Genomic DNA, 56464 nt, shown 5'->3' on the forward strand with positions numbered 1-56464 from the left:
GCCAAAGCGACAAGATCATCGAAGCGGTCGGCGAAGGCCACGACGTGGTTCGCACCACTGTCAGCTACACCCTGTCGGCCAACGTCGAGGACGGCATCCTGCTGGGCACCGCCAACCTCAACTTCGCCGGCAACGCCAGCGACAACGTGCTGACCGGTAACGCCGGCAACAACATTCTGGCAGGCTACGCTGGCAACGATATTCTCGACGGCGGCGCCGGCAACGACACACTGATCGGCGGCACTGGCGATGATACCTACTACGTCGACAGCCAAAGCGACACCGTGACCGAGCTGGCCGGTGAAGGCCACGACGTGGTTCGCACCACTGTCAGCTACACCCTGTCAGCCAACGTCGAGGACGGCATCCTGCTGGGCACTGCCAACCTCAACTTCGCCGGTAACGCCAGCGACAACGTACTGACCGGTAACGCCGGCAATAACATCCTCGCAGGCTACGCTGGCAACGACATTCTCGATGGCGGCGCCGGCAACGACACCCTGATCGGCGGTACTGGTGATGACATTTACTACGTCGACAGCCGAAGCGACACCGTGACCGAGTTGGCCGGTGAAGGTCACGACGTAATCCGTACCTCCGTCAGTTACACCCTGTCGGCCAACGTCGAAGACGGCGTACTGCTGGGTACTGCCAACCTCAATTTCGCCGGCAATGCCCTCGACAACGTGCTGACCGGCAACGCGGGCAACAACATTCTCGACGGCTATGGTGGAACCGATACCCTCATAGGTGGCGCAGGTGCGGATACCTTCAGATTCAGCGCTGTAGGCGATATCGGCCTGGGCACCAACCGGGATGTAATCAATGACTTCAGCAGCCTGGAAGGCGACAAGATCGACTTGAAGTCGTTCGATGCCAACCTGACAGCAGACGGTCTCAACAGCTTCACCTTTATCGGTGCAGCCGACTTCACCGGCGCAGGCCAACTGCGCTTCGTCGACCACGTGCTCTCGGGTAACGTCAGCGGCAACGCCGGTGCGGACTTCGAGATCCAGTTGGTGGGTGTGAACAGCTTCAGCGCCAACGATCTGGTGGCCTGATACAACTGCTACCCGACCTGCTCGCAGGTCGGGACACTCACAAAAACGCCCCGATTATTCGGGGCGTTTTTGTTGGCATCATCCAAGCCAGAGGGCTAGGTCAAAACACCCAATTCCTTGGCCCGCGCCACCGCCTGCGTGCGCCGCTCGACCCCCAACTTGCTGTTGATATGGCTGGCATGGGTTTTCACCGTGTGCAGCGAGATGAACAATTGCTCGCTGATTTCCTGATTCGAACAGCCTTGGGCAATCAAACGCAGCACCGCCAGCTCGCGACTGCTGAGTTGTTCGGCAGCCGCGGACTCAATGACCGGCCGTGCCGCCACCTGCGGAAAATGCGCCAGCAACTGCTGTCCCGCCAGCGCCGATGAGTTGTGCAATTGGCTGCGCAACCAATCCGAATGCTCTCTGACCAGGGCCTCAAATGGCTGTATCACGCCGCCAGCCGCAGCTTCCAGCGCCTGATTCAACGCCTTGCGAGCCTCGGGTTCGCGACCACTGCCCAGCAGCAACATCACCTTCTGCGCCAGCGCCATCACACACAGCAGCTGTCGTCCGGTCTGCTGACCGTTTTCCAGCAACACATTCAACCGCCCTTCAGCGAGCATCGGCTGCCCCTGAATCACATCCAGCAACGCTTGCTGCAGCTCGACGTGCAATGGCAACTGAGGATGAAATTCCGGTGGCGCCGCTGCACGTTCGCCAGTGTAGGTCTGGCCCAGTCGCGCCAGCCAGGCTTCAGCCAGATCGGTACGCCCCTGCGCCAGCCACAGTTCGCATTTGACCAGGGTGATCATCGCCAGGTAGTAGATCGGCGGCACGTCCCAGATGTGCATCAGGCGCTCGGCTTCGGCGAGTTCGGCGAAGGCCTTGGCAAATTCGCCAGCGCTGCCGTCCAGACGGGCGATCACGCAGTGGCCGATCAACACGCTGATATCGCGACAGGCCCGCGCTTCGGCCAGACCGGTCAGCAATCGCGCCCGGGCCTGCTGCGGCTGCAAGCGCATCGACAGCAGAAAACCTTCATACAGGACCAGTCGCGCACGCACCGCGTACAGACGTTGCGCCGACAGCCCGCGCAGACGATCGAGGCCCTGATGCACCTCATCCAGTGCGCGCAGAATTTCTCCACGCGCTTGCAGTACCCGAGCCCGGTCGTAATGCGCCAGCGCCTCGAACAACGGGTTGCCGACCCGCTGCGCCAGCTCGAGGGACTCGCGATTCAAGCCCCGGGCCCGCCACAGGTCGCCATCGGCAATCGCCAGATTGGACAAGGTCGACAGGCACATCAGGCGTTGCCCGTAACGCTTGACCGGCAGGCTTTCCAGCGCCTCGCTGCAATAGCGCTGAGTCAGCTCACGATGCCCGCGGCCCCGGGCGATGATCCCGCTGAGCGCCAGCCACTGTGCGAGCATCGACTTCTGCGCAGAGGCCGAAGGCGCCGGCAGAAAGCGGCTCAGATGACTGGACAACTCTTCGGCGGCATCGAGCTGACAGGCCAGCCCCAGCGCCCAGCTGTACAGCACGATCAAGCGTGGCGTGCTGATCAGCAGACTGTCGGGCAAGTCCATTTTCCAGCGCAGCAGCATGCCGACATTCTGCTCGGCGAGCAGTTGTTCCTCGGACAGGTTCTGCACCAAATTGGCCGCCACATCCAGATGCCCGGCGCGCAAGGCCTGCTCCACCGCTTCGTCCAGCAAGCCTTGGGCATTGAACCAGCGGCAGGCGCGCAGGTGTAAGGTGGCCGCCGGCACCAGCGTCTGAGTCACGGGTCGGCTGCGCAGCAAATCGGAAAACAGATGGTGGTAGCGATACCAGTGACCGTGTTCGTCCAACGGCACCAGAAACACTTGATGAGCCAACAGAAACCGCAGGATTTCGCCGCTGTCGTGGGCTTCGCGCACCGCGTCGCACAGCTCGCTGCAAAAACGCTCTTGAGGGGCGGTGTCGTAGAGAAACGCCTGCACCTCGGCCGGCAGGCAATCGATGACTTCTTCCAGCAGGTAATCGCGAATCAGCCCTTCCCCGCCGTTCAGCGCGGGAGGCAACGCCGCCTCACTGCCGGCCTCGGAGACCGCGAGCAACCAGAAACGCAGCCCGGCGACCCAGCCCTCACTGCGCTGGATCAGGTTTTCCAGGGCCTCGCCGCGCAATGAACTGCTGTGTCGATCAAGCAGCGTCAAGGCTTCATCGTGGGTCAGGCGCAGATCCTGTTCATGCAGTTCGAGCAACTGCCGCGACAGGCGCAGGCGCGCCAGGTGCCAGTCCGGGCGCTGACGACTGGTGACCATGACCAGCAAGCCATCGGGCAAATGATTGAGAAAAAACTGCAGGCAGCGGTCAAGCACCGGGCCTTGAGCGAGATGGTAATCATCAAGCACCAGCAACAGTGGCGCTGTGGGTTGCAGTTGCAGGGCCAGCTCATCGAGCAAGCCGTCGAGCCATTCTTCGAACGCAAACGGCTGATGGCGCTGGCGCATCTTCAACAGGCCGAGCGCGCGGCTGCCCAGATCCGGAAAGTAATCCTGCAAGCCTTCCAGCAACCGCTCGAGAAACCGCCCCGGATCGTTATCCCGCGGGCTCAGGCCCAGCCACAGACTTTGCCAGTGTGCCGGCAGGCTCTGGCAGAACTCCACCGCCAGCGAACTCTTGCCGAAACCTGCCGGGGCACAGACCAGCAACAGGCGTCCACCGAGCCCGGCGCTCAGGCGTTCACACAGGCGCGGTCGCAATACGTAACCCTCGGGCAACGGCGGGCGAAAAAAACGCCCGTCCAGTGTCGCGACAGCAACGCTTGCAGGACCCGGAAGCGGGGACAGATCAGTCATGGCCGGCTCTTGTTTGTAGGGCTATTGGCGGCGTAGCAGATGTCCGCAGACTAGCGGTAAACGTAGAGGGTTTGAAGGTTATTGCTACAAATGACTACAAAAAGACTACAACCAAAGGTGTCAGGCGCCGTGATCGAGCCAGCACAGGCGCACGTCCTCCTTCGGCAGCGCCCACAAAATCAAAGCAAAAAAAACGCCCCGAACCAGTCGGGGCGTTTTTTCGAGGATGCGGCCTCGGGTCAAAGCTTAGCGGATACCGTCCTGGCCCAGGTTGCCTGGCTGGAATTCGCTCTTGGTAGCAGAGAAGCCGAAGTCATACGCCTGCTTCTCTTCGTTCTTCATGCCCAGTGCCAGGTAGCGACCCGATTGCAGGTCATACAGGGTTTCCAGCGCATACCATGGCACTTGCTTGTCGTAGTAGTCCTCGGCATGCGCCTCGGCCACACGCCACAGCTGACCGCGACCGTCGTAATGGTCGATGACCGCTGCCTGCCAGGTGTCTTCGTCGATGTAGAAGTCACGTTTGGCATAGATATGGCGCTGACCCGGTTTCAGGGTGGCGACCACGTGCCAGACACGACGCAGCTCGTAACGGGTCAGGTCCTGGTTGATATGACCGGCCTTGATGATGTCGGCGTACTTCAGAGTCGGCGAATCGATCTTGTAGCTGTTGTTGGCAATGTACATCTCTTTCTTGCCTTCAAGCTTCCAGTCGTAACGATCCGGTGCACCGTTGTACATGTCCAGGTTGTCGGAGGTCCGCAGACCGTCCGCCGCAGTGCCCGGACCGTCATAGGACACTTGCGGTGCCTGACGCACACGGCGCTGGCCGGTGGCGTAAACCCACGCCTTGCGCGGTTCTTTCACCTGGTCGAGGGTTTCGTGCACCAGCAGCACCGTACCGGCCAGACGTGCCGGCGCGGTCACTTTCTGCTTGAAGTAGAACAGGATGTTGCCCGGGTTCGCCGGATCGTAGTCCTTCATCTTGTCGCGGAACACGAACTGGTCCTGGAAATATACCAGGCTGAACGAGCCGTTGGTCTGCGGCGTCGCCTGGGTCACCAGACGGGTCACGCTGCCACCGCGATAGCGCGTGATGTGGTTCCAGATGACTTCCAGACCGTCTTTCGGGATCGGGAACGGGATGGCGGTCTGGAAGTTTTCCAGGCCGTTGCCACCGGCCACCAGTGTGGTGGTCGTTGCGTTTTTCTTGATGGCGGCGAACACGTCATCCGGCACGGTGGCACCGCGATGGGACGGATAGACCGGCATCTTGAAGGTATCCGGGTAACGCTTGAACATCGCGTATTGGCCCGGCGCAAGCTTGTCCTTGTACTGGTCGACGTTCTGCGCGGTGATGGTGAACAGCGGTTTCTCACTGCCGTACGGATCGGACAGGAAGCCTTTGCTGTCGACGGTGCCGGCATTTTTCGCCAGCGGTTTCCAGGCCGGGATCGAACCGTCGGCATTACCCGCCATCTCGGCGCCCATCGGGGTCAGGCTCTTGCCCAGCTTGTCGGCTTCGGCGGCGGGAACGGCCGCCATCACGCTGGTCGCCAGCAGCGACAATCCCAGAACACCGGCGTGGAACAGACTCTTTGTTATTTTCATATGTATGTTCGTCCTGAAAAAAACTGTGCTTAGAAGTTCACGCCGACGCTGAGGGCCACGAAATCGCGGTCATCCACCGTGCTGAAGTCGCCACCGAAGAAGTTGGTGTAGTTCAGACTCGCTGTGTAGGTGTTCTGGTATTCGGCATCGACCCCGAGGCTGACAGCCTTGCGACCTTCTTCGAAGTTGCCGCCAGGACCTGGCGAGTAACCTTTCACGTCATGCGACCAGGCCACGTTCGGCTTGAGGTTCACACCGGCGAACACGTCGCTGTAATCCCAGATCGCACGAGCGCGATAGCCCCACGAGGTGGCGGTGGTGAAACCGTCGTTGTTGCAGTTGCTGGAAACGTTATCCCGCGAAGCCCCGGCTCCGGCACCGTTGATAGTGGAGGTGTTGAGGATCTGCGAGCAGGTGTTGAGGCCACCGGTCGACGGCAACTCACCCGGGCCGAACACTGGATCGCGGCCGTAGCGAGCTTCGGATTTGCTTTCCAGACCACCGACGTGGGTCACACCGACTTCACCCACCAGGGTCAGACGGTTGGCGCCCATCACCTGATCGAAGAAGTGCGTCAGGGTGGTTTGCAGTTGGGTGATCTCTTTACGGTTGTAACCGTGCAGGTCCTGGCCCGGCACGCCGTTGAGGATCGACGCATTGGTCAACGCGCCACCCAGCGGACGCACGCCGGCGAACAGGATGTCGGTGGAGTTCAACTGCACCGGCGCGTTCGGCCGGTAGCTGACCTCACCGCTCCACGCCGTACCGGTAGGCAGGGTGGTGGAGAAGCTCAAGCCGTACAGGCGAATGTCTTCAGGGTATTCGATGAAGTAGTTCGAGTTACCCGCCACCAACAATGGCCCCAGTGCCTGGAACGGACCAGGCAATGCCGCCACGCCGTTATAGATCCGCTGTGGCGCACCGGTCGCGCTGAAGATCGGCGCACGGCTGTGGTAGTTCATGAAGTAGGCACCGAACTCGGTGGCCAGCGGGTCGAACATGTACTTGGCGGAAACGCCCCACTGCCCGCTGTCACGCGCGTTGCGGTTAGGCGAACGGCGCACCAGCACACCTTCCTCGTTGACGTCGACGCCAGCGCCGGCCAACGGGCCGAGTGCGATGGCCGGAATGGTCGAACGCTTGTTCAGCACCCGCAGGTTGTCGTCGCAACCGGTGGTGACGATGTCCGGCTGCGAGAAGAACGTGCCGCAGTTGTCGGTCACAGTCTTCTGCCAGTCGATCTGATAGAACGCTTCGGCCGAGAGGTTTTCGGTGAGGCTCTGGGACACGTAGAACATGTTGACCGGGATCAGGCCTTCCTTGATCTCGGCACCCGGACGGCGGAACGCGGACACGTCGATCGGGTTGATCGAGTTGATGCCGCCGCCGATGAAGGTGCTTTCACCCCAGTTCACCACCTGCTTGCCCAGACGCACCGAACCTGGCTCATCGGCAATCGAGTAGTTGTGGTAAACGAAGGCGTCGAGGATCTGCCCGCCGGAAGAACGCGCCGCGACATCGCGGTTGTGGTTGCTGACGTCCTTGTATTCCAAGTCCTGGTTCTGCAGTGCGAAGTCGTACCAGTATTTGCCCCGGACGAAGACCCCGGTGTCGCCGTATTTCAGTTCGAGATCATGGATGCCCTTGAAGATCTTCGAGAAGGCTTGCCCGCTCTTGAAGTTCAGGTGGCCGTTGTCGGAGGTCTGGGACAGGCCCTTGCCGCCGTTGTTGACACCAATAAGGTCCTTGTTCGGCTGCTGGGTCGAAATACTCATGCCCAGGGAGAGCGAGGAGTCGAACTGACCTTCGATTTCACCGACGTTGAAACTGACGCCGAATGCGGGCCCGGCGAGCGTAGAGGCAAGACTGACGGCCAGAGGCAGTTTAGCCCGGCGCCAGAACTGGTTTACTGATGTCATCGACGCTACTCCATGTGCATTATTGTTATGGCAGTGAGTACTTTTAAAAACGCCTGGAAGACCGGGAGCCAGTAGCCGCCCGACGTCACTCCAAAATTGCATCGCCCCGTTTGTGCGTGTGCCCCGTTCTTAAAAATCCTTGAGCGGACTATAGCCAGCAGGTGCTACTGCTTGATCCCTCTAAAGTGTGATTTGCAGCTGCCGGCCACTCTGGAACAGTCCTTTCGCCAGTCCGACACATGTCGGCACGGCAAGGATGGCTGAAAATTCGGATTTAACAAGCCAAGCGCTTGCTTGGTGGGTCTGGCGCGCCATTTTCGGCGCGCCAGCAGACGCTCAGAGCGTCGAGAGGAAGGTGCTGTTGTTGGCCTGCCATTCGGTGATGTCGAGGCGGATGCGCTTCTTGTCGAGCTTGCCGACACTGGTCTTGGGAATTTCCGTAACAAGGGCGATCTGGCTCGGAATCGCCCACTTGCTCAGGTGCCCCAATTCCACGAACGGCTTGAGGTGTTCCTTGAGCTCGCGGGCACCGATCTCGTGCCCTTCGCGGATCACCAGCAGCGCAAATGGCCGCTCGCCCCACTGCGGATCGGCAATCCCCACCACTGCTACTTCACGTACCGCGACGTGACGGCTGATCAGGTCTTCGAGGTCCAGCGAAGAGATCCATTCGCCGCCGGTCTTGATCACGTCCTTGATCCGGTCGCGGATATCGATCACGCCCATGCTGTCGAGGGTGGCCACATCGCCGGTGTGCAGCCAGCCGCCGGCCCACAACTCGGCGCCCTTCTGCGGTTCGTTGAAATAACCTTCGGTGAGCCACGGCGCGCGCAGCACCAGTTCGCCCTGGGTTTCGCCGTCGGCGGGCAGGAAGTTGCCTTCGCTGTCGACGATCGCCGCTTCCACCAGCGGCCCCGGCACACCGGCCTTGATCCGGTAAGTGGTGCGCTCGTCTTCGGTGCCGGCCATCAGTTCGTCGTTCAAATGCGCGCACGAGACCAGTGGCCCGGTCTCCGACATGCCGTACGCCGCCGTCAGCTGAATGCCCCGGGCCTTGGCGGTTTCATACAGTGTGCGGTTGAGCGCGCTGCCGCCGATGACGATTTTCCAGCCGCCGAAATCGGTGCCTTGCGCGCCCTTGGCGTTGAGCAGCATTTGCAGGATGGTCGGCACGCAATGAGAGAACGTGACCTTTTCCTTGCGCCACAGCTCGACCAGCAATTCCGGATCGTAACGCCCCGGATAAACCTGCTTGAGACCGAGCATGGTCGCCACGTACGGCAGCCCCCAGGCATGCACATGGAACATCGGGGTGATCGGCATGTACACATCGTTGGTGCCGAGCAGGCGCACGCTGTCGATCGCGCCCATGATGGTCGACACACCCATGGTGTGCAGCACCAGTTGCCGATGGGTGAAGTACACACCTTTCGGGTTGCCGGTCGTGCCGGTGGTGTAGAACGTGGTGGCGACCGAGTTTTCGTCGAAATCCTGGAAGTCATACTGCGGACTCGCGGCGGCCAGCAGTTGCTCGTACTCGCCGACCAGGTTCGGCAGGTCGGCGGTCTTCTCTGGCAGATCGGTCAGCAGCAGGGTTTTCTCCACCGTGGTCAGGTGCGGCGCGATGGCCTGGTACAGCCCGACGAACTCACTGTTGACCAGCACAAAGCGGTCCTCGGCGTGGTTCATGGTGTAGAGGATCTGCTCCGGCGACAGGCGCACGTTGATGGTGTGAATCACCGCGCCGATCATCGGAATGGCGAACATGCATTCCAGGTAGCGATGGCTGTCCCAGTCCATCACCGCCACAGTGTCACCCGCCTTCACCCCGGCCGCCGTCAACACGTTGGCCAGCCGCGCCACGCGCTCGATCAGGGTCGGATAGCTGTAGCGCAACTGGTCTCGGTAGATGATCTCGCGGGTTTTCTCGTAACGGGCGCCGGACATCAGCAGCCGTTTGATCAGCAATGGATACTGGTAGGCCCCATCGGCCGGGGGAATGACGCGAGTCTGCAACATATGAATCCCTTTTCTGGCTGCACGGTGTTGGCGTAGAGAGCGTAACTCTAGAGCCGTTATACCCCAGCCAAATCAGCCAAAGGAATGATTTGCACAGCCGTACAAATGCTAGCTTTGCGCCAGCATTTGTCGCTATTCAGCTCCACTCAGGCGGCTTGTCCTACAGCTGCTTCGGAGGGTGTACGTGGGAAACCTACGGCAGCGAGGAACGTCAACGCACCAAAACCCGCCAGAATCAGGTAAAGCCCGACGAAACCATAGCGCGGCTCGACGTAGGCAATCAGCGGAATCGCCGTTGCACTGGCACCGAACGACAGGCAGTAACGCAGGGCGAACACCCGGGATTGCCACTGCGGTGCAACGAAATTGGCGACCATCGAGTCGTTCACCGTGACCTGGCCGAACACCACGAACATGAACGCCGCCCCGAGCACGATCACTGCCCAGCCATCGACATAGGCCATGCCGTATAACAGCGGTGCCTGAAACAGCGTGAGCACCAGAAACGGCCATTTCAGACTGACCCGGTGCAGCACCTGCCCGATGCTCAACTGCGCCACCGCGCCGAAGGCATACGCCAGGCTGACCACCACGCCAAGGGTTTGCGGCGAGGCGAACAGGTCATGCAAACGCTCCTGAAACAGCTTCGGATAGGTCATGGTGGTGGCGTTGAACACCACACCACCGGTGGCAGTCGCCAGCGCCAGCACAGCGAACACGATGATCATCGAAATCCGCTGACCGGCAGCACCTTTGAGGGCGGTGTGCGGACGCTGCGGGATCGGCTCTTCACGCACCTGCAAGGCAAAACAGAACCCCAGCACGATCGCCACCCCGCCCGGTAACACAAAGGCCGAGCGCCAGCCGAATTGCGCCACCAGCAACCCGGTGAGCAGTGCCGAAAACGCCACGCCGAGATTGCCCCACATGCCGTTGATGCCGATTTCCCGGCCACGGTTCTGCGCGTAGGCCACCAGCATCGCGGTCCCCACCGGGTGGTAGATCGCCGCGAAAATGCCGATCAGGGTCAGCCCGATTACCAGCATCGTCGGGCTGCTGCTCAACCCGGTGAAGATCGCCGAGGCGCCGATGCCAAAGAAAAACACCAGCATCATCTGCCGCCGGCTCCAGTGATCACCCAGCCAGCCGGCCGGTAGCGAACAGGCACCGAAGGCAATGAAGCCGCCCAGTGACAGACCGATCAGCGCGGCGTAATCGAGGCCAAAGGCCTGGGTCATGCCGAGCACGGCGGCGGGAAAAATCAGCATGAACATGTGATCGATCACATGGGCAGCGTTGACGTAGCGTATGACGTTTCGGGATTGATTCATGGCAGCACGCTTGGGTGTGTTGTGGGCGGATTGTGATGAGCGGCCTATGCTAAATTGGCGAAAAAGCGCATATCTGCCATTCAGGTCATCAAACCCGACATGTTGATCAGTCATTTCGAACACGGCCCCGTGAGCGCCTATCCCCGGGATTATCTGGACGGTGCCCACCAACCACTGCACCTGCACCGCGAAGCGCAGTTGCTGTATGCCGTCAGAGGGATCATGCGCGTGGTCACCGATCTCGGTGCCTGGGTGATTCCGCCGAGCCGCGCGGTATGGATTCCGCCGCAGGTCGCGCACGAGATTTTCATGTCCGGCGATGTGCAGATGCGCTCGCTGTTCATCGCCCCCGAACTGTCACCGGCCAGCCTGCAACAGTGCTGCGTGCTGGCAGTGACGCCGCTGTTGCGCGAGTTGATCCTGCGCGCCGTGCAGGGTCCACCGCATGCGGACAATCCGTTGATCCAGCAATTGATGCTGGAAGAACTGGCCGGGCTGGAAAACCTGCCGCTGCACATTCCGATGCCCACTGACCGGCGCCTGCAAAACATCTGCCTGGCCTTGCTGCACACCCCCGATCACCCCAACACCCTAGAAGACTGGGCGCAGCAGGTCGGCGCCAGCTCGCGCACTCTGGCGCGGCTGTTCCAGCGACAACTGAAGATGAGTTTCAACGCCTGGCGCCAGCAACTGCGCCTGATGGAAGCCCTGCCGCGCCTGCTCGCCGGGGACAGCGTGCAAAGCGTGGCACAGGATTTGGGTTACGGCAGCGCGCGGGCGTTCAGCGCGATGTTTCGCCGTTTGCTCGGGGACAATCCTCGGGAATATCTGCATACCCTGAGCAAGCTGAGCGAACTCGTGTAGGAGCTGTCGAGTGAAACGAGGCTGCGATCTTTTAATCCTCAAAGACAAGATCAAAAGATCGCAGCCTGCGGCATCTCCTACAAGTGAGTGTTGGTCAATGCATCTCGGTGAACGCGAGTTTCACGCCGATGGCGATCAGCACCGCGCCCATGGTGCGGTCGAACCAGTGCCCCATGCGGGCGAAGCCGGCGCGCACGCGTTGCTGGCTGAACAGCATCGCCACCAGGCAAAACCAGATCGCAGTCGCAACGGCGAGGTAAACCCCGTACCCGGCCTGCACCGCCAGCGGGGTGTGCGGGTTGATCACCACGGTGAACAACGACAGGAAGAACAGCGTGGCTTTCGGGTTCAGGCCGTTGGTGACGAAACCCGAAGTGAAAGCGCCGCGCGCAGTACGCACACCGGCTTCCTTGTGCAGGTCATCGGTAACGGTTGGCGCCGGTTGCGCGCGCAAGGCCTTGAAGCCGATGTACAGCAGGTAAGCGGCGGCGGCCCATTTCAAGGCGTTGAACAGCACGATCGATTGCGACACGATCAGGCCAATGCCCAGCAGCGAATAACCCACGTGCAGGAAAATCGCCGAGCCCACGCCCAGCGCGGTCCAGGTGCCGGCGCGTCGACCATGGGTCACGCTCTCGCGCACCACCACGGCAAAGTCAGGGCCGGGGCTGGCCACGGCCAACAGATGGATCAGTGCAACGGTCAAGAACTCGGTCCAGTACATGGGGGCTCCACTTTAATGAGTAAAAACAATTCATCAACTGGCTCAAACCCTGTGGCGAGGGAGCTTGCTCCCGCTCGGCTGCGCAGCAGTCGTAAAACCTGAAACACCGGTGTGCCTGACACAGTACGGTGAATGGGTTTGGGTCTGCTTCGCAGCCCAGCGGGAGCAAGCTCCCTCGCCACAGGGTATTGCGGGCGCTGTGCGTAACCAATTGCTTCATCTGGTAGGCTCGGCAGATTACGCCTTCCGTTCACCGCACAAAAGGTACAGTTGATGAGCAATCCGCACCGCGCCGTATTCCTCGATCACCCGTCTCTGGATCTCGGCGACCTCGACCTCAGCCCGTTGCGCGCCTGCTTCAGCGATCTGCAACTGTTCGCCCAGACCTTGCCCGAACAGGTCAGCGAGCGCTTGCAGGGTGCCAGCGTGGCGATCACCAACAAGATCCGCATCGACGCCGCCGCGATGGCCGCCAACCCGGACCTGAAGCTGATCCTGATCACCGCCACCGGCACCAACAACGTCGATCTGGAAGCGGCCCGCGCCCACGGCATCACCGTGTGCAACTGTCAGGGTTACGGCACGCCGTCGGTGGCGCAACACACGATCATGTTGCTGCTCAACCTTGCCACGCGCCTGGCCGACTACCAGAAAGCCGTCGGCGAAGGTCGCTGGCAGCAAGCCAAACAGTTCTGCCTGCTGGACTACCCGATCGTCGAACTGGAAGGCAAAACCCTTGGCCTGCTCGGTCACGGCGAGCTCGGCGGCGCGGTCGCGCGACTGGCCGAAGCGTTTGGCATGCGCGTACTGCTCGGGCAGATTCCCGGCCGCCCTGCCCGCCCGGACCGTCTGCCGCTGAACGAATTGCTGCCGCAGATCGACGCCCTGACCCTGCACTGCCCACTCAATGAACACACCCGCCACTTCATCGGTGCCCGCGAACTGGCGTCGATGAAGCCCGGCGCGTTTGTGGTCAACACCGCCCGGGGTGGCTTGATCGATGAACAGGCCTTGGCCGATGCGTTGCGCAACGGTCACCTCGGCGGCGCGGCCACCGATGTGCTCAGTGTCGAGCCGCCGGTCAACGGCAATCCATTGCTGGCCGCCGACCTTCCACGGCTGATCGTCACCCCGCACAACGCCTGGGGCAGTCGCGAGGCGCGGCAACGCATCGTCGGCCAATTGACCGAAAACGCCCAAGCGTTCTTCAGCGGTACAGCGCTGCGGGTCGTCAGTTGATAAACTGCGGCACTTTTTTTTCAAGGAGCAGTTATGGATCCGCGCAGTGAAGTACTGCTTCGTCAGGCCGAGTTATTCCAGGGTTCGCTGTTGTTGGCCGGTTTGCCTGCCGATGATCTGCTCGGGCGCCTGCCCAATGCGTTCGGCTGGTGCTGGCACGCCGGCGATCAGGCCGCACTCGATGCACGCTTCGAGGGTCGCAGCCATTTTGGCGTGAACGTGCCGGAGCGCGAGTTCGACAGCGCCGTGGTGTTCTTGCCCAAGTCCAAGGATCTGACCGATTACATCCTCAACGCCGTGGCTGCGCGTCTGGCCGGGCGTGAGGTGTTTCTGGTCGGCGAAAAACGCAGCGGCATCGAGGGCGCATCGAAACAGCTCAACCCGTTCGGCAAGCCGCGCAAGCTCGACAGCGCGCGCCACTGCCAACTGTGGCAGGTCACCGTGGCCAACGCGCCGCAAGCCAAATCCCTGGAAAGCCTGGCGCAGACCTATGAGCTGCCACTGGCCGAAGGCCCGTTGAAAGTCATCAGCCTGCCGGGTGTGTTCAGCCATGGTCGCCTGGATCGCGGCAGCGCCCTGCTGCTGGAGCATCTGGACAAACTGCCGAGCGGCCATCTGCTCGATTTCGGCTGTGGCGCGGGCGTGCTGGGGGCGGCGGTCAAACGGCGTTATCCGCACAATCAAGTGACCTTGCTCGACGTCGATGCCTTTGCTGCCGCCAGCAGTCGCCTGACGTTGGCGGCCAACGGACTGGAAGCCGAAGTGATCACCGGTGACGGTATCGACGCCGCGCCGATGGGTTTGAACGCGATTCTGAGCAACCCGCCGTTCCATGTCGGGGTGCACACCGATTATTTCGCCACCGAGAACTTGCTGCGAAAAGCAGCCAAACATCTGAAAAACGGCGGCGAACTGCGGCTGGTGGCGAACAGCTTCCTGAAGTATCAACCGCTGATCGAAGAGCACTTGGGCGTGTGTGCGATCAAGGCCGAAGGCAATGGTTTCCGGATTTACCGGGCCAAGCGCGGCTGAAAATTAGCACTTGCCGAATGGATTCTGCCTAGGCAGAATCCGCTCCGTCCTAGGGGAGTAGTCTCCCACGAGCGCCAAGCTCGTCCGGCATACGTCAACATACTTGATCCTCAGATCATGGCGTATGCGACCCAAGCGTCCGCACCAGACGGATCGCAGGGTTTGACAAGACCTATGACACGCACACCTTACCCGGGGCGGGAAGGCTGTACGTGTCATAGCCGTGTCGACCCGCCCCTTAGGAAAATCCTGATGCTGGACTCGTTACTCGTTCCCACCGCAATCGTTGCCTTGGCCGAAATCGGCGACAAGACGCAACTGCTCGCGCTGATTCTCGCCGCTCGCTTTCGCAAACCCTGGCCGATCATTGCCGGTATCGTCGCCGCGACCCTGGCCAACCACGCGGCAGCCGGTGCGGTCGGCGCCTGGTTCGGCAGCTTCTTCTCCGATTCGGTGCTGCACTGGATTCTTGCCGCAAGCTTCACCGCCACTGCGCTGTGGACGTTGGTCCCGGACAAGATGGACGACGATGAAGCCAGCACCGCACGCAAGTTCGGCCCGTTCCTGACCACGCTGATTGCGTTCTTCCTCGCGGAAATCGGTGACAAGACCCAGATCGCCACCGTGATGCTGGCGGCGCAATACCCTGAGTTGTGGCTGGTGATCATTGGCACCACGGCGGGCATGTTGATTGCCAACGTGCCGGTGGTCCTGGCGGGTAACTTTGCCGCGGAGAAACTGCCGCTGACGCTGATCCGTCGCCTGGCGGCTTCGGCATTCCTGATTCTGGCGATCGTTGCGGTGTACAAGGCGATGCAGAGCAGTGGCTGGGTTTAACCCCTGCGCCTGAGCCTTGCACATCATTGTGGCGAGGGAGCTTGCTCCCTCGCCACAAAAACAAGGCCCCTTTTGCCCCGACTATCTATCAGGACTTCGGGGCTTTTTCGTAAAGCGGCATCACTTTCGGAATCGCTGCCTGCAACGAGGCGATCCGGCTGGACGACGCCGGGTGAGTGCTCATGAATTCCGGCGGTGCGCCTTCCGAGGCCTTGCTCATCTTGTTCCACAAGGTGATCGCCGCATTCGGGTTGTACCCGGCGCGGGCGGCCAGTTCGAGGCCGATCAAGTCGGCTTCGTTTTCGTTGGCACGGCTGTTGGGCAAGGTCATGCCGTAGTTGGCCACGGTGTCGGCCAGCGCCAGGCTGTCCTGACCCAGACCGAGCAACGCACCGGCACCCTGCTTGGCCATTTCAATCCCGTAGGCTTTGGACATCGCTTCACGACCGTGCTCGCGCAGGGCATGGGCGATTTCATGGCCCATCACCGCGGCGATCTCATCGTCGGTCAGCTTCAGGCTGTCGATCAGCCCGGTGTAGAAAATGATCTTGCCGCCAGGGCCGCAGTTGGCGTTTAGCTCATCGCTCTTGATCAGGTTGACCTCCCACTGCCATTGGGCGGCATCGGGGCGGAAATTCGGCGCCTGGGCGATCAGGCGGTTGGCAATGGCCTGAACCCGCTTGGCCTCCGGGCTGGTCTTGTCCAGTACGCCTTTGCTCGACGCCTCGCCAACGGTCTTCTGATAGGACTGGGCATACATCTGGTCGACCTCTTGCGAGGACAGCATGCTGAACATGTACTGCTTGCGCTCCACCCCTACGGCTCCGCCGCTGGTGGTGTTGACCGACTGACAACCGGCCAGCAACAGCGCTGCGCTCAGTGCACTTACAACCAATGTCTTGTTCATTCAAAAGCTCCCTGAAAACATGCCGCGTATCCTAGGCGGGTAATTGTATCGGCGCCAGATACAACAGACGTGTTGCAGTGTCTTTCGGATGTTTCCCACTTCTGCTGTCGTAAAAAATTCACAGCGCCCGGCAGACCCGCCACCACTGCGTCGCGCACCGATCCATTTGCGACATGCCCCGCTCTTTGTTCCGCTCGGCACTCATGGCGCAATGCCCGCTGCCGATACAACAGCGCAGACGTCCTCTTGCGTGCGGAGCTCCCATGAAGTTCAAGTCGATCCAGTTTTCCGTCGCCGCCCTGGCCGGCGCCATCGTCCTCAGCGTGGTCGCCGCGCTGGTGCTGTACGCGCTGTTTTCCGGCGCCCGCACCCAAGAGATGGTGCAACAGCGCACTCAGGCGCAGTTCGAGCAAGTCATCGAACAACGCCTGACCTCCTTGGCGCAGACTCAGGTCAGCCAGATCCAGCGCGAACTCGAAGCGCCGCTGCTGATTGCCGGCGGCCTGGTGCGGGTCAACGCCCTGCTCGGCACGCCGGGCACCGATGGCCAGCCGCGCCTGACCGTCAGCCGCGAACAACTGATCAGCCTGATCAAAGAGAACGTCGAAAAGAACCCGAAGATTCTCGGCACTTACATCGGCTGGGAAAAAAACGCCCTTGATCACAACGACGCCGCCTACGTCGGCACCAGCGTGGTCGGCATCGACTCGGCCAACGGGCGCTTCCTGCCGTGGTGGTTCCGCAATGACGACGGCACCCTCGGCCTGGATAAACTGGTGGACGTCGACGACCAGAAAGTCCTGTCCACCGGCGTGCGCGCCAGCGAGTACTACCTGTGCTCGAAAGAGAGCAAGAAATCCTGCGTGATCGACCCGGCGCCCTACAAGGTCGGCGACAAGGTCGTCATGCTCGCTTCATTCATTGAGCCGATCATGCTCAATGGCACCTTCCAAGGCATCGTCGGCGCCGACCTGTCGGTGAACTTCATCCAGGAAATGCTCCTGGGCGCCAACCAGAAACTCTACAGCGGCGCCGGGCAAATGGCCCTGATCGGCGGCAATGGCCGGATCGTTGCCTACACCAAGGACCCAAGCAAATTCGGTGAGAAGGTCAGCGACATTCTCGACGCCGAGCAAATCGCCAACCTGGCCAACCTCAAGCGCGGCGAAGTCACTTATTCCGTCAACAAGGACAAGGGCCGCATCGAACTGTACCTGCCGTTCGGCATCGGCCAGACCGACGCGCGCTGGACGCTGATGCTGCAACTGCCGCTCAACGCGGTGATGGCCGATCTGCAGAAACTCCAGGGCGACCTCGACGCCCAGCGCAAATCCGACACCTTCGGCATGGCCATGGTCGGTCTGATCATCGCCGCCATCGGTCTGCTGGTGATCTGGCTGGTGGGTCACGGTATCGCCCGACCGCTCAAACAAATGGTCGCCATGCTTGATGACATCGCCAAAGGTGAAGGCGATCTGACCCGTCGTCTGAGCAGTGATCGCAGTGATGAACTGGGTTCGATTGCCAAGGGCTTCAACACCTTCCTCGCCAAGTTGCAGGCGATGATCACGCAGGTGGTGACGTCAGTGCAGAGTGTCAGCGACTCCTCCGAACACACCGCCGACATCGCCATTCGCACCAACATCGGCATTCAGAAACAGATGGCCGAGATCGATCAGGTCGCCACCGCGGTGCAGGAGATGACCGCGACCGCGCAAGACGTGGCGCGCAACGCCACCCAGGCGGCGCAAGCCGCCAGTCACGCGGATCAGGCCGCCGGCCAGGGCATGCAGATTGTGCGGGACACGTCGAATTCGATCGGCGTGCTGGCGGTGGAAATCGGCAAGGCCGTGGAAGTGGTACAGACCTTGGCCAAGGACAGCGAAAACATCAACGCGATCCTCACCGCGATTCGCGGGATCGCCGAGCAGACCAACCTGTTGGCACTGAACGCGGCGATCGAAGCGGCGCGGGCCGGCGAACAGGGTCGCGGCTTTGCTGTGGTAGCGGACGAGGTGCGCAATCTGGCGCAGAAAACCCAAAAGGCCACCGAAGAAATCCAAAGCATGATCCAGCAATTGCAACAGGGCACCCGCGATGTGGTGCGGGTCATGGAAGACAGCCAGAACCGCACCGACGAAAGCGTGCTGCACGCCGCGAAAGCCGCTGAAGCGCTGGAGACGATTACCCAGGCGGTGTCGGTGATCAACGACATGAACACGCAGATCGCCAGTGCGGCGGAAGAGCAGAGCGCGGTGGCTGACGATATCAACCGCAACGTGATCAATATCGGTCAGGTGGCCAATGAAGTGGCAGGCGGCGCGGATGAGTCGAGTTCGGCGAGTGCCGGCCTGACCAAACTGGCGGAGCAGCAGCGGCGGTTGATCAATCAGTTCAAGGTTTGACGTCGAAGGCTAAAAGTCAAAAGCTCCCCCTCACCCTAGCCCTCTCCCAAAGGGAGAGGGGACTGATTGGGGGATATTTCAGAATTACACCGACCTTAGAGATATACGCTGAATCCCTAATCAACTCGGTGCATCACGTCGGTGGATCGCTCAAGACACCTCGGTCAGTCCCCTCTCCCTCCGGGAGAGGGCTAGGGTGAGGGGCTTTTGATCTGCTGCTAGGCTGGGGTCAGGCACTCCGGCCCATTGAGCTTCGGATCATTGATCAGATTCGCCAACACCCGCTCGCGCAACGCCGCCGGCTCACTGGCGAGCAAGCCCTGCAGCACATGCAGCGGCGTCTCGGGATCGAGCCAGGCGGCCTGCCCCGCTTCATCGAGAATCAGCGGCCGGCGCTGACTGGCCGCCGGCTGAGTGATGACGGCGGTACTCAGCCACACCTGCTCCTGCACCGGATACGCTTCCCAGATCGCCGCGAAAAACAGCGAAGAGCCCTCCCCCGGCGTCAGCCAGTACGGGCGTTTGCGCACGCTGCCACGCCATTCGTAGAAACCGTTGGCCGGCAACAGGCAGCGACGCAGGCGCAGCGCCTCGCGGAACATCGGTTGCTCGGCCACGGTTTCGGCCCGAGCATGCGCCGGTGTTTTCGACAGATCGGTCAGCCACGGCGGCGTCAGCCCCCAACGGGCGCGGGCCAGCGAGCGCTGGCCGTCGGCCTCGGCGCGCAGCATCAACACCGAATCATTGGGGGAAATGTTCCACTGCGCCTGTTGATCGGCGGGAAAACCAGGCAGGGCCGCGAAGTCGCGGTTCCAGCGAAACAGGGCATAACGTCCACACATGGGGCAACACGACTCAGAAGTAAAACGAACGTCAGCCTAACAGACCAGCGTCCCGGGGAAGCTCTCCGGTTCATCGCCGGGCAGCGGCAGCGCGGCATTGTACGCGGTGATCAGTTCGCGGGCGTACTCGGCCTGATCGTTATCGACCGACAGGCCGAGCAGCCCAAAAATCGGCAACTCCCCCGTGCCGCCGAGCAGATCCCGGCCCACCAGATGGGCCTCGATGCCTTCGCTGGCGAGCATGCCCTTGAGCATCTCGCCTTCCATCAGGTTTTCCGGCTCGTAGATTCGCTGCATGGGCGCCCCCTCACTCGTTTTCGCTGCGGACTTCGAGCAACCATTCATGACCATCGGTTTGCAACACGAAAGTGATCGGGCGGCAACACACATGGCAATCTTCGATATAAGTCTGATCCCCTGCCGACAAATCCAAAAATGCGTCGTTTGGTTCCCCACAATAAGGACATTCGTAGCGCTCGGTTTCCAGCATCGCGGTCTCCCAGGTGACTTGTGCGTATAATCGCCGGTCTATTTGCAGGGCTATTTTTGTCTGGCTACTTTTTCAGACCGTGCCCCGTTGGTTTTCGATCAAAACCTTTACTTACCCTAGCCGTTTCCAACAAGAGAGCATGATGGGCGAATTCGATGCCATCCGACCTTACGACGACAGCGAAGTACCTGCGGTACTGGCAAGACTGCTCGGCGACAAGGCGTTTCTAGATATCCTCACCCACTTCCGCTTCCCGCGTTTTGCCGGTGCCTTCGGCTGGATGCTCAAACCACTTATAGCCCATCGGCTGCGTCGTGAGTTTGCCGACGTCAATTCGGTGGCAACGTTGCAGGACAAAGTCGAGTTCTACGTCGACCACACCATCGAGCGCGCCACTGATGGCGTGACCTACACCGGTGTCGAGCAATTCAAGTCCGGCAGCGCCTATCTGTTCATCGCCAACCACCGCGACATCGTGATGGACCCGGCCTTCGTCAACTACGCGGTGTACCACGCCGGCCTGCCGACCCCGCGCATCGCGATCGGCGATAACCTGCTGCAGAAGCCTTTTGTCAGCGACCTGATGCGTCTGAACAAGAGCTTTATCGTGCACCGCTCGATCACCGGCCGCCGCGAGAAAATGGCCGCGTATCAACTGCTGTCGGCGTACATCAACCACTCGATCCGCAATGACTGCGCTTCGATCTGGATCGCCCAAGCCGAGGGCCGGGCCAAGGACGGCGACGACCGTACCGAGTCGGCGATCCTCAAGATGTTCCACATGAGCCGCAAGGACGAGCCGTTCGGCGAGGTCATCCAGTCGCTGAACCTGACCCCAGTGTCGATCAGCTACGAATACGACCCGTGCGACCAGGCCAAGGCCCGCGAGCTGTACATCCGCGCCACCACCGGCACTTACGCCAAGGCGCCGGGTGAGGATGACGTGAGCATTGCCAAGGGCATCACCGGCTACAAGGGCCGGGTGCACGTGAACTTCGCCGCGCCGATCACTGAATTGTTCGAAGACACCAAGCAGTTGGCGATCGAAATGGACAAGCAGATTCTCGGCGGATATCGCTTGTTCCCGGTGCATTACCTGGCGTACGCGCAGTGGGCGGAGGCTGATCCGCAACTGAATGTGCCGAAAGCCGCCGAGGTGTTCCCGGCCGAGGAACTGGCCAAGGCGCAGGAAGAATGGCAGAGCCGCCTGGATGCCTGCCCTGAAGAACACCGTCCGTACCTGGTGCTGCAATATGCGACGCCGGTGCGCAATCAGTACCGGGTCAAGGCTGGGTTGCCGTTGTAAGCACTTTCCACTCGACGCAAAAACGGCGCCCTCGGGGCGCCGTTTTTTATCTGATTCAATCAAACCTTGTGGCGAGGGAGCTTGCTCCCGCTCGGCTGCGCAGCAGTCGCAAAACCACATCACGCGGAATACCTGAAAAACCGCGTTTACCTGAATCGGGGCCGCTGTGCAGCCCAGCGGGAGCAAGCTCCCTCGCCACAAGGGGTTGTGCTGCCCTTAGAAGCGGGTGCTGATCCAGGAGACGATCAGTGCCAGACCCAGGCAGGCAAACCCGAAACGATAGAAAAACCGGTTCATGCGCAGCGTCGCCCAATCGAGGATTGGCTCGGCGTTAGGTTGCGCCTGACGCTGAGCAGCAATGCTGGCCATCGCGCGCTGTTCACGACGGCGGGTCGCGTGCAGCAGCCAACTGCCCGGGAAGGCCAACGCCAGTGCCAGCAGGTTGATCAATTTGGCGGGATGGGCGGTAAACAGCGTCATCAAGTGCAGCGACATCACAGACCTCGGAACTGAATCGGTGTGGCAGACGCCCGATCGACGACTGCGGCGCGGATTCTACCGAAACCCTCCGCCACCACCCTACCCTTTACGACAAATAACCTGACAATCGACCGATGGCTGCCCTGTGTCACGGCATCGTCATTTACATCGGCCACCATGCGCGCCTCGAAACACACATGGAACGCGACATGCTCCACGCTGAAAACCAGGATCGCCTGTACCTCATCACCCCGACCGACGAACAACAAAGCCTCGTCGGCAGCCTCGCCTTCAATGTCCAGGATCGCCACTGGCTGGTGTATTGCGCGCTTGGCGGGCATCAGCATGCGGATTTGCCCGAGACCGACCTGCTGACCGGCGTGAGTGTCCTCGACTTCTACTCCCAGGCCGCTTGAGCAACACCGCCCCCCCGTAGGAGCTGCCGCAGGCTGCGATCTTTTGACTTTGATTTTCAAAAACAGGATCAAAGGATCGCAGCCTGCGGCAGCTCCTACAGAGGATTAGCGGGAAATCAGTGGACATGAAAAAGCCCGGGGCCATCACTGGCACCGGGCTTTTTTCACATCAGCCGCACAGCTTACTCGGCGAGGATCTGACCCACGGTCGGGTCCTTGAACAGACGGGTCAAGGCATCGCTCAACACGTCGCTGACCAGCTTGGTATTGGTTTCCTGGTTCGGCGCCATGCCGAAACGCTGGTCCAGCGAAGCGCCGTAGCGACCGCTGTAGCGACGGTTGCCGCTCTGCACGTCGGAACGGAAGGTCGCGCCGATGGTGGCCTCGGTCACGTACATGCCTTCTTTCGGCGACTGATATTTGAGCTCGGTCAGGGTCACGGTCAGTTGCGGCGCGTTCATCGCGTTGCTGGTCGGGGTGAAGCCGAGCAGACGCACGGCGGCTTCAGCCTGCGCCTGCAGCTTTGGCAGGATCTGCTCGCGCTGCACGGTGATAGCGCTGGTTTCCGGGTACAGGCCGCCACGGGTGCCGAGGGTTGGCGACGGACGACCGTCGACCACGCGCACCACCACTTGCTGGCCATGGCCGACCGGCGCCAGCTGCGTGGTCAGCTTCGGTTCCGGGCTCAGTTGTTGCGGGCTGTGGGCGCAGCCAACCAGGGTCAAACTGGTCACAGTGATCAAACCGAACAACAGGCGTTGCAACATGCTCTTTTCTCCAGAATCAGGCACAAACAGGCCGGCAGTATAGCGGTGGGCCACTGCGGGTAACCAGCACCCGACAGTGAATACTGAAATGTCTGACAAACCCTGGGGAATGCGGTTCCTGTCACACATTATTCACCCGGCATACACGCTCATGTCACGGCGCGTTGGCAACCTTGCAATCAGTCCCCCACAAGGTACTCAATCATGCGCTATCTGATCTCGTTGTTCGCCCCACGCCCATTGCACCGCTGCTTCGCCCTGCTCGACCGCAACGGTCATTGCCAGGCGTTCAAGCAGTGCAGCCTGCAACCGATGGGCGATGGCTGGGTGGAAATCGAAGAAATCCGTCTTAACTGGTTGCACCAGCCACTGCCTGCCAGTGCCCGCGTCATAGCGTCGCAGCCTCGCGCACGGGTGCAAGCGATGTTGAGCATCTGACCGGATGCCTAATAAAAGTCATTAAACTCGACCAACTGCCCGCATTTCTTCGATACAATCTCCCCCCGATTATAAGGACGTCTCCTGATCGGGCCTCGCAACACCGTCAATGCCCAGGCATTGGCACTCAAAATCGCCCACAGAGAGCCGCCCACACAGATCGAGTGAAGTTGGCGCGCTTGCCTGTTCTTCCGGCAAAACCCCGCTTTTCGCGAATCTGCAGAGCTGTCATACGCTCGGCCACCGCGTTGTTTTGCCCTTGCGGGCACGGTGCCAGGCTGGGACAGCCCTTTTTTGAGGTTCACGTCTTCAAAAGAGCGTGAAAAAAACGGGTTTTCACAACTTCACAAGAGTGTGGCGAGCAAATGAATAGTTTTGCGTCTGAACATGCACCATTAGCGTCTGAAACAGCCCAACGACACAGGACCGGGGATACCTCGAACATCGGAGCCTGAAGCCTGTCCGCTACGGATTTGGTTGCACAAAACGGATGTCTCGACCATAAGTCGAATTGCCAGCCGCGTGCTGAAATGAGTTCATTGAGCTCTTGAAGCCAGGCCGCATGCATCCGTCGAAGTTGCGAAAAATTGCGAAGATTCGGACATGGCGAACCTGACCACCGTTACCTGGGGCATCACTGACCTGTCCCGGAACGCCTGGCAGCCATGCCGACAATTTGGTGCTGCAGATTTTGGAGACGCGTTAAATGGCGCATAACGAAGCAGTCGACGTAGTTCTGGTTGGGGCAGGCATCATGAGTGCCACCCTGGCAGTACTGCTCAAAGAGCTCGACCCGGCGATCAAGCTGGAAGTCGTCGAGTTGATGGATTCCGGGGCGGCGGAGAGTTCCAACCCGTGGAACAATGCCGGTACCGGCCACGCCGGCCTGTGCGAGCTGAACTACACCCCGCAGGCGGCCGACGGCAGCGTCGACATCAAGAAAGCCGTGCACATCAACACCCAGTTCGAAGTGTCCAAGCAGTTCTGGTCGTACCTGACCAAGAAAGGCACCTTCGGCTCGTGCAAATCCTTCATCAGCCCGGTGCCGCACCTGAGCTTCGTCCAGGGTGACAAAGGCGTGTCGTTCCTCAAGGAACGCTTCAACGTGCTGCACAAGCACCACGCCTTCGCCGACATGGAATACACCGAAGACAAGGCCAAGATGGCCGAGTGGATGCCACTGATGATGCCGGGCCGTTCGCCGGACGAAGTGCTGGCCGCCACCCGCGTGATGAACGGCACCGACGTCAACTTCGGCGCCCTGACCAATCAGTTGCTCAAGCACCTGACCAGCGCTCCCGACACCCAGGTCAAATACTGCAAGCGTGTGACCGGCCTGAAGCGTAACGGCAGCGGCTGGACCGTCAGCATCAAGGACGTCAACAGCGGCAGCAGCCGTGAAGTCGACGCCAAATTCGTCTTCCTTGGCGCGGGCGGCGCGGCGTTGCCGCTGCTGCAAGCTTCGGGTATCGAAGAAAGCAAAGGCTTCGGCGGCTTCCCGATCAGTGGCCAGTGGCTGCGTTGCGACAACCCGGAAGTGGTCAAGCACCACCAGGCCAAGGTCTACAGCCAGGCAGCGGTGGGTTCGCCACCGATGTCCGTGCCGCACCTGGACACTCGTGTAGTCGACGGCAAGAAATCCCTGCTGTTCGGGCCATACGCCGGTTTCACCACCAAGTTCCTCAAGCACGGCTCCTTCATGGACCTGCCGCTGTCGGTGCGCGCAGGCAACATCGGGCCGATGCTGGCGGTGGCGAAAAACAACATGGACCTGACCAAGTATCTGGTCAGCGAAGTGATGCAGTCGATGGAGCAGCGCCTGGATTCCCTGCGCCGTTTCTACCCGGAGGCGAAAGCCGAAGACTGGCGTCTGGAAGTGGCCGGTCAGCGGGTACAGATCATCAAGAAAGACCCGAAAAAAGGCGGCATCCTGCAGTTCGGTACCGAACTGGTCGCGGCGAAAGACGGCTCCCTCGCCGCCCTGCTCGGCGCTTCCCCTGGTGCGTCGGTGACCGTTTCGATCATGCTGGAACTGATCGAGAAATGCTTCCCGGCCAAGGCCAAGGGTGAATGGGCTGCCAAACTGGCAGAAATCTTCCCGGCCCGCGAAAAAGTCCTGGAAACCGATGCTGCGCTGTATCGCAAGATCAACACGCAGAACAACATCGCGCTGGAACTGGTTGAAGAAAGCAGCGAGACCCCAAGCTTCGCTTGATCTCGCGGCGTAAAAAACGCCCCGTACTCAGTGAGTGCGGGGCGTTTTTTTTATGGCCAACATTTAAAACATCGACCCTTGTGGCGAGGGAGCTTGCTCCCGCTGGGCTGCGCAGCGGCCCCAAAACCTTATGAGCGCTGCGCACTCAAGCGGGAGCAAGCTCCCTCGCCACAGAAATTGATGTTAGCGAACAATCAGCTGCGAGCTTTTGCAATCAGCTCGATGTATTCCGGGGCATTTCGCTGATCCTTGATCAGGTCAACAAACGTCTGGCCCTGCTCATCCTTGCCATCCACGTCGTAACCGGCAGCCAAGAAGAACGTCAGGAAGCGCTCGAAATCGTCGATGCGCAGGCCACGGTAGGCCTTGACCAGTTTGTGCAGCGACGGCGAAGTGGCGTCGACCGGCTCAAAATCGAGGAACAGCTTGATCTGCTCATCGCCGATCTCGTCACCAATCACCTGTTTCTTATCTTTACGCATTGCCGACTCCAGCTCGCAGACATTACACGGGGCGGGCAGTTTACCCCTGCCCGGGCGCCAGGCTCAACGCGATCGAACGGCCCCGGTGTGCAAATCGGCCCAGATATGGCCGTTGGCGTAACTGAGGAACTGCACATACACGGTGTCATTGCGCAGCAGGTCGATCACCACCCGGTATTGCGCCAGCGGGTAATACAGCGTCAGGGTTTTGCTTTTATCGTCATAAACCGGTTTTTTCAGGCTTTTGCTTTCGCCATCGAAGTTGACCAAAACCTGGGTGATGGACGCGCCCTTGTTCAGGGATTTGCCCTTGAGGCGGATCATCAGCGAAGAGGTCACCGGAATCGGCTGTTGATTGGACTGGCGTTGCGCGCCGACCACCACCGAATAGTCGGTGACCTGCAGCAGCTGTTGCTGCTCGGGTTCGGCATCGCGCAGGGTCAGGTCGTCCGGCGGCAGAAATTGACTGTGCATCGGCGCGGCGGACAGCGGCAGGCTGAGGGCCAACAACAGGGCGGCAAGGCTGCGGATCAAGAGGCGCATGACAGGCTCCAGAGGCGGGGTCGAGCACTCTAGCATGGGCAATCCCCACGTCCAGACACCGCACGAACCTTGTGGCGAGGGAGCTTGCTCCCGCTGGGCGGCGAAGCGGCCCCAAACTCTGCAATCGCGGTTCATCAGGTAAACCACGTTGGCTGGATTTACGACTGCTGCGCAGCCGAGCGGGAGCAAGCTCCCTCGCCACAAGTGTGATTTGGATCGCGGGATTACATGCCTTTAACGGCAAAAATCCCGTTGGCGTTGCGCCAGTAGCCTTTGTAGTCCATGCCGTAACCGAAGATGTAGCGGTCAACGCATGGCAAGCCCACGAAGTCTGCTTTTAGGTCTGGACGTGCCTTGCGGTCGTGGTCCTTGTCGATCAGCACGGCAGTGTGCACTTTGCGCGCGCCGGCGTGTTTGCAGAAATCGATGATCGCGCCCAGGGTGTGACCTTCGTCGAGGATGTCGTCGATGATCAGCACGTCGCGGTCGATGAACGAAACTTCCGGCTTGGCTTTCCAGAACAGGTCGCCGCCGCTGGTTTCGTTGCGATAACGGGTGGCGTGCAGGTAGGACGCTTCCAGCGGGAACTGCAGGTGAGTCAGCAGTTTGCCGGAGAAGATCAGACCGCCGTTCATCACGCAGAACACCACCGGGTTGCTGTCGGCCAGTTGTTCGTTGATTTGTGCACCGACGCGGGCGATGGCGGCCTCGACTTCAGATTCGGTGTACAGGCAGTCAGCCTCTCGCATGATTTGACGGATATGCTCGAGATCAGCGGACATTGGCGCTCTCCAAGGGGTGGCGGAATTCGGAAAAGCGGCCAAAGGTACGCATCCAGCACGGCCGAATCAAGCATTTGTGGACTAACGTACTGTATGTCCTATAGGACATCACCCTCGGATAGATTAATCTAGGCCGGTTTTTTTGCCCGCCGCCGGAGTTTTTCCATGCCCATCCTCGAGATCCGCCATCCGCTGATCCGCCATAAACTCGGCCTGATGCGCCGCGCTGACATCAGCACCAAGAATTTCCGTGAGCTTGCTCAGGAAGTCGGCGCCCTGTTGACCTATGAAGCTACAAAAGACCTGCCCCTGGAAACCTACGATATTCCAGGTTGGTGCGGCACTGTGTCGGTCGAGAAAATCGCCGGCAAGAAGATCACCGTCGTGCCAATCCTGCGCGCCGGTATCGGCATGCTGGAAGGCGTGCTGAGCCTGATCCCGGGTGCCAAGGTTTCCGCTGTGGGCGTTGCCCGCAACGAAGAAACCCTGCAAGCGCACACCTACCTGGAAAAACTGGTTCCGGAAATCAATGAACGCCTGGCGATGATCATCGACCCGATGCTCGCCACCGGCAGCTCTATGGTTGCGACCATCGACCTGCTGAAAAAGGCCGGCTGCAAGGACATCCGCGCGATGGTGCTGGTTGCCGCGCCGGAAGGCATTGCTGCCGTAGAAAAGGCTCACCCGGACGTGACCATCTATACCGCCTCTATCGATGAACGTCTGAACGAACACGGTTACATCATCCCAGGGCTTGGCGATGCCGGTGACAAGATCTTCGGCACCAAGCAGAAGGACGCGTGAGCATGCAGCAAGAGTTCAACGATCCGCTCTGGCGCACGGTGCTGTCCGGCGCCCAGATGCTGTTCGTGGCTTTCGGCGCCCTGGTGCTGATGCCGCTGATCACCGGCCTTGACCCGAACGTGGCACTGTTTACCGCAGGTCTGGGGACGATCCTGTTCCAGATCGTCACCGGGCGTCAGGTGCCGGTGTTTCTCGCGTCGAGCTTCGCTTTCATCACCCCGATCATTCTCGCCAAGGGCCAGTTCGGCCTCGCCGCGACCATGGGCGGCGTGATGGCGGCCGGTTTCGTCTACACCTTCCTTGGCCTGGCCGTGAAGATCAAAGGCACCGGTTTCATTGACAGTCTGTTGCCGCCAGTGGTGATTGGTCCGGTGATTATCTCCATCGGCCTCGCCATGGCACCGATTGCCGCAAACATGGCGATGGGCAAGGCTGGCGATGGTGCAGAACTGATCCATTACCAGACCGCGATGATGATCTCGATGCCGGCGCTGCTGACCACGTTGATCGTGGCGGTGTTCGGCAAAGGCATCTTCCGCCTGGTGCCGATCATTTCCGGTGTGCTGGTCGGTTTTGCCATGTCGTTCTATTTCGGCGTGGTCGATACCGCGAAGATCGCTGCCGCGCCATGGTTCGCCCTGCCGCACTTCACCGCACCGGAGTTCAACTGGCAGGCGATCCTGTTCATCGTTCCAGTGGCCCTGGCGCCAGCGATCGAGCACATCGGCGGCGTGATTGCCGTCGGCAGCGTGACCGGCCGTGACTATCTGAAAAAGCCCGGCTTGCATCGCACCCTGCTCGGTGACGGTATCGCTACCACCGCCGCCGGCCTGTTTGGCGGCCCGCCGAACACCACCTACGCCGAAGTCACTGGCGCGGTGATGCTGACCAAGAACTACAACCCGAAAATCATGACCTGGGCGGCGATCTTCGCCATCACCCTGGCGTTCATCGGCAAGTTCGGCGCGCTGCTGCAAAGCATTCCGGTGCCGGTGATGGGCGGGATTCTGTGCCTGTTGTTCGGCTCGATCGCGGCGGTGGGCATGAACACCCTGATCCGTCACAAGATCGATCTGGGCGAAGCGCGCAATCTGGTGATCGTTTCGGTGACCCTGGTATTCGGTATCGGCGGTGTGCTGGTCGGCACCGGCACCGGTCCGGACGATTTCGGCCTCAAAGGCATCGCGCTGTGCGCGGTGGTGGCGATTGCGCTGAACCTGATTCTGCCGGGCAATGACAGCTGGAAGCACAAGAAGGCGGATGAGCCGCTGATCTAAAATCTGGCTCATTACCTGTGGCGAGGGAGCTTGCTCCCGCTTGACTGCAAAGCAGTCATAAACTCGGCAGATGCGGTATTGGTTTGAACCGCGTCCGCAGGGTTTGGGGCTGCTACGCAGCCCAGCGGGAGCAAGCTCCCTCGCCACAACAGCTACAGGGCCAGCGGCGCTCGTTCGCAGAGGGTTGCCAACGCCTTCGCCCATTGCGGGTCGTCATTCAGGCACGGCACCAGCACCAACTCCTCGCCCCCCGCTTCGCGGAATTGCTCCTTGCCGCGGTCGCCAATCTCTTCCAGTGTCTCGATGCAGTCGGCGACAAACGCCGGGCACATCACCAGAATCTTCTTCACGCCGCTTTTCGCCAGCTCATCGAGCCGCGCTTCGGTGTAGGGTTCGATCCACTTGGCCCGCCCCAGACGCGACTGAAACGACACCGACCATTTGCCCTCCGGCAAGCCCATGCGTTCGGCGAACAAGGCCGCCGTGCGCAGGCACTGAGCGCGGTAACAGGTCGCCAGCACGGCCGGCGAAGCGTTCTTGCAGCAGTCTTGATTCTTCAAGCAGTGATTGCCGGTCGGGTCGAGCTTGGTCAGGTGCCGCTCGGGCAAGCCGTGGAAGCTCAGCAGCAAGTGGTCGTAATCCTGCTGCAAATGCGGCTTGGCGCTTTGGACCAGAGCCTCTATGTATTCCGGCTGATCGTAGAACGGCTGCAACACCGAGAGCTGAACATCGAGCTTCTTCGCCTGGATCACGCGCTTCGCCTCTTCGATCACCGTAGTGGTCGTGCTGTCGGCGAACTGTGGATAAAGCGGCGCCAGCGTAATGCGTCTGTGCCCGGCCGCTACCAGCCTTGTCAGGCACGTTTCAATTGAAGGCTCGCCGTAACGCATTGCCAGGTCGACCGGGCCTTGCTTCCACTGCGCTTTCATCTGCTCTTGCAGACGACGGCTGAGCACCACCAGCGGCGAGCCCTCCTCCCACCAGATCGAGGCGTAGGCATGGGCCGATTGTTCGGGCCGCTTGATCAGAATCAGCGACACCAACAGACGCCGCACCGGCCATGGCAGGTCAATCACGTACGGGTCCATCAGAAATTGATTGAGGTAGCGGCGTACGTCGGCCACCGAGGTGGAGGCCGGCGAACCCAGGTTGACCAGAAGCAAGGCGTGATCGGTCATGCATCGTCCTATTTCAAAGGCGGCCGGAGAGATCATCCAGGGCCGCGCGCAAATCCGTGAACTGGAAAGTGAAACCCGCTTCCAGCAAGCGTGCCGGCATGGCCCGTTGGCCGCCCAGCAACAACAATGACATTTCGCCAAGCCCGACTTTCAGCGCCAGAGCCGGCATTGGCATGAACGCCGGACGGTGCAGCACGCTGCCCAGCGTCTTGGCAAACTCGCGATTGCGCACCGGGTTGGGTGCGCAGGCATTATAAGGACCGCTCGCCTGATTGCGGTGCAGAAGAAAATCAATCAGGGCGATTTGGTCCTCGATATGAATCCACGGCATCCACTGCCGACCATTGCCCAGAGGCCCGCCCAGCCCGAGTTTGAACGGCAGCAACAGCCGCGACAAAAAGCCCCCCTCCGCCGACAGCACCAGCCCGGTGCGCACCAGCACCACGCGGACGCCCTGGGCTTCGGCTCGCTGAGCCGTTTCTTCCCAGGCAATGCACAACTGGCTGGCGAAATCGTCGATCACCGGCGGCGAATCTTCGGTCAACTCGCGCTCACCGCCATCGCCATACCAGCCGATGGCCGAGCCGGAAATCAGCAACGCCGGTTTCTGCTCACGCGTTTCCAGCCAGGCCAGCAGGGTTTCGGTCAGGGTGATGCGGCTGCTCCACAACAGCGCCTTGCGCCGATGGGTCCATGGCCGATCGGCAATCGGCGCACCGGCCAGATTGATAATCGCGTCCAGCGGCTCGTCACCGAGGTCCTCCAGACGCGCGATGCCACGCACCTGTGCACCACAGATTTGCGCGACTTTTTCCGGACGCCGACTCCACACTGTCAGTTCATGCCCCTGCCCTGACCAGTGTCGGCAGAGCTGACGTCCTATCAAACCAGTACCGCCGGTCAGCAATATGCGCATGACATCTTCCTCGCGTGGCGTTTTACCCGGATCACTAGTCTATTTTTATAAGCAGGGATCTTTTCTATCGGGCAGGCTCTATTGTTTAACCATAGGCCAAGCTGTCAGATCGAGAACGCTAGAAGTTATACCAAAAAACAAAATTGTACAGGTTTCATTCACGGCGTAGTCTGTACAGAAAGGTAAACGAGGCCCCTATGACTGTACCTATCGCAATCATCGGCACCGGCATCGCCGGACTCTCCGCCGCCCAGGCGCTGACAGAGACCGGACATACCGTCCAACTCTTCGACAAAAGCCGAGGCAGTGGCGGGCGCATGTCGAGCAAACGCAGCGACGCCGGTTCACTGGACATGGGCGCGCAATATTTCACAGCCCGCGATCGGCGCTTCGTCACCGAGGTGCAACGCTGGCAAAGCTTGGGCTGGGTCGCCGAATGGCAACCGCAGCTCTACACCTATCAGGGCGGCCAGTTGAATCTGTCGCCGGACGAGCAGACCCGCTGGGTCGGCACGCCACGCATGAGCGCGATTACCCGCGGGTTGCTCGATGGTCTGGAAGTGCACTTCGCCTGCCGCATCACCGAAGTCTTTCGCGGCGAAGAACACTGGCACCTGCAGGACGCCGAAGGCTTCACCCATGGCCCCTTCAGCCATGTCGTGATCGCCACCCCGGCGCCACAAGCCACCGCGTTGCTGGCTGCCGCACCGAAGCTCGCCGGCGCCGCCGCCGGAGTGAAAATGGACCCGACCTGGGCCGTCGCCCTCGCCTTCGACACGCCACTGGATACGCCGATCGAAGGTTGCTTCGTGCAGGACAGCCCGCTCGACTGGCTGGCGCGCAACCGCAGCAAACCGGGGCGCGACACGACGTGCGACACATGGGTGCTGCACGCCAGCAGTGCCTGGAGCCGGCAACACATCGACCTGTCCAAGGAAGCGGTGATCGAGCATCTGCACGGTGCGTTCGCCGAACTGCTGCACAGCGCCATGCCCGCGCCGACCTTCAGCCTCGCCCATCGCTGGCTCTACGCACGCCCGGCGAGCGGCCACGAATGGGGCACGCTGGCCGATGCTGATCTGGGCCTGTACGCCTGCGGCGACTGGTGCCTGTCCGGACGCGTCGAAGGTGCCTGGCTCAGTGGTCAGGAAGCCGCGCGGCGCTTGCACGAGCATCTGCAGTGAACCGTATCAATCCGCGTAAATTGCTGCTGTCGAAGTGGACAGCAGCCCGCCCGCAAAACCGCGAAAAACATTTTCTGGTGACCGAGTTGTTCTGCGACGAGGAAGGCACGGTACTGGAGATCGAATTGCAGGCAGTGATGACCAAGCGCGCCGAACGCCTCGATTGGCAGACTCTGAAGAACAACGATCACTGGCTATTGGGCTGGAAATAGACATCCTGCAGGAGTGAGCCTGCTCGCGAGGGCGTCGTGTCAGTCAACACCAATGTTGGCTCACTCCTGCAGCGGATTGGGGAGTTCGCAAAAACTTATACAAACCATTTGACTTGTACACGCATGAATCTATGCTGTTAAAAGTTGTACAGGAATAACATCCTGTACAGGAATAGATTCGAGGTGTGCATGTCCGACCTTTCTGCTATCCGGCCCAAAATCGCCATCAGCGCCTGCCTGATGGGCGCCGAAGTGCGCTACAACGGCGGGCACAAGGAATCGCGGCTGTGCAGCCGCACCCTGGCCGAGCATTTCGAATTCGTCCCGGTATGTCCTGAAGTCGCGATCGGCCTGGGGATTCCTCGTGAGCCGATCCGCCTCGTGGGCAACCCGGACAATCCTGAGGCAGTCGGCACCGTCAACCCGGCGATCAACGTCACCCGGCCCTTGGCGGCCTACGGCGAGAAAATGGCTGCAGAGCTCACGGACATCTGCGGCTACATCTTCATGCAGCAATCGCCGTCCTGCGGTCTGGAACGGGTCAAGGTCTATCACGCCAACGGCGCACCGGTGAACGGCGGCGGACGTGGCATCTACGCTCAGGCGTTCTGTGCGCAACACCCGGATTTGCCCGTGGAAGAAGCCGGGCGCCTGAACGATCCGGTGCTGCGGGAAAACTTCATCACCCGCGTGCTCGCCTACAGCGAATGGCAACACGTGCTGAAACAAGGCCTGAGCCGTCGCGCACTCACCGAATTCCACTCGCGCTACAAATACCTGCTGATGGCCCACAACCCGGTGCAATACAAAGCGCTGGGCAATCTGCTGGGCAACATGGGCAAGACCCATCCGGTCGAGCTGGGCCCGCGCTACTTCAGTGAGCTGATGGCAGCCCTGAAAAAATGCGCCACCCGCCGCACCCACAGCAATGTCCTGCAGCACATCAGCGGCTACCTGAAGCAAGCCCTCAGTGCCGAAGACAAACAGGAAGTGCAGCACATCATCGGCCAGTACCGTCACGGCATCGTACCGTTGGTGGTGCCGCTGACGCTGCTCAAGCATCACTTTCGCCAACACCCGGATCCTTACATTGCGCAGCAGGTTTACCTGCAGCCGCATCCGGAAAACCTCAGCCTGCGAAACGCCATTTAATGAACGACACACTCGACAGCAGCGCCCGGGAAGACCTGGGTGCAGACTTCAAGAAGGCCCTCGACGAGGGCTGGCTGCCCATCCGCGAAGTCGCGCGCCAGACCGGCGTCAACGCCATCACCCTGCGCGCCTGGGAGCGTCGTTACGGCTTGATCGTGCCGCAGCGAACGCCCAAGGGCCATCGCCTGTACTCCAGCGAACACGTGCAGCGAATCCTGACCATCCTCACCTGGCTTAACCGCGGCGTGGCAGTGAGTCAGGTCAAGCCCCTGCTCGACACTCCGCAAGCCTTCACCGAATCGGTGGAAAGTGACTGGCAACGCCTGCGTCAGGCCTTGCTCAGCGCCGTCACCCAGCTCGATGAACGCGATCTCGACGACAACATCAACCAGGCCATGGCCCTGTATCCGCCACGCACGCTGTGCGAGCAATTGCTGCTGCCGCTGCTGACAGAACTGGAGCAGCGCTGGCAGGGCCAGTTCGGTGCGCAGATGGAACGGGTGTTCTTTTATTCGTGGTTGCGCAGCAAATTCGGTGCGCGCATCTACCATAACAACCGACAGCTGCACACCGCGCCGCTATTGTTGATCAATCACTCCGACCTGCCACTGGAACCGCACCTGTGGCTGTGCGCGTGGCTGATCAGCAGTGCCGATTGCCCGGTGCAAGTATTCGACTGGCCGCTACCGGCCGGAGAACTGGCACTGGCGGTCGAGCACCTACAGGCACGTTGCGTACTGCTGTATTCCAGTAAAGCCATGAACCTGGCGCAGTTGCCAAAACTGCTGAATGGCGTCAGTGCTCCTAAAATGCTGGTCGGACCAACGGTATGCATCCACCAGACCGAGTTGTCCGTAAAAACAACTGAAATCGCTGATTTGTTCCTGGCCGAAGATTCGCTCTCGGCACACCAGGCACTCGTTCAGCGCGGGCTGATTTAATGGACACCGCCATGCAATTGATCTGGCTGCGCAGCGACTTGCGCCAACATGACAACACTGCCCTCGCGGCTGCCGCAGCACGCGGCCCGACGGTGGCCGTGTATCTGTTGAGTCCGCAGCAATGGCTGGAGCATGACGATGCCGCGTGCAAGGTCGATTTCTGGCTGCGCAATCTGCGTGAGCTGAGCGCCGCCCTCGGCGAGCTGAACATCCCGTTGCTGATCCGCACGGCGGCCCATTGGGATCAGGCCCCGGCGGTGCTGCTCGACCTGTGTGTGCGTTTGAATATCCAGGCGGTGCACGTCAACGAAGAGTACGGCATTCACGAAAGCCGTCGCGACGCAGCGGTGGCCGTGAGCCTGAAGACCAAAGGCATCGCCTTTCACAGTTACCTTGATCAACTGCTGTTCAAACCCGGTACGGTCCTGACCAAAACCGAGACTTATTTCCAGGTGTTCAGCCAGTTTCGCAAGGTCTGTTACGAACGCCTGCACCGCTCGATACCGGCGTTGGTCAAGACGCCGGGCAAACAGGCGAAGCTGAAGATCGACAGCGATCCGGTACCGGCATCCGTCGAGGGTTTTGCAACGCCTGGCGAGTCCTTGCGTGCGCTGTGGCCGGCCGGCGAACAGGAAGCCCGGCGTCGCCTCGATACCTTTGCCGATGCGCAGATCGACTACTACCAGAGCGAGCGCGACTTTCCGGCCAAGCCCGGCACCAGCCAACTCTCGGCCTATCTGGCCGCCGGTGTGATCTCGCCGCGTCAGTGCCTGCACGCCGCGCTGCAAAGCAATCAGGGCGAGTTCGACAGCGGCAAGGTCGGCGCCGTGACCTGGATCAACGAGCTGCTGTGGCGCGAGTTCTACAAGCACATTCTGGTCGGTTATCCACGGGTCTCGCGTCATCGCGCCTTTCGCCCGGAAACCGAAGCCCTGGCCTGGCGTAACGCGCCCGAGGATCTGGCCGCGTGGCAAGAGGCGCGCACCGGTTTGCCGATCATCGACGCGGCCATGCGCCAACTGCTGGAAACCGGCTGGATGCACAACCGCCTGCGCATGGTGGTGGCGATGTTCCTGACGAAAAACCTGCTGATCGACTGGCGTGAAGGCGAACGTTTTTTCATGCGCCATTTGATCGACGGCGATCTGGCGGCGAACAACGGCGGCTGGCAGTGGAGCTCTTCGACCGGTACCGATTCAGCACCGTATTTCCGCATCTTCAACCCGCTGAGCCAATCGGAAAAATTCGACAGCGAAGGGCTGTTCATCAAGCACTGGCTGCCGGAGCTGGCCGGGCTGAACAAGAAAGAAGTGCACAACCCGGCCAGTGCCGGCGGGCTGTTCGGCATCGCAGACTATCCGTCGCCGATCGTCAATCTCGGGGCTTCACGGGAACGGGCGCTGGCCGCCTTCAAGAACCTGCCCGCGCGTGCGTCCACGGGAGAGTTCCATGAGTGAATTCCTGCGCCGCTTCGCCCGCCAGTTTGCCGAGTTGGACAAGGACAACCTGCAACGCCTGGGCGAGCTGTACAGCGATGACATTCATTTCACCGACCCGCTGCATGAAGTCCAGGGCCTGACGCAACTGCGGCATTACTTCAGCGAGCTGTACGCCAACGTCAGCGAACTGCGCTTCGACTTCCACGGATTCGACCAGACCGGCGACGGTGAAGGTTACTTGCGCTGGGTCATGAGTTACCGCCACCCGCGGCTGGCGGGTGGCCAAATGATTCGCGTGGCCGGGTGCTCGCACCTGTTGTGGCGCGACAAGGTTTATCGCCACCGGGATTACTTCGATGCCGGGGCACTGCTTTATGAACATTTACCCGTATTGGGCCGGGTGATCGCTTGGCTGAAAAGGAGAATGGGATGAGTCGTACAGCTCCACGGCGGTATTGGCTGACCGGTGCCAGCAGTGGCATCGGTGCAGCGCTGGCAGAAGATATCCTGAAAAGCGGCGCACACCTGGCCGTCAGTTCGCGGCAGACGGCACCACTCAAAGTGTTGTCGCAACGCTACCCGGGGCAAGTGCTGGTGGTCGCGGGCGATTTGACCAACAGTCAGACCGTGCGCGAGATCGGCCAGCAAATCGAACAGGAATGGGGCTCGCTCGACAGCGTGATCCTCAATGCCGGTACCTGCGAGTACGTCGACGCCCGGCAGTTCGACGCCTCGATCATCGAACACGTGGTACGCACCAATCTGCTCGCCAGCAGCTATTGCATCGAGGCCGCCCTGCCGCTGCTGCGCAAAGGCACCGCGCCGCATCTGGTGGGAATGGCCAGCTCCGTGACCTACCTGCCGCTGCCCCGGGCCGAAGCCTATGGCGCGTCGAAGGCCGGGCTGCGTTACCTGTTTGAATCGCTGCGTATTGATCTGGCGGAAGAGGGCATTGAAGTCACCATCATCAGCCCGGGCTTTGTCGAAACGCCGCTGACGGCAAAAAACGACTTCCCGATGCCATTGAGCTGGCCTGTGGATAAAGCCGCCCGGCACATCTTTGCCAAACTCAAGGATCGCCCTCTGGAAATCGCCTTTCCAGCACTGTTCATGGCGGCACTGTGGCCTCTGTCGAAATTGCCGGCGCGCCTGCAACTGGCGATCGGCAAGCGCATGGTGCGCAGCAACCCACCGCTGCGGGATCCGCTATGAAAATCGCCATTGTCGGCAGCGGGATCGCAGGCCTGACCTGCGCCTATCTGCTCAACCGCCGACATGACATCACGGTGTTCGAGGCCAGCGACTGGGTCGGCGGCCACACGCACACCGTGCAGGTGACCGTCGATGGCCGCGAATACAACGTGGACACCGGTTTCATCGTGTTCAACGACTGGACCTACCCGAACTTCATCCGTTTGCTCGGCCAGCTCGGCGTGTCGTTCAAACCCACCGAAATGAGCTTTTCGGTGACCGATCCGGACACCGGCCTGGAATACAACGGCAATAACCTCAACAGCCTGTTTGCCCAGCGGCGCAACCTGCTGTCGCCGGGTTTCTGGGGCATGTTGCGCGACATCCTGCGCTTCAATAAAGAAGCCCAGCGCGACCTCGCCGAACAGCGCATCGCCGCCGACACCACCCTCGACGATTACCTCAAGGCCGGCGGCTACGGCGAACGTTTCATCCTGCATTACATCGTGCCGATGGGGTCGGCGATCTGGTCGATGCCGATGGCCGAGATGCTCAATTTTCCGCTGCAGTTCTTTGTGCGCTTCTTCAAGAACCATGGCCTGCTGTCGGTCAGCGATCGCCCGCAATGGCAGGTGATCGAGGGCGGTTCCAGCGCCTACGTTGCGCCACTGACGGCGGCGTTCAACGACAAGATTCGCCTCAACTGCCCGGTGACCCGCATCGACCGTGACGAACACGGCGTGGTGATCCACAGCCCGGCCGGCATCGAGCGTTTCGATAAAGTCGTGCTTGCCTGCCACAGCGACCAGGCCCTGCAACTGTTGGCCGACCCGAGTCAGGCAGAACGTACGATCCTCGGCGCCCTGCCGTATGCCGATAACGAAGTGGTGTTGCACACCGATACCCGCCTGCTGCCGACCCGCAAACTCGCCTGGGCCAGCTGGAACTATCGGCTGAATGGCGCCGGCCACACCCACGCCGCCGTCACCTACGACATGAACATCCTGCAAGGGATCAAAAGCGATACCACGTTCTGCGTCAGCCTCAATCAGAGCGCCGGCATCAGCCCGTTCAAGGTGCTCGCCAAATACACCTACGCCCACCCGCAATTCAGCCTCGCGGCGGCCGCAGCGCAAAATCGATGGGCCGAGCTGGACGGCGAACAGCACACCCACTATTGCGGTGCCTATTGGGCCAACGGCTTCCATGAGGACGGCGTGGTCAGTGCATTGCGTGTGGCGGCCGCGTTCGGGGAAAACTTATGAACAGTGCCCTGTACAGCGGCTGGATCGGCCATCGACGCTTTGCGCCCAGACGCCATGAGTTCCGTTACCGGATCGGTCTGCTGTACCTCGATCTGGCCGAGCAGGACGCCGTGTTCGGGCTATCGAAACTCGCCAGCCGCAGCCGCTTTGCGCCCTTTTCGTTTCGCGAAACCGACTACCTGAAAACCTTCACCGGCAGCGGCATGCGCCTGATCGATGCGGTGCGCCAGCAGGTCGGTGCCGCCCTCGGTCATGAGCCGCAAGGCGCGGTCTGCCTGTTGACCCAACCGCGCAGTTGGGGTCTGGCCTTCAATCCGGTGAGTTTCTTTTATTGCCATGAAGCCGATGGGCAGTTGGCGGCGATTCTCTGCGAAGTGACCAACACTCCGTGGCGTGAACGTTACCACTACGTATTGCCGGCCCGTGCACCGGTCGATCTGCAGGACTTTCACCAGCATTTCGCGGTGGCCAAGGCCTTTCACGTCTCGCCGTTCCTGCCGCGCGATCTTGAGTACCGCATGAGTTTCAGCCCGGCCGCGCAAACCCTCGGAGTGCACATGGCCGACTGGCAAGGCGAGCAAAAACTGTTCGACGCCACGCTCAACTTGCAGCGCGAGCCCCTCGACCGTCGCAGCCTGCATCGCTACTTGTGGCGTTTTCCGTGGATGACCGCGAAAACCTGCCTGGCGATTTATTGGCAGGCCGTGCGTCTGTTGCTCAAGCGTGCTCCGATTTTTGCTCATCAGGCTGCCGACGGCAGCTTTCAAATCGCCACTGTGCCTCCCAAGGAGCACCGCCATGAAATCCTCTAGCCTGTCGGTCAGTCGCCTCAGCACCAACGGTTTGACCGGTTCGCTGCTGCGTCGCGGCGTCTTGCGGCAACTCAGTCAACTCAAAAACGGGCAATTGCTGGTGGTCGAGGACGGCGAACGCTTGATGTTCGGCACGCCGGGCAGCCACCTGCTTGGCGAAATCCATGTGCAGGATGCAGCGGTCTGGGGGATGGTGGCCGGCAACGGATCGATCGGCGCCGGCGAAGCCTTTATCCACGGTTACTGGAGTTCGCCGGACCTGACGGCCGTGGTTCGCGTATTCGTCAGCAACCTCGACGTGCTCGACGCCATGGAACGCGGTCTGGCGCGCCTGAGCCGGCCACTGGTGCAAGGCCTGCACTGGCTCAATCGCAACACGCGCAAGGGTTCGCAGAAAAACATCGCCGCACATTACGACCTCGGCAACGATCTGTTCGAACAGTTTCTCGACCCGACCATGATGTATTCGGCAGCGCAGTTCCTCACCCCTGAAGACACGCTGGAACAGGCACAACTGAACAAGCTGGAACGGATCTGCCAGAAGCTCGCCCTCAAGCCGAGCGACCACCTGCTGGAAATCGGTACCGGTTGGGGCAGCATGGCGATCTACGCCGCGCAGCATTACGGTTGCCGCGTCACCACCACGACCCTGTCGAAAGAGCAGTACGCATTTACCGCCCAGCGCGTTGAAGCGCTGGGCTTGCAGGATCGGGTGACGCTGCTGCTCAAGGACTACCGCGACCTCACCGGCGAGTACGACAAACTGGTGTCGATCGAGATGATCGAAGCGGTCGGCCATCGCTTCCTGCCGACCTATTTCAAGCAATGCGCGCAGCTGCTCAAGAGCAACGGCTTGATGCTGCTGCAGGCGATCACCATCCGCGAGCAGCGCTATGAACAAGCCCGGCGCAGCGTCGACTTCATCCAGCGCTACATCTTCCCCGGTGGCGCCCTGCCCTGCGTGCAGAAGATGCTGGAAATCGTCGGCCGCGAGACCGACATGAACCTGCTGCACATGGAAGACTTCGGCCTGCATTACGCCCGCACCCTGCGCCTGTGGCACGAAAACTTTCGCCGTGCCCACGGGCGCCTGACTGAGTTGGGTTACGACGATTACTTCCTGCGGCTGTGGGAGTTTTACCTGTGCTACTGCGAAGGCGGGTTCCTGGAGCGCACCATCGGTACCGCGCAACTGGTCCTGGCCAAACCGGCGGCGATGCCGGCGCCGCTGCTCGGGCGCTTCGATGCTTGAACGACTGGCCAATGCCGTGCTGTTTCAGGTCGGCTGGCTGGCCTGCGTGATCGGCGGCAACAGCCTGTGGCTGCTGTTGGCACTGGCGGTGCTGGTGATCCATCTGGGCTGGATCAGCAGTTGGGCGGCGGAAGGTCGCTTGATCCTCAGCGTGGTGCTGGTCGGCACGGCGGTGGACAGCGTGTTGCGGGCCGCCGGGGTGTTCGCGTTTGAGGACCCGTCACCGCTGATTCCACTGTGGCTGATGCTGCTCTGGGCCTTGCTCGCAACCACGTTGCGCCACTGCCTGCAATGGAGCGCCCGGCCGTGGTGGCTGGCCAGCGTACTCGGTGCAGTGGGCGGTGCCGTGTCGTACTACGGGGGTGGACGGCTGGCCGGGGTGCAATTTCCCTACGGCGAATGGCCGACGCTGATCGGCATCGGTCTGTTGTGGGCGTTGCTGTTTCCGTTGTTGCATTACATGGCCCGTCGCTTGAGCCACTGAGCGTCTGTCAGGGCTTTCACACAGTCACCGGCCACTGCCTTACACTGCCGCCATGAAAACCATTGCCCACCATCAAATCGACGAACCCGCAGTCACCTGTTCGACCTGCGCCGCTTGTTGCTGTCAGCTTGAAGTGATGCTGATCACCGATACCGGCGTGCCTGAGCGCTTTATCGATACCGATGAATGGGGCGGTGAAGTCATGCTGCGTCTGGACGACGGCTGGTGTGCGGCGCTGGATCGCGACAGCATGATGTGCACGATCTACGAGAAACGTCCGCTGATCTGCCGGGAGTTCGAGATGGGCGCCCCGGAGTGCCTTGAAGAACGCAAAGGGATTGCCACGGCGTACCGCTGAGCTTTGCAACACCACAAACCAATGTGGGAGCGACCCTGCTCGCGAAGGTGGTGTATCAGCCAACATCAATAGTGACTGAAACTCCGCTTTCGCGAGCAGGCTCGCTCCCACAAAGGTCAGGTGAGTAGCCGTTACAGCGGCATCGTGTAATGCAGCGCGTAACTTTCTACACCGTCGTTGTTACTGCTCAGGCCAGCGTTGGAATAGTGCGTCGCACGGATACCGACTTCATGCCCACCAGTGAAACGCAGGCCAAAACCGATACGGTCTTCAAACTGAAAGGAACCGCCAATGTTGTTGCTTTCATACTTGGTGTTGGAGAACGCTGCTACACCAATCCCCGCTTCAACATACGGTTTGACCGACTGACCGGCAAACTCGTAGACGAACACCGGCGAGAACGACAAGCTGTTGTTGCTCGACGTCTTGTCGCCTTCCCAATACGTGTAAGCGCCGCTCCAGTAACCGGTCACACGACCGACATCACTTTGCAGCCAGCTCTGATCCCAGTCGAAATTCATGCCCAGGCGATAAGTCATTGTCGAATCGCTGGTTGCACCCACTGCAAACTCAACGCCTGCGGCTTGTGCGGTAAAACTTTGCCCCATTAGTGCAGCCGCAATCGCGGCCAAGCAGAATAGTCGCTTCACGTTGAAACTTCCTTTTCCGGAACGATCGTTTGGTTTTCTAGTAAACCCAGCGGTATAGAAATCAGCGCTTGAGAAGAAGTTCAGCTGACTTTTTAGATATTTCACATTTTTTTTACAAGCTGAATCTTTCAACGTCACCGGCGACTTGGCCCAGCAGGGGCAGGGTGTTGCGGAAGAACTGAGGATCGGCACTGGTCCAGAATCTGACCGGTCGGTTCGGCCCCGCGGCGAGCAGATCACGTTCGGCCAGCAACCGCTGCAGTTGCCGCGCCACAGCCGCGCCAGTGTCGATCAGGCTGATGCTTTCGGGGAGCATCGACTTGAGCATCGGCTTGAGAAACGGATAGTGGGTGCAGCCGAGGATGATCGTGTCGCAACCATTGGCCAGCAGCGGCTCGACATAGTGCTGCAGCAATGCGCGCAACTCGGCGCTGTGCAGATCACCGCTTTCAATCAGCTCAACCAGACCGGGACACGGCTGGGTGATGACCCGCACATCGGTGGCGAAGCGGTCGAGCAACGCGGCGAACTTGGCACTCTGCAATGTGCCGGTGGTGGCGAGTACCCCGACCACACCGCTGCGGGTCGCGGCAGCGGCGGGTTTGACCGCCGGCTCCATGCCAACGATCGGCCAGTCAGGAAAATCCCGGCGCAGGTCGGCGACAGCGGCCACCGTAGCGGTGTTGCAGGCGATCACCAGAGCCTTGGCGCCCTGCTCGCGGAAGAATCCGGCCATTACGTTACAGCGCTGGCGGATGAACTCGGGGGATTTCTCACCGTAGGGAATGTGCCCGCAATCGGCGAAATACAGCAGGGACTCATGGGGCAGCAAACGCTGGATCTCGGCCAGTACCGACAAGCCGCCGACACCGGAATCGAACACCGCGATCGGTGCCTCACGCATGCTGCGAACCACAAACGCTGCAACCCGGGTCGCGCTTGACCCGCAATTCACGGAAGCGTGAACCCAAGGCATCGATCAGCAGCAAGCGGCCCACCAGTGGCTCGCCGAAACCGACCAGCACCTTCAGCGCTTCCAGCGCTTGCAGACTGCCGACCAGCCCTACCAGCGGCCCGACCACGCCGGCTTCGCTGCAAGTCAGCTCGGCCTCGCTGCCATGCCCGTACAGGCAGTGGTAGCACGGACTTTCCGGGCGACGCGGGTCGAACACCGACAACTGCCCTTCCAGACGAATTGCCGCACCGCTGACCAACGGTTTGCGCGCCGCGACGCAAGCGAGGTTGACCGCTTCGCGGGTGGAAAAATTGTCGGAGCAGTCGAGCACCAGGTCCACTGCGGCAACGGCGGCGGCCAGCGAGTCTTCGTCCAGCGCCTGACGATGGGCAACCAGTTGAATCTCGGGATTGATCGCGCCCAGGCGCTTGAGCGCCGAGTCGACTTTGCTCATGCCGACGCTGTCGGTGTCATGGATGATCTGGCGCTGCAGGTTGGTCAGGTCGACCGTGTCGAAATCCGCCAGGTGCAGCTCACCGACGCCGGCCGCCGCCAGATACAGCGCAACCGGCGCGCCGAGTCCGCCAAGGCCGACGATCAACACGCGGCTGTCCTTGAGCTTCAGTTGCCCATCGATGTCGATGTGTTGCAGCAGAATCTGCCGGCTGTAGCGCAGCAATTCCTGATCATTCAGCACGGCAGGCGCCCCAGGCTGATCCGTTGATGGCCGCCCAGATCGGTACGGCTGTGGACTTCTTCGAAACCGCGAGTGAGCAACAGATCACGCACGGCCTCGGCTTGATCATAGCCGTGTTCGAGCATCAGCCAGCCAGCGGCTTCAAGATGCTCCGGGGCCTGGGCGACGATCAGGCGCAGATCATCGAGCCCGTCGACACCGGCGACCAGTGCACTGGCCGGCTCGAAGCGCACATCGCCTTCGACCAGATGCGGGTCGGTGGCGGCAATGTACGGCGGGTTGCTGATGATCAGATTGAAACGCTGGCCTGCGAGGGCGCTGAACCAGTGACTGCTCAGCACCGTGGCGTTGCTCAGGTTCAGGCGCTGGCGATTGCGCTCGGCGAGGGCCACGGCTTCGAGCACGCGATCCACCGCCGTGACCTGCCACGCCGGGCGTTCGCTGGCCAGGGCCAGGGCAATCGCGCCGCTGCCTGTGCCCAGGTCGAGGACGCTTGCCGGGGTTGCCGCCAGCAATTCCAGTGCAGCTTCGACCAGCAATTCGGTGTCCGGACGCGGGATCAGGGTGTGCGGCGCGACTTCCAGGTCGAGCTTCCAGAACCCCTGCTGACCGAGGATGTAGGCCACCGGCTCACCGCTGCGACGCCGCTGCAGATACTCGGTAAAAACCAGCACCGCTTCGCTGGGCACAATGCGCTCGGGCCAGGTGTGCAGGAAGCTGCGCGGCTTGCCCAGGGCCGCCGCCAGCAGCACTTCGGCATCCAGGCGTGCGGTGGGCGAGTCCGGCAATTCGGCGGCGCGCAACAGGCTGGCAATGATGGTCATTTATTCACCTATCGCCGCAAGTTGGTCGGCCTGGTACTCGGCCAGCAAAGGCTCGATCACCGCGTCAACGCCACCGGCAAGAATTTCGTCGAGGGAGTACAGGGTCAGGTTGACGCGATGGTCGGTGACCCGTCCCTGAGCAAAGTTGTAGGTGCGGATACGCTCGGAGCGATCACCGGAACCGACGAGCAATTTACGCTCGCTGGCGATCGCGTTGGCCGCCGCTGCGGTTTGCTGATCATTGAGTTTGGCTGCGAGCCACGCCATCGCCCGCGCACGGTTCTTGTGCTGGGAACGTTCTTCCTGACACTCGACGACGGTGCCGGTCGGTATGTGCGTGATGCGGATCGCCGAGTCGGTCGTGTTGACGTGCTGACCACCGGCCCCGGAGGAGCGGTAAGTGTCGACGCGTAAATCCGCCGGGTTGATCTCGATGGCTTCGCGCTCGTCCGGCTCGGGCAACACCGCCACGGTGCAGGCCGAGGTGTGAATACGGCCCTGGGATTCGGTGGCGGGTACACGCTGTACGCGGTGCGCGCCGGATTCGAATTTCAACTTGCCGTAAACGTTGTCACCTTCAATGCGGGCGATGACTTCTTTATAGCCGCCGTGTTCGCCTTCGTTTTCCGAAAGGATCTCCACACGCCAGCCGCGACGCTCGGCGTAACGCGAGTACATGCGGAACAGGTCGCCGGAGAAGATCGCCGCCTCATCGCCACCGGTACCGGCGCGGATTTCGAGAAACACGTTGCGCCCATCGTTGGGATCCTTGGGCAGCAACATGCGTTGCAGGTCGGATTCCAGCGTGATCAGCAGTTCTTTGGCTTCGCGGACTTCTTCCACGGCCATTTCACGCATGTCCGGGTCGCTGTCCTTGAGCAGCGCCTGCGCGCCTTCGAGATCGCTTTGTACGCCAAGCAGCTTTTTATAGGCGTGTACGACCGGCTCCAGTTCGGCGTACTCCTTGGAATAAGCGCGAAACCTGGTCTGATCGGAAATGACTTCGGCGTCGCCGAGCAGCGCGGTCAGTTCCTCGAAACGGTCCTGGAGGATGTCCAGCTTGTTGAGCAGTGACGCTTTCATTGCGGTTTTTTATCCGAAAAACTATCCGGTGAGCCCTCGAGGGCAAAGAGTTCCTGGGCCATGGCCAGCGCATCGAGGCGGCCTTCGGCAGAAAGCTTTTTCAGTTGCACGCTAGGCGCATGCAGCAGTTTATTGGTCAGGCCACGGGCCAGTTGCCCGAGCACCTCTTCGGCGTTGCCGCCGTTGGCCAGCAGACGCAGGGCTTTTTGCAGCTCCTCGTCGCGCAGGCGTTCGCTCTGTTGCCGATAGGCCTTGAGCACATCGACCGCCGCCAGTTCGCGCAGGCGCACCATGAAATCGTCGGCGCCGACCGAAACCATCTCCTCCGCCGCCTGGGCTGCGCCCTGCCGGCTCTTGAGGTTTTCGGCGACCACTTCGTGCAGATCGTCGACGCTATAGAGGTAAACGTCGTCGAGCTCGCCGACTTCCGGCTCGATATCGCGCGGTACGGCGATGTCGACCATGAAGATCGGCTTGTGCTTGCGCTGCTTCAACGCGCTTTCGACCGCACCCTTGCCGAGAATCGGCAACTGGCTGGCGGTCGAACTGATCACGATATCGCTGCGCACCAGCTCCGCCGGAATGTCCGAAAGCAACACCGCATGCGCGCCGAACTGCTCGGCCAGAAGACTGGCGCGCTCCAGCGTACGGTTGGCAACCACGATGCGCTTGACCCCCAGCTCATGCAAATGGCGGGCGACCAGGGTGATGGTCTCGCCGGCGCCGATCAGCAGCGCCTGACTGCGTTGCAGGTCGCTGAAAATCTGCTTGGCCAGACTGACCGCGGCAAACGCCACGGACACCGGGTTTTCGCCGATGGCCGTGTCGGTGCGCACCTGCTTGGCGGCATTGAACGTCGCTTGAAACAGGCGTCCCAGCAGCGGGCCGATGGTGCCGGCCTCGCGGGCCACGGCGTAGGCCGATTTCATCTGCCCGAGGATCTGCGGTTCGCCCAGCACCAGCGAGTCGAGCCCGGAGGCGACGCGCATCATGTGACGAACTGCCGCATCATCTTCGTGCACATAAGCACTGGCGCGCAGCTCATCGAGGCTTAAATGGTGATAATCAGCCAGCCAGCGCAGGACCAGATCAGCAGAAACCTGATCCTGTTCTATATAAAGCTCACTGCGATTGCAGGTGGAGAGGATCGCAGCTTCGCGGCTGTCGGTGAGTCGGCAGAGCTGCTGCAAGGCCTCCACCAGCTGCTCAGGGGTAAAGGCCACGCGCTCGCGGACGTCTACTGAAGCAGTCTTGTGGTTAATACCGAGTGCAAGGAAGGCCATTCAAGGTCGCTGATGGTGACGTGAAGCCGGCAATTGTCCTACTTCGTCAGATTCAGAACAACTATTGGATATCTATCGCCCTTATTGTATCCACTGCCTGCTGCGATCCATTCTCGTTCATGTACACATCGCCCCCGTAGAAGCTGCCGCAGGCTGCGCTCTTTTGATTCTGGTTTTTGCGGATCAGAAGCAAGATCAAAACATCGCAGCCTGCGGCAGCTCCTGTACGGGATAGGGTAAATTGCCTGAGCGGTTATGTTTGGCCGAAGGCTTGTGTCATGATGATCCGACCGCAGGTTAGTCGTCCTTTTCCTATATGAATAGATCTTCCGCGTTGCTCCTTGCTTTTGTCTTCCTCAGCGGCTGCCAGGCCATGGCACCCGTGTCGCCGGACGGTACGCCGCCGGTCGAAGACACCACGCCCACGCCTGAAAAGCCCAAGGTTTACAGCTCGTTCAGCGAGGAAACCGTTTTCAGCCTGTTGAGCGCCGAACTCGCCGGCCAGCGCAATCGTTTCGACATTGCCCTGGACAACTACGTGACCCAGGCCATCAATACCCAGGATCCGGGCGTTTCCGAGCGCGCGTTCCGCATCGCCGAGTACCTGGGCGCCGACCAGCCTGCGCTGGACACCGCACTGATCTGGGCAAGAAACGCCCCGGACGACCTCGAAGCGCAACGCGCCGCCGCCGTGCAACTGGCCCGCGCCGGGCGTTATGACGACTCCATGGTCTATATGGAGAAAGTCCTGCAGGGCAAGGGCGACACCCATTTCGATTTCCTCGCGCTGTCGGCCGCCGACACCGATCAGGAAACCCGCAACGGCCTGATGAAAAGTTTCGATCGCCTGCTGCAGCGCCACCCGAAGAACAGCCAGCTGATTTTCGGCAAGGCCCTGCTGCTGCAACAGGACGGCGACAACAAAGCCGCACTGACCCTGCTCGAAGACAACCCGCCGGAAGACGGCGAGATCGCCCCAATCCTGTTGCGCGCCCGTCTGCTGCAAACCATGAATCGTGGTGATGAAGCCCTGCCGCTGCTGCGCAAAAACATCAAGAAATACCCGGATGACAAGCGCCTGCGCCTGACCTATGCGCGCACGCTGGTCGAACAGGACCGGATGGACGACGCCAAGGTCGAGTTCTCCACCCTCGTTCAGCAATACCCGGAAGACGACGAACTGCGTTACTCGCTGGCGCTGGTGTGCCTGGAAGCCAAAGCCTGGGACGAGGCCAAAGGTTACCTGGAAGACCTGATCGCCCGGGAAAGCCATGTCGACTCAGCACACCTGAACCTTGGCCGCATCGCCGAAGAACGCAACGACCCGCAGGGCGCACTGATCGAATATGCGCAGGTGGGCCCGGGCAATGACTATCTGCCGGCGCAGCTGCGTCAGGCCGACATTCTGATGAACAACGGCAAGACCGCCGAAGCGCAAAGCAAACTGGCGACCGAGCGCGATGCGCAACCGGATTATGCGATCCAGCTGTACCTGATCGAATCCGAAACCCTGTCGGCCAACAAACAGGACGACAAGGCCTGGAAAGTCTTGCAGCAAGCCCTGCTGCAATACCCCGACGACCTGAATCTGCTCTATACCCGGGCCATGCTCGCGGAAAAACGCAATGACCTGGGGCAGATGGAAAAAGACCTGCGCCTGATCATCAAGCGCGACCCGGACAACGCCATGGCGCTCAACGCCCTGGGTTACACCCTGTCCGATCGCACCACCCGCTACGCGGAAGCCAAGGATCTGATCGAACAGGCGCACCGGATCAACCCGGAAGACCCTGCCGTGCTCGACAGCCTCGGCTGGGTCAACTTCCGCATGGGCAATCTGGACGATGCCGAGAAATACTTGCGCCAGGCGCTGGAGCGTTTCCCGGACCACGAAGTTGCCGCGCACCTGGGCGAAGTCCTGTGGGCCAAGGGCAATCAGCGTGAAGCCAAACAAATCTGGGGCAAGTTCCTCAAGGATCAGCCCGACAGCACTATCCTGCGCAGCACCATCAAGCGCCTGACCGGATCAGAGACTCTTTAACTCATGTTTTTGCGCCACGTTATTGTTTTCAGCTTCATCGCCCTGCTCGCCGGTTGCGCGGGCTTCGGCGCTCGCGAATCGGTCGAGGGCCACGGCAGTCCGGCTCAATGGGCCGCGAACAAGCAGCAGCTGACCGGCCTCGACGGCTGGCAGATCGACGGCAAGATCGGTATCCGCGCGCCGAAAGATTCCGGCAGCGGCACGCTGTTCTGGCTGCAGCGTCAGGATTACTACGACATTCGCCTGTCCGGCCCGCTGGGTCGTGGCGCTGCGCGTCTGACCGGGCGTCCGGGCAAGGTTTCGCTGGAAGTTGCCAACCAGGGCCGCTATGACGCCGAGTCGCCCGAAGCACTGCTCGAAGAGCAACTCGGCTGGAAACTGCCGGTGTCCAATCTGGCCTGGTGGGTTCGTGGCCTGCCTGCGCCAAGCAGCAAAAGCCGTTTGTCCCTCGATAACAATAGTCGCCTCGCCAACCTGGAACAGGATGGCTGGCAGGTCGAGTACCTCAGCTACGCCGAGCAAAACGGTTACTGGCTGCCCGAGCGGATCAAACTGCACGGCACCGATCTGGACGTGACGCTGGTGATCAAGACCTGGCAGCCGCGCAAGCTGGGACAATAAGCATGAGCGCTCCACGCCTGACGCTGCCGTCGCCAGCCAAGCTCAATCTGATGCTGCATATTCTCGGTCGTCGCGAAGATGGCTATCACGAACTGCAGACCATTTTTCAGTTCGTCGATTACGGCGACGACATCACCTTCGCCGTGCGCGACGACGGCGTGATCCAGTTGCATACCGAATTTGCCGGCGTGCCTCACGACAGCAACCTGATCGTGCGCGCGGCGAAAATGCTGCAACAGCAATCCGGCTGCACGTTGGGCATCGACATCTGGATCGACAAAGTGTTGCCCATGGGCGGCGGCATCGGTGGCGGCAGCTCCAACGCGGCCACCACCCTGCTCGGACTCAATCACCTGTGGCAGCTGGGCTGGGATGAAGATCGCCTGGCCGCACTCGGCTTGGCACTGGGTGCCGACGTTCCGGTTTTCGTCCGGGGCCACGCGGCATTTGCCGAAGGCGTGGGCGAGAAACTGACCCCGGTCGAACCCGAAGAACCGTGGTATCTGGTGCTCGTTCCGCAAGTCTCTGTAAGTACGGCAGAAATTTTTTCCGATCCTTTGTTGACACGTAACACGCCGCCCATTAAAGTGCGCCCCGTTCCCGAGGGAAACAGTCGAAATGACTGCTTACCGGTGGTTGCAAGGCGTTATCCAGAGGTACGTAACGCATTGGATTTGTTAGGTAAATTTACCGAAGCAAAACTCACCGGCACTGGAAGTTGTGTGTTTGGGGGCTTCCCAAGCAAAGCTGAAGCTGATAAAGTCTCGGCCCTTCTGACAGAGACCCTTACAGGGTTTGTAGCAAAAGGAAGCAACGTTTCGATGTTGCATCGCAAGCTGCAAAGTCTGCTCTAAAAGGAATCAAGTGCAAGGCACTTGAAGCAACAGATACAGGGGCGTCGCCAAGCGGTAAGGCAGCAGGTTTTGATCCTGCCATGCGTTGGTTCGAATCCAGCCGCCCCTGCCATTTTCTATACTCATCCAGGTTACCCTCAGCCTCTAGGTACTGCGCGTGTCCAAGATGATGGTCTTTACGGGGAACGCTAACCCCGATCTGGCTCGGCGTGTTGTACGTCAGCTGCATATCCCTCTCGGTGACATCTCTGTCGGTAAGTTCTCCGACGGCGAAATTACTGCCGAGATCAATGAAAACGTTCGCGGTAAAGACGTTTTCATTATTCAGCCGACTTGCGCTCCGACCAACGATAACCTGATGGAACTGGTAGTGATGGCTGATGCCTTCCGCCGCTCCTCGGCTACTCGTATTACTGCTGTTATTCCTTATTTTGGTTATGCCCGTCAGGATCGCCGTCCGCGTTCCGCACGTGTGGCTATCAGCGCGAAAGTCGTCGCTGACATGCTTACCGTAGTCGGCATCGACCGTGTTCTCACGGTTGATCTGCATGCTGACCAGATTCAGGGTTTCTTCGATATTCCGGTAGATAACATCTACGGCTCCCCGGTTCTGGTGGATGACATTGAAGATCAGCGCTTCGAAAACCTGATGATCGTGTCCCCGGACATTGGTGGCGTCGTGCGTGCACGTGCTGTTGCCAAATCCCTGGGCGTGGATCTCGGGATCATCGACAAACGCCGTGAGAAAGCCAATCACTCTGAAGTGATGCATATCATCGGTGATGTCGAAGGGCGTACCTGCATTCTGGTCGATGACATGGTCGATACCGCCGGCACTCTGTGCCACGCGGCCAAGGCCTTGAAAGAGCATGGCGCAGCCAAGGTCTTTGCCTACTGCACACACCCTGTGCTGTCGGGTCGGGCCATCGAGAATATCGAAAATTCCGTGCTGGACGAGCTGGTGGTGACTAACACCATCCCGCTGTCCGCTGCAGCACAAGCCTGTGCACGTATCCGTCAACTGGATATCGCACCGGTTGTTGCCGAAGCGGTTCGCCGCATCAGCAATGAAGAATCGATCAGCGCGATGTTCCGTTAAGGGCCCTGCCCTTCTCGAAATGTCTCGTTGACGAAAAGCGCCCCGCCCCGGCATTCCTGCCGGGGCGGGGCTTTTTTGCCCATACCGTGTTCGGCGCTGGTCGCAAACGCCACTCGGTCATGGCTATTTTGGAGATACAAAATGAACGATTTTACTCTGAATGCTGAAGTGCGTTCCGACCTGGGGAAAGGTGCGAGCCGCCGCCTGCGTCGTCTCGCCGCTCTGGTTCCAGCTGTTGTTTACGGTGGCGACAAAGCCCCTGAATCCATCAGCATGCTGGCCAAAGAAGTTGCCAAACTGCTCGAAAACGATGCTGCTTACAGCCACGTTATCGAACTGAACGTTGGCGGCAAAAAGCAGAACGTCATCATCAAAGCTCTGCAGCGTCACCCGGCCAAAGGCCACGTGATGCACGCTGACTTCGTACGCGTTGTAGCTGGCCAGAAACTGACCGCTATCGTGCCTGTGCACTTTGTTGGTGAAGAAGCTCCGGTCAAGAAAGGCGGCGAGATCTCGCACGTCCTGAACGAAATCGAAGTAACTTGCCTGCCGAAAGATCTGCCTGAGTTCATCGAAGTCGATCTGTCGGCTCTGGAAATCGGTGCAATCGTTCACCTGTCCGACCTCAAAGCACCTAAAGGCGTTGAGTTCGTTGCTCTGGCACACGGCGATGACAAGGCTGTTGCCAACGTCCACGCTCCACGTGTTGCTCCAGAAGCTACCGAAGAAGGCGCAGCAGAGTAATTCACTCTGTCATGCCTGAGTGAGCAAGTAACATCGCGGACTGGAACGTAGCGAGAAAGCGGGCGAGAACGCGGAGTTTACATCCATGGTAAATGAGCATTTTTCGTCCACTTTCGCCGCTTTCCCTGATCGCTGCGATGTTATCCACCACTCCAAGGAAGGGCCCCTATCGTGACTGCCATCAAACTGATCGTTGGCCTGGGAAATCCAGGCGCCGAATACGACCAGACCCGGCATAACGCAGGGGCCCTTTTTGTTGAGCGCATCGCAGCCGCGCAAGGTGTCAATCTTGTGGCCGATCGCAAATATTTCGGCCTGACCGGGCGCTATTCGCATCAGGGTCAGGATGTTCGTCTGCTGATTCCCACCACCTACATGAACCGCAGCGGCCAGGCCGTGGCGGCACTCGCCGGTTTCTTCCGCATCAAGCCTGAAGAAATCCTGGTGGCGCACGACGAACTCGACTTGCCTCCGGGCGTCGCCAAGCTCAAGCAGGGCGGCGGCCATGGCGGTCACAACGGGTTGCGCGACATCATCGCGCAACTGGGCAATCAGAATACGTTCTACCGCCTGCGGCTTGGCATCGGCCACCCGGGCGTCGCCAGTATGGTTTCAAATTTCGTCCTGGGTCGCGCGCCACGCGCCGAACAGGAAAAACTCGATGCCAGCATCGACTTTGCCCTCGGCGTGCTGCCGGATATCCTCGCCGGTGAATGGAACCGCGCGATGAAAAACCTGCACAGCCAGAAGGCCTGACTCTAATCCGAGGGGAAACACCATGGGATTCAATTGCGGCATCGTCGGCCTGCCTAACGTCGGCAAGTCCACCCTGTTCAACGCCCTGACCAAATCCGGTATCGCGGCCGAGAACTTCCCCTTCTGCACCATCGAGCCGAACAGCGGCATCGTGCCGATGCCGGATCCACGTCTGGAAGCACTGGCGGCCATCGTCAATCCGAAGCGCATCCTGCCGACCACCATGGAATTCGTCGACATCGCAGGCCTGGTAGCCGGCGCCTCGAAAGGTGAAGGCCTGGGCAACAAGTTCCTGGCCAACATCCGTGAAACCGACGCCATCGCTCACGTCGTGCGCTGCTTCGAAGACGACAACGTGATCCACGTGTCGAACAGCGTCGACCCGAAGCGCGACATCGAAATCATCGACCTGGAACTGATCTTCGCCGACCTCGACAGCTGCGAGAAGCAACTGCAGAAAGTCGCGCGCAACGCCAAGGGTGGTGACAAGGACGCCGTCGTTCAGAAAGCCCTGCTGGAGCAACTGATCGCTCACTTCACCGAAGCCAAGCCTGCGCGCAGCCTGATGAAGAACATGAGCAGCGATGAAAAAGCCGTGATCAAAGGCTTCCACCTGCTGACCACCAAACCGGTCATGTACATCGCCAACGTTGCTGAAGACGGCTTCGAGAACAACCCGCACCTGGACGTGGTCAAGGCCATCGCCGAAGAAGAAGGCGCCATGGTGGTTCCGGTCTGCAACAAGATCGAAGCGGAAATCGCCGAGCTCGACGACGGTGAAGAGAAAGACATGTTCCTCGAGGCTCTGGGCCTGGAAGAGCCTGGCCTGAACCGCGTGATCCGCGCCGGTTACGAAATGCTGCACCTGCAGACCTACTTCACCGCAGGTGTCGAAGAAGTCCGCGCCTGGACCGTCAAAGTCGGTGCCACCGCACCTCAGGCTGCCGGCGTGATCCACACCGACTTCGAGAAAGGCTTCATCCGCGCCGAAGTCATCGCCTATAACGACTTCATCCAGTACAAGGGCGAAGCCGGTACCAAGGAAGCCGGTAAATGGCGCCTGGAAGGCAAGGACTACATCGTCAAAGACGGCGACGTGATGCACTTCCGCTTTAACGTGTAAGCGTTACCCCCAAGAAAAAGCCGCGTTTGATACGCGGCTTTTTTGTGCCTGAAATTTATGCCTGAACACATTTTCCCTGTAGGAGTGAGCCTGCTCGCGATTGCGTTCTATCTGCTCCAGAGGTGCTGACTGACACACCGCTATCGCGAGCAGGCTCACTCCTACAGTTTTAATTGTGTGAGGTCAGGCCTTTTTGGTACGCGGCAAGAAGATCGCCAACACGCCAAACAACGGCAAGAACGAGCACAGGAAATACACGTACTCAATCCCGTGCACGTCCGCCAGATGCCCGAGCAACGCCGCACCAATCCCGCCGAACCCGAACATCAAACCAAAGAACACCCCGGCAATCATCCCGACATTGCCCGGCACCAGTTCCTGCGCGTACACCACAATCGCCGAGAACGCCGAGGCGAGAATGAAACCGATGACCACGCTGAGAATGGTGGTCCAGAACAGGTCGACGTGAGGCATCAGCAACGTGAACGGTGCCACGCCGAGGATCGAGAACCAGATCACCGCCTTACGCCCGATCTTGTCGCCGATCGGCCCGCCGAAGAATGTGCCTGCCGCTACCGCGCCCAAGAACAGGAACAAGTGCAGCTGCGAACTGGCCACCGACAGGTCGAACTTCTCGATCAGGTAGAAGGTGAAGTAACTGGTCAGGCTGGCCATGTAGAAATACTTGGAAAACACCAACAGCCCCAGCACCACCAATGCACTGGTCACCCTGCCCTTCGACAACCCGTGAGTCGCGGCCTGACCGGCCTTGAGCTTGAACAGATTGAGGTGATGGGCGTACCAGCGGCTGATGCGGTACAGCACGAATAGGGCAAACACCGCGAACAGGCCAAACCACGCCACATTGGCTTGGCCGAACGGGATGATGATCGCCGCCGCCAGCAACGGGCCGAACGCAGAGCCGGCGTTACCACCGACCTGGAAGGTCGATTGCGCCAGACCAAAGCGCCCCCCCGACGCCAGCCGCGCAATCCGCGAGGCCTCGGGGTGGAACGTCGAGGAACCGATACCGATCAGCGCCGCCGCCAACAGAATCAGCGGGAAACTGCCGACCACCGACATCATCACGATGCCAATCAGCGTGCAAATCGAACCCGCCGGCAACAGCCAGGGTTTCGGATGACGGTCGGTGTGGTAACCGACCCAAGGTTGCAACAGCGATGCGGTCAATTGAAACGTCAAGGTGATCAGGCCGACCTGGGTGAAACTCAGGCCATAGTTGGCCTTGAGCATCGGGTAGATCGACGGCAGCACCGACTGAATCAGGTCGTTGATCAAATGCGCCAGCGCCACGGCGCCGATGATGCGCATCACCAGTGGGCTGCTTTGCGGAGCAGCGGGCGCCGAGGCAGCGGCGGTCTGAGCGTTGCTGATAGCCATGGAAGTTTCCGGACAGCAGATGGGTGCCCGCAGGCAGGTGCGTCAATGTGCCATTTTTCGGTGCGCCAACGCCATCCCCTTAGCGAGCTAACTAACGTCCAACTTCATAACTCATCAATCCCTGTAGGAGCTGCCGCAGGCTGCGATCTTTTGATGTTGTTTTTTTAAAGCACAGTCAAAAGATCGCAGCCTGCGGCAGCTCCTACATGGGATATGCGATCGCCCAAGTGATAGCGCAACGCCATGGTCTGAATCTTGCCTTGCTTCTCCCCTCGAACGCGGTGGCCTTACAAAGGTCGCCGAGAATGGGAAGTTTCGCTACAGAGCCGG

Annotated in this window: 55 protein-coding genes, 1 tRNA gene and 1 riboswitch; of the genes, 32 read left to right on the forward strand and 24 right to left on the reverse strand. The window is 60.5% G+C overall.

Translation table 11 applies throughout. The features are described from left to right. A partial coding sequence (locus tag J5M57_RS17065; protein ID WP_207847863.1) for a calcium-binding protein occupies positions 1 to 1061 on the forward strand: 1061 nt, incomplete at its 5' end. Positions 1062 to 1156: 95 nt separating this feature from the next. Here the strand turns inward: J5M57_RS17065 and J5M57_RS17070 are convergent. The 5 genes from J5M57_RS17070 to J5M57_RS17090 all read right to left on the reverse strand — a co-directional run bounded on the left by J5M57_RS17070 (position 1157) and on the right by J5M57_RS17090 (position 10769). Then, the gene (locus J5M57_RS17070; RefSeq protein ID WP_207847862.1) at positions 1157 to 3889 is read right to left on the reverse strand and encodes a LuxR C-terminal-related transcriptional regulator; all 2733 of its coding nucleotides are present in this window, start codon (positions 3887 to 3889) and stop codon (positions 1157 to 1159) included. A gap of 246 nt (positions 3890 to 4135) precedes the next feature. Further along, the gene (locus J5M57_RS17075; RefSeq protein WP_064589131.1) at positions 4136 to 5500 is read right to left on the reverse strand and encodes a DUF1329 domain-containing protein; all 1365 of its coding nucleotides are present in this window, start codon (positions 5498 to 5500) and stop codon (positions 4136 to 4138) included. Between the two features lie 29 nt (positions 5501 to 5529). Beyond that, positions 5530 to 7419, reverse strand: coding sequence for a DUF1302 domain-containing protein (locus J5M57_RS17080; protein ID WP_207847861.1), 1890 nt, complete (start codon positions 7417 to 7419; stop codon positions 5530 to 5532). Between the two features lie 336 nt (positions 7420 to 7755). Continuing rightward, positions 7756 to 9438: a fatty acid--CoA ligase gene (locus J5M57_RS17085; protein WP_064589133.1), complete on the reverse strand. Its 1683-nt coding sequence runs from the start codon at positions 9436 to 9438 to the stop codon at positions 7756 to 7758. A gap of 146 nt (positions 9439 to 9584) precedes the next feature. Further along, positions 9585 to 10769: an MFS transporter gene (locus J5M57_RS17090; protein WP_207847860.1), complete on the reverse strand. Its 1185-nt coding sequence runs from the start codon at positions 10767 to 10769 to the stop codon at positions 9585 to 9587. Positions 10770 to 10868: 99 nt separating this feature from the next. Here J5M57_RS17090 and J5M57_RS17095 point away from each other — a divergent pair, with 99 nt between their 5' ends. After that, on the forward strand, positions 10869 to 11633 hold the full coding sequence (locus J5M57_RS17095; protein ID WP_207847859.1) for a helix-turn-helix transcriptional regulator: 765 nt from the start codon (positions 10869 to 10871) through the stop codon (positions 11631 to 11633). Between the two features lie 94 nt (positions 11634 to 11727). On the opposite strand, the gene J5M57_RS17100 is transcribed toward J5M57_RS17095, so the two are convergent. Next, on the reverse strand, positions 11728 to 12357 hold the full coding sequence (locus J5M57_RS17100; protein WP_169843783.1) for a LysE family transporter: 630 nt from the start codon (positions 12355 to 12357) through the stop codon (positions 11728 to 11730). A 273-nt stretch (positions 12358 to 12630) separates the two neighbouring features. Here J5M57_RS17100 and J5M57_RS17105 point away from each other — a divergent pair, with 273 nt between their 5' ends. From J5M57_RS17105 to J5M57_RS17115, 3 genes are all read left to right on the forward strand, one after another. Then, the gene (locus tag J5M57_RS17105; RefSeq protein WP_207847858.1) at positions 12631 to 13596 is read left to right on the forward strand and encodes a 2-hydroxyacid dehydrogenase; all 966 of its coding nucleotides are present in this window, start codon (positions 12631 to 12633) and stop codon (positions 13594 to 13596) included. A 33-nt stretch (positions 13597 to 13629) separates the two neighbouring features. After that, positions 13630 to 14628, forward strand: a complete 999-nt coding sequence (locus J5M57_RS17110) for a class I SAM-dependent methyltransferase (protein WP_169843781.1) — start codon at positions 13630 to 13632, stop codon at positions 14626 to 14628. A 40-nt stretch (positions 14629 to 14668) separates the two neighbouring features. Beyond that, positions 14669 to 14791: riboswitch (yybP-ykoY riboswitch) on the forward strand. A gap of 89 nt (positions 14792 to 14880) precedes the next feature. Then, positions 14881 to 15465, forward strand: a complete 585-nt coding sequence (locus J5M57_RS17115; RefSeq protein ID WP_064589138.1) for a TMEM165/GDT1 family protein — start codon at positions 14881 to 14883, stop codon at positions 15463 to 15465. A gap of 88 nt (positions 15466 to 15553) precedes the next feature. On the opposite strand, the gene J5M57_RS17120 is transcribed toward J5M57_RS17115, so the two are convergent. After that, entirely contained in the window at positions 15554 to 16372 is an 819-nt protein-coding gene (locus J5M57_RS17120) for a M48 family metallopeptidase (RefSeq protein WP_027612207.1), read from the reverse strand. Positions 16373 to 16635: 263 nt separating this feature from the next. Between J5M57_RS17120 and J5M57_RS17125 the strand changes: the two genes are divergently transcribed. Next, entirely contained in the window at positions 16636 to 18777 is a 2142-nt protein-coding gene (locus J5M57_RS17125) for a methyl-accepting chemotaxis protein (protein WP_207847857.1), read from the forward strand. Positions 18778 to 18995: 218 nt separating this feature from the next. Here J5M57_RS17125 and J5M57_RS17130 read toward each other — a convergent pair whose 3' ends face one another. From J5M57_RS17130 to J5M57_RS17140, 3 genes are read right to left on the reverse strand one after another with little or no spacing between them, the layout of a single operon-like run. After that, entirely contained in the window at positions 18996 to 19619 is a 624-nt protein-coding gene (locus tag J5M57_RS17130; protein WP_207847856.1) for an SOS response-associated peptidase, read from the reverse strand. Positions 19620 to 19655: 36 nt separating this feature from the next. Then, a complete protein-coding gene (locus J5M57_RS17135) occupies positions 19656 to 19916 on the reverse strand; it encodes a DUF2007 domain-containing protein (protein ID WP_025109321.1) in 261 nt (86 codons plus the stop codon). A gap of 10 nt (positions 19917 to 19926) precedes the next feature. Further along, positions 19927 to 20109, reverse strand: coding sequence for a CPXCG motif-containing cysteine-rich protein (locus J5M57_RS17140; RefSeq protein WP_169843778.1), 183 nt, complete (start codon positions 20107 to 20109; stop codon positions 19927 to 19929). 142 nt (positions 20110 to 20251) lie between these two features. On the opposite strand from J5M57_RS17140, the gene J5M57_RS17145 reads away from it, so the two are divergent. Continuing rightward, positions 20252 to 21415: a 1-acyl-sn-glycerol-3-phosphate acyltransferase gene (locus J5M57_RS17145; RefSeq protein WP_169844042.1), complete on the forward strand. Its 1164-nt coding sequence runs from the start codon at positions 20252 to 20254 to the stop codon at positions 21413 to 21415. A gap of 216 nt (positions 21416 to 21631) precedes the next feature. On the opposite strand, the gene J5M57_RS17150 is transcribed toward J5M57_RS17145, so the two are convergent. Further along, complete coding sequence (locus J5M57_RS17150) at positions 21632 to 21910, reverse strand: hypothetical protein (RefSeq protein ID WP_007967709.1); 279 nt, start codon at positions 21908 to 21910, stop codon at positions 21632 to 21634. 194 nt (positions 21911 to 22104) lie between these two features. Between J5M57_RS17150 and J5M57_RS17155 the strand changes: the two genes are divergently transcribed. Beyond that, positions 22105 to 22311: a hypothetical protein gene (locus J5M57_RS17155; RefSeq protein WP_027612213.1), complete on the forward strand. Its 207-nt coding sequence runs from the start codon at positions 22105 to 22107 to the stop codon at positions 22309 to 22311. Between the two features lie 182 nt (positions 22312 to 22493). Here the strand turns inward: J5M57_RS17155 and J5M57_RS17160 are convergent, their stop codons facing one another. Further along, entirely contained in the window at positions 22494 to 23078 is a 585-nt protein-coding gene (locus J5M57_RS17160) for a YajG family lipoprotein (RefSeq protein ID WP_025109324.1), read from the reverse strand. A 204-nt stretch (positions 23079 to 23282) separates the two neighbouring features. Here J5M57_RS17160 and J5M57_RS17165 point away from each other — a divergent pair, with 204 nt between their 5' ends. Together J5M57_RS17165 and mqo are read left to right on the forward strand one after the other, a co-directional pair. Beyond that, entirely contained in the window at positions 23283 to 23516 is a 234-nt protein-coding gene (locus tag J5M57_RS17165) for a hypothetical protein (RefSeq protein WP_064589144.1), read from the forward strand. Between the two features lie 706 nt (positions 23517 to 24222). Next, a complete protein-coding gene (mqo, locus tag J5M57_RS17170) occupies positions 24223 to 25731 on the forward strand; it encodes a malate dehydrogenase (quinone) (protein ID WP_169843776.1) in 1509 nt (502 codons plus the stop codon). 194 nt (positions 25732 to 25925) lie between these two features. Here mqo and J5M57_RS17175 read toward each other — a convergent pair whose 3' ends face one another. The 3 genes from J5M57_RS17175 to J5M57_RS17185 form a co-directional block, all read right to left on the reverse strand. After that, on the reverse strand, positions 25926 to 26213 hold the full coding sequence (locus J5M57_RS17175; protein WP_169843775.1) for a PA4642 family protein: 288 nt from the start codon (positions 26211 to 26213) through the stop codon (positions 25926 to 25928). Between the two features lie 63 nt (positions 26214 to 26276). Continuing rightward, on the reverse strand, positions 26277 to 26756 hold the full coding sequence (locus J5M57_RS17180; protein WP_169843774.1) for a hypothetical protein: 480 nt from the start codon (positions 26754 to 26756) through the stop codon (positions 26277 to 26279). Positions 26757 to 26980: 224 nt separating this feature from the next. After that, positions 26981 to 27538, reverse strand: a complete 558-nt coding sequence (locus tag J5M57_RS17185) for a hypoxanthine-guanine phosphoribosyltransferase (protein ID WP_003228116.1) — start codon at positions 27536 to 27538, stop codon at positions 26981 to 26983. Positions 27539 to 27703: 165 nt separating this feature from the next. On the opposite strand from J5M57_RS17185, the gene upp reads away from it, so the two are divergent. Continuing rightward, positions 27704 to 28342, forward strand: a complete 639-nt coding sequence (upp, locus tag J5M57_RS17190) for a uracil phosphoribosyltransferase (RefSeq protein WP_064589149.1) — start codon at positions 27704 to 27706, stop codon at positions 28340 to 28342. A gap of 2 nt (positions 28343 to 28344) precedes the next feature. Beyond that, entirely contained in the window at positions 28345 to 29619 is a 1275-nt protein-coding gene (locus J5M57_RS17195) for a uracil-xanthine permease family protein (protein WP_207847855.1), read from the forward strand. Positions 29620 to 29771: 152 nt separating this feature from the next. On the opposite strand, the gene hemH is transcribed toward J5M57_RS17195, so the two are convergent. Both hemH and J5M57_RS17205 read right to left on the reverse strand, forming a co-directional pair. Next, a complete protein-coding gene (gene hemH / locus J5M57_RS17200; RefSeq protein ID WP_169843773.1) occupies positions 29772 to 30797 on the reverse strand; it encodes a ferrochelatase in 1026 nt (341 codons plus the stop codon). A gap of 13 nt (positions 30798 to 30810) precedes the next feature. Then, positions 30811 to 31713, reverse strand: a complete 903-nt coding sequence (locus J5M57_RS17205) for a TIGR01777 family oxidoreductase (protein ID WP_083367938.1) — start codon at positions 31711 to 31713, stop codon at positions 30811 to 30813. Positions 31714 to 31910: 197 nt separating this feature from the next. On the opposite strand from J5M57_RS17205, the gene J5M57_RS17210 reads away from it, so the two are divergent. The 12 genes from J5M57_RS17210 to J5M57_RS17265 all read left to right on the forward strand — a co-directional run bounded on the left by J5M57_RS17210 (position 31911) and on the right by J5M57_RS17265 (position 42003). After that, on the forward strand, positions 31911 to 32897 hold the full coding sequence (locus tag J5M57_RS17210; protein ID WP_083367937.1) for an FAD-dependent oxidoreductase: 987 nt from the start codon (positions 31911 to 31913) through the stop codon (positions 32895 to 32897). Beyond that, entirely contained in the window at positions 32894 to 33109 is a 216-nt protein-coding gene (locus tag J5M57_RS17215; protein WP_207847854.1) for a TIGR02450 family Trp-rich protein, read from the forward strand. The genes J5M57_RS17210 and J5M57_RS17215 overlap by 4 nt, the downstream gene beginning before the upstream one ends. A 189-nt stretch (positions 33110 to 33298) precedes the next feature. Continuing rightward, a complete protein-coding gene (locus tag J5M57_RS17220; RefSeq protein ID WP_207847853.1) occupies positions 33299 to 34261 on the forward strand; it encodes a DUF523 and DUF1722 domain-containing protein in 963 nt (320 codons plus the stop codon). Then, complete coding sequence (locus tag J5M57_RS17225) at positions 34261 to 35202, forward strand: MerR family transcriptional regulator (RefSeq protein WP_169843771.1); 942 nt, start codon at positions 34261 to 34263, stop codon at positions 35200 to 35202. Before J5M57_RS17220 ends, J5M57_RS17225 begins: the two co-directional genes overlap by 1 nt. Positions 35203 to 35213: 11 nt before the next feature. Beyond that, entirely contained in the window at positions 35214 to 36659 is a 1446-nt protein-coding gene (gene phrB / locus J5M57_RS17230; protein WP_207847852.1) for a deoxyribodipyrimidine photo-lyase, read from the forward strand. After that, the gene (locus J5M57_RS17235) at positions 36652 to 37074 is read left to right on the forward strand and encodes a nuclear transport factor 2 family protein (protein ID WP_064589157.1); all 423 of its coding nucleotides are present in this window, start codon (positions 36652 to 36654) and stop codon (positions 37072 to 37074) included. Before phrB ends, J5M57_RS17235 begins: the two co-directional genes overlap by 8 nt. After that, on the forward strand, positions 37071 to 37853 hold the full coding sequence (locus tag J5M57_RS17240; protein ID WP_064589158.1) for an SDR family NAD(P)-dependent oxidoreductase: 783 nt from the start codon (positions 37071 to 37073) through the stop codon (positions 37851 to 37853). Before J5M57_RS17235 ends, J5M57_RS17240 begins: the two co-directional genes overlap by 4 nt. Further along, positions 37850 to 39097, forward strand: a complete 1248-nt coding sequence (locus tag J5M57_RS17245; RefSeq protein ID WP_207847851.1) for an FAD-dependent oxidoreductase — start codon at positions 37850 to 37852, stop codon at positions 39095 to 39097. Before J5M57_RS17240 ends, J5M57_RS17245 begins: the two co-directional genes overlap by 4 nt. After that, a complete protein-coding gene (locus J5M57_RS17250) occupies positions 39094 to 39909 on the forward strand; it encodes a DUF1365 domain-containing protein (RefSeq protein WP_207847850.1) in 816 nt (271 codons plus the stop codon). Before J5M57_RS17245 ends, J5M57_RS17250 begins: the two co-directional genes overlap by 4 nt. Next, on the forward strand, positions 39896 to 41161 hold the full coding sequence (locus tag J5M57_RS17255; protein WP_083367932.1) for a cyclopropane-fatty-acyl-phospholipid synthase family protein: 1266 nt from the start codon (positions 39896 to 39898) through the stop codon (positions 41159 to 41161). The genes J5M57_RS17250 and J5M57_RS17255 overlap by 14 nt, the downstream gene beginning before the upstream one ends. Further along, positions 41154 to 41645: a DUF2878 domain-containing protein gene (locus J5M57_RS17260; protein WP_169843767.1), complete on the forward strand. Its 492-nt coding sequence runs from the start codon at positions 41154 to 41156 to the stop codon at positions 41643 to 41645. The genes J5M57_RS17255 and J5M57_RS17260 overlap by 8 nt, the downstream gene beginning before the upstream one ends. A gap of 52 nt (positions 41646 to 41697) precedes the next feature. Further along, positions 41698 to 42003 carry a YkgJ family cysteine cluster protein gene (locus J5M57_RS17265; protein ID WP_064589163.1) on the forward strand — a complete coding sequence of 102 codons (306 nt, stop codon included), beginning with the start codon at positions 41698 to 41700 and terminating at the stop codon, positions 42001 to 42003. 131 nt (positions 42004 to 42134) lie between these two features. On the opposite strand, the gene J5M57_RS17270 is transcribed toward J5M57_RS17265, so the two are convergent. The 6 genes from J5M57_RS17270 to hemA form a co-directional block, all read right to left on the reverse strand. Continuing rightward, entirely contained in the window at positions 42135 to 42653 is a 519-nt protein-coding gene (locus J5M57_RS17270; RefSeq protein ID WP_064589164.1) for an acyloxyacyl hydrolase, read from the reverse strand. A 112-nt stretch (positions 42654 to 42765) separates the two neighbouring features. Then, a complete protein-coding gene (gene murI / locus J5M57_RS17275) occupies positions 42766 to 43557 on the reverse strand; it encodes a glutamate racemase (RefSeq protein ID WP_169843765.1) in 792 nt (263 codons plus the stop codon). Continuing rightward, entirely contained in the window at positions 43550 to 44305 is a 756-nt protein-coding gene (locus tag J5M57_RS17280) for a molybdopterin-synthase adenylyltransferase MoeB (protein WP_207847849.1), read from the reverse strand. The genes murI and J5M57_RS17280 overlap by 8 nt, the downstream gene beginning before the upstream one ends. After that, positions 44299 to 45129: a peptide chain release factor N(5)-glutamine methyltransferase gene (prmC, locus tag J5M57_RS17285; protein WP_207847848.1), complete on the reverse strand. Its 831-nt coding sequence runs from the start codon at positions 45127 to 45129 to the stop codon at positions 44299 to 44301. Before prmC ends, J5M57_RS17280 begins: the two co-directional genes overlap by 7 nt. Continuing rightward, complete coding sequence (gene prfA, locus J5M57_RS17290; protein ID WP_207847847.1) at positions 45130 to 46212, reverse strand: peptide chain release factor 1; 1083 nt, start codon at positions 46210 to 46212, stop codon at positions 45130 to 45132. Then, the gene (hemA, locus tag J5M57_RS17295; protein WP_064589169.1) at positions 46209 to 47495 is read right to left on the reverse strand and encodes a glutamyl-tRNA reductase; all 1287 of its coding nucleotides are present in this window, start codon (positions 47493 to 47495) and stop codon (positions 46209 to 46211) included. Before hemA ends, prfA begins: the two co-directional genes overlap by 4 nt. A gap of 316 nt (positions 47496 to 47811) precedes the next feature. Between hemA and J5M57_RS17300 the strand changes: the two genes are divergently transcribed. From J5M57_RS17300 to ychF, 8 genes are all read left to right on the forward strand, one after another. Beyond that, complete coding sequence (locus J5M57_RS17300; protein ID WP_169843761.1) at positions 47812 to 49536, forward strand: tetratricopeptide repeat protein; 1725 nt, start codon at positions 47812 to 47814, stop codon at positions 49534 to 49536. Positions 49537 to 49539: 3 nt separating this feature from the next. Further along, entirely contained in the window at positions 49540 to 50157 is a 618-nt protein-coding gene (lolB, locus tag J5M57_RS17305) for a lipoprotein insertase outer membrane protein LolB (protein ID WP_064589171.1), read from the forward strand. A 2-nt stretch (positions 50158 to 50159) separates the two neighbouring features. Then, positions 50160 to 51011: a 4-(cytidine 5'-diphospho)-2-C-methyl-D-erythritol kinase gene (gene ispE, locus J5M57_RS17310; protein WP_064589172.1), complete on the forward strand. Its 852-nt coding sequence runs from the start codon at positions 50160 to 50162 to the stop codon at positions 51009 to 51011. A 37-nt stretch (positions 51012 to 51048) separates the two neighbouring features. Next, a tRNA-Gln gene (locus J5M57_RS17315) sits at positions 51049 to 51123 on the forward strand. 45 nt (positions 51124 to 51168) lie between these two features. Further along, complete coding sequence (locus tag J5M57_RS17320) at positions 51169 to 52110, forward strand: ribose-phosphate pyrophosphokinase (protein WP_003171603.1); 942 nt, start codon at positions 51169 to 51171, stop codon at positions 52108 to 52110. A 141-nt stretch (positions 52111 to 52251) separates the two neighbouring features. Beyond that, entirely contained in the window at positions 52252 to 52854 is a 603-nt protein-coding gene (locus tag J5M57_RS17325; protein ID WP_064589173.1) for a 50S ribosomal protein L25/general stress protein Ctc, read from the forward strand. A 171-nt stretch (positions 52855 to 53025) separates the two neighbouring features. Then, positions 53026 to 53610: an aminoacyl-tRNA hydrolase gene (gene pth / locus J5M57_RS17330; RefSeq protein WP_064589174.1), complete on the forward strand. Its 585-nt coding sequence runs from the start codon at positions 53026 to 53028 to the stop codon at positions 53608 to 53610. A gap of 22 nt (positions 53611 to 53632) precedes the next feature. Continuing rightward, positions 53633 to 54733, forward strand: a complete 1101-nt coding sequence (gene ychF, locus J5M57_RS17335) for a redox-regulated ATPase YchF (protein WP_064589175.1) — start codon at positions 53633 to 53635, stop codon at positions 54731 to 54733. 183 nt (positions 54734 to 54916) lie between these two features. Here the strand turns inward: ychF and J5M57_RS17340 are convergent, their stop codons facing one another. Next, positions 54917 to 56134, reverse strand: a complete 1218-nt coding sequence (locus J5M57_RS17340) for an MFS transporter (protein ID WP_064589176.1) — start codon at positions 56132 to 56134, stop codon at positions 54917 to 54919. Between the last annotated feature and the right edge of the window lie 330 nt (positions 56135 to 56464).

It is taken from the genome of Pseudomonas sp. 86_A, assembly GCF_017491705.1.
Classification (GTDB): Bacteria; Pseudomonadota; Gammaproteobacteria; order Pseudomonadales; family Pseudomonadaceae; genus Aquipseudomonas; species Aquipseudomonas koreensis.

Excerpts from the sequence above, each read along its gene's own strand:
- J5M57_RS17070 (WP_207847862.1), bottom strand. The coding sequence starts at position 3,889 with ATGACTGATCTGTCCCCGCTTCCGGGTCCTGCAAGCGTTGCTGTCGCG.
- J5M57_RS17075 (WP_064589131.1), bottom strand. The coding sequence starts at position 5,500 with ATGAAAATAACAAAGAGTCTGTTCCACGCCGGTGTTCTGGGATTGTCG.
- J5M57_RS17080 (WP_207847861.1), bottom strand. The coding sequence starts at position 7,419 with ATGACATCAGTAAACCAGTTCTGGCGCCGGGCTAAACTGCCTCTGGCC.
- J5M57_RS17085 (WP_064589133.1), bottom strand. The coding sequence starts at position 9,438 with ATGTTGCAGACTCGCGTCATTCCCCCGGCCGATGGGGCCTACCAGTAT.
- J5M57_RS17090 (WP_207847860.1), bottom strand. The coding sequence starts at position 10,769 with ATGAATCAATCCCGAAACGTCATACGCTACGTCAACGCTGCCCATGTG.
- J5M57_RS17095 (WP_207847859.1), top strand. The coding sequence starts at position 10,869 with ATGTTGATCAGTCATTTCGAACACGGCCCCGTGAGCGCCTATCCCCGG.
- J5M57_RS17100 (WP_169843783.1), bottom strand. The coding sequence starts at position 12,357 with ATGTACTGGACCGAGTTCTTGACCGTTGCACTGATCCATCTGTTGGCC.
- J5M57_RS17105 (WP_207847858.1), top strand. The coding sequence starts at position 12,631 with ATGAGCAATCCGCACCGCGCCGTATTCCTCGATCACCCGTCTCTGGAT.
- J5M57_RS17110 (WP_169843781.1), top strand. The coding sequence starts at position 13,630 with ATGGATCCGCGCAGTGAAGTACTGCTTCGTCAGGCCGAGTTATTCCAG.
- J5M57_RS17115 (WP_064589138.1), top strand. The coding sequence starts at position 14,881 with ATGCTGGACTCGTTACTCGTTCCCACCGCAATCGTTGCCTTGGCCGAA.
- J5M57_RS17120 (WP_027612207.1), bottom strand. The coding sequence starts at position 16,372 with ATGAACAAGACATTGGTTGTAAGTGCACTGAGCGCAGCGCTGTTGCTG.
- J5M57_RS17125 (WP_207847857.1), top strand. The coding sequence starts at position 16,636 with ATGAAGTTCAAGTCGATCCAGTTTTCCGTCGCCGCCCTGGCCGGCGCC.
- J5M57_RS17130 (WP_207847856.1), bottom strand. The coding sequence starts at position 19,619 with ATGTGTGGACGTTATGCCCTGTTTCGCTGGAACCGCGACTTCGCGGCC.
- J5M57_RS17135 (WP_025109321.1), bottom strand. The coding sequence starts at position 19,916 with ATGCAGCGAATCTACGAGCCGGAAAACCTGATGGAAGGCGAGATGCTC.
- J5M57_RS17140 (WP_169843778.1), bottom strand. The coding sequence starts at position 20,109 with ATGCTGGAAACCGAGCGCTACGAATGTCCTTATTGTGGGGAACCAAAC.
- J5M57_RS17145 (WP_169844042.1), top strand. The coding sequence starts at position 20,252 with ATGGGCGAATTCGATGCCATCCGACCTTACGACGACAGCGAAGTACCT.
- J5M57_RS17150 (WP_007967709.1), bottom strand. The coding sequence starts at position 21,910 with ATGTCGCTGCACTTGATGACGCTGTTTACCGCCCATCCCGCCAAATTG.
- J5M57_RS17155 (WP_027612213.1), top strand. The coding sequence starts at position 22,105 with ATGCTCCACGCTGAAAACCAGGATCGCCTGTACCTCATCACCCCGACC.
- J5M57_RS17160 (WP_025109324.1), bottom strand. The coding sequence starts at position 23,078 with ATGTTGCAACGCCTGTTGTTCGGTTTGATCACTGTGACCAGTTTGACC.
- J5M57_RS17165 (WP_064589144.1), top strand. The coding sequence starts at position 23,283 with ATGCGCTATCTGATCTCGTTGTTCGCCCCACGCCCATTGCACCGCTGC.
- mqo (WP_169843776.1), top strand. The coding sequence starts at position 24,223 with ATGGCGCATAACGAAGCAGTCGACGTAGTTCTGGTTGGGGCAGGCATC.
- J5M57_RS17175 (WP_169843775.1), bottom strand. The coding sequence starts at position 26,213 with ATGCGTAAAGATAAGAAACAGGTGATTGGTGACGAGATCGGCGATGAG.
- J5M57_RS17180 (WP_169843774.1), bottom strand. The coding sequence starts at position 26,756 with ATGCGCCTCTTGATCCGCAGCCTTGCCGCCCTGTTGTTGGCCCTCAGC.
- J5M57_RS17185 (WP_003228116.1), bottom strand. The coding sequence starts at position 27,538 with ATGTCCGCTGATCTCGAGCATATCCGTCAAATCATGCGAGAGGCTGAC.
- upp (WP_064589149.1), top strand. The coding sequence starts at position 27,704 with ATGCCCATCCTCGAGATCCGCCATCCGCTGATCCGCCATAAACTCGGC.
- J5M57_RS17195 (WP_207847855.1), top strand. The coding sequence starts at position 28,345 with ATGCAGCAAGAGTTCAACGATCCGCTCTGGCGCACGGTGCTGTCCGGC.
- hemH (WP_169843773.1), bottom strand. The coding sequence starts at position 30,797 with ATGACCGATCACGCCTTGCTTCTGGTCAACCTGGGTTCGCCGGCCTCC.
- J5M57_RS17205 (WP_083367938.1), bottom strand. The coding sequence starts at position 31,713 with ATGCGCATATTGCTGACCGGCGGTACTGGTTTGATAGGACGTCAGCTC.
- J5M57_RS17210 (WP_083367937.1), top strand. The coding sequence starts at position 31,911 with ATGACTGTACCTATCGCAATCATCGGCACCGGCATCGCCGGACTCTCC.
- J5M57_RS17220 (WP_207847853.1), top strand. The coding sequence starts at position 33,299 with ATGTCCGACCTTTCTGCTATCCGGCCCAAAATCGCCATCAGCGCCTGC.
- J5M57_RS17225 (WP_169843771.1), top strand. The coding sequence starts at position 34,261 with ATGAACGACACACTCGACAGCAGCGCCCGGGAAGACCTGGGTGCAGAC.
- phrB (WP_207847852.1), top strand. The coding sequence starts at position 35,214 with ATGCAATTGATCTGGCTGCGCAGCGACTTGCGCCAACATGACAACACT.
- J5M57_RS17235 (WP_064589157.1), top strand. The coding sequence starts at position 36,652 with ATGAGTGAATTCCTGCGCCGCTTCGCCCGCCAGTTTGCCGAGTTGGAC.
- J5M57_RS17240 (WP_064589158.1), top strand. The coding sequence starts at position 37,071 with ATGAGTCGTACAGCTCCACGGCGGTATTGGCTGACCGGTGCCAGCAGT.
- J5M57_RS17245 (WP_207847851.1), top strand. The coding sequence starts at position 37,850 with ATGAAAATCGCCATTGTCGGCAGCGGGATCGCAGGCCTGACCTGCGCC.
- J5M57_RS17250 (WP_207847850.1), top strand. The coding sequence starts at position 39,094 with ATGAACAGTGCCCTGTACAGCGGCTGGATCGGCCATCGACGCTTTGCG.
- J5M57_RS17255 (WP_083367932.1), top strand. The coding sequence starts at position 39,896 with ATGAAATCCTCTAGCCTGTCGGTCAGTCGCCTCAGCACCAACGGTTTG.
- J5M57_RS17260 (WP_169843767.1), top strand. The coding sequence starts at position 41,154 with ATGCTTGAACGACTGGCCAATGCCGTGCTGTTTCAGGTCGGCTGGCTG.
- J5M57_RS17265 (WP_064589163.1), top strand. The coding sequence starts at position 41,698 with ATGAAAACCATTGCCCACCATCAAATCGACGAACCCGCAGTCACCTGT.
- murI (WP_169843765.1), bottom strand. The coding sequence starts at position 43,557 with ATGCGTGAGGCACCGATCGCGGTGTTCGATTCCGGTGTCGGCGGCTTG.
- prmC (WP_207847848.1), bottom strand. The coding sequence starts at position 45,129 with ATGACCATCATTGCCAGCCTGTTGCGCGCCGCCGAATTGCCGGACTCG.
- prfA (WP_207847847.1), bottom strand. The coding sequence starts at position 46,212 with ATGAAAGCGTCACTGCTCAACAAGCTGGACATCCTCCAGGACCGTTTC.
- hemA (WP_064589169.1), bottom strand. The coding sequence starts at position 47,495 with ATGGCCTTCCTTGCACTCGGTATTAACCACAAGACTGCTTCAGTAGAC.
- J5M57_RS17300 (WP_169843761.1), top strand. The coding sequence starts at position 47,812 with ATGAATAGATCTTCCGCGTTGCTCCTTGCTTTTGTCTTCCTCAGCGGC.
- lolB (WP_064589171.1), top strand. The coding sequence starts at position 49,540 with ATGTTTTTGCGCCACGTTATTGTTTTCAGCTTCATCGCCCTGCTCGCC.
- ispE (WP_064589172.1), top strand. The coding sequence starts at position 50,160 with ATGAGCGCTCCACGCCTGACGCTGCCGTCGCCAGCCAAGCTCAATCTG.
- J5M57_RS17325 (WP_064589173.1), top strand. The coding sequence starts at position 52,252 with ATGAACGATTTTACTCTGAATGCTGAAGTGCGTTCCGACCTGGGGAAA.
- ychF (WP_064589175.1), top strand. The coding sequence starts at position 53,633 with ATGGGATTCAATTGCGGCATCGTCGGCCTGCCTAACGTCGGCAAGTCC.
- J5M57_RS17340 (WP_064589176.1), bottom strand. The coding sequence starts at position 56,134 with ATGGCTATCAGCAACGCTCAGACCGCCGCTGCCTCGGCGCCCGCTGCT.